Source organism: Jeotgalibacillus marinus, from assembly GCF_040801915.1.
Lineage (GTDB): Bacteria > Bacillota > Bacilli > Bacillales > Jeotgalibacillaceae > Jeotgalibacillus > Jeotgalibacillus marinus.
On the sequence record NZ_JBFMIA010000017.1, the window covers coordinates 1 to 49687 of the forward strand.

Annotated in this window: 45 protein-coding genes, 2 pseudogenes, 2 riboswitches and 1 other annotated feature; of the genes and pseudogenes, 12 read left to right on the forward strand and 35 right to left on the reverse strand. The window is 36.0% G+C overall.

What is annotated here, in order from left to right:
* Positions 1-824: 824 nt before the first annotated feature.
* The 3 genes and pseudogenes from AB1471_RS13730 to AB1471_RS13740 all read right to left on the reverse strand — a co-directional run.
* Positions 825-965, reverse strand: coding sequence for a hypothetical protein (locus tag AB1471_RS13730; RefSeq protein WP_367780340.1), 141 nt, complete (start codon positions 963-965; stop codon positions 825-827).
* Between the two features lie 178 nt (positions 966-1143).
* The gene (locus AB1471_RS13735; RefSeq protein WP_367780386.1) at positions 1144-1311 is read right to left on the reverse strand and encodes a hypothetical protein; all 168 of its coding nucleotides are present in this window, start codon (positions 1309-1311) and stop codon (positions 1144-1146) included.
* 91 nt (positions 1312-1402) lie between these two features.
* Positions 1403-1579 (reverse strand): annotated as a pseudogene (locus tag AB1471_RS13740) (replication protein); the annotation flags it as partial.
* Between the two features lie 549 nt (positions 1580-2128).
* Between AB1471_RS13740 and AB1471_RS13745 the strand changes: the two are divergent.
* Positions 2129-2257 (forward strand): hypothetical protein, encoded by a 129-nt coding sequence (locus tag AB1471_RS13745; protein WP_367780342.1) that lies wholly within the window; start codon positions 2129-2131, stop codon positions 2255-2257.
* Between the two features lie 882 nt (positions 2258-3139).
* On the opposite strand, the gene AB1471_RS13750 is transcribed toward AB1471_RS13745, so the two are convergent.
* The 3 genes from AB1471_RS13750 to AB1471_RS13760 all read right to left on the reverse strand — a co-directional run bounded on the left by AB1471_RS13750 (position 3140) and on the right by AB1471_RS13760 (position 5376).
* Positions 3140-4042: a hypothetical protein gene (locus AB1471_RS13750; RefSeq protein WP_367780343.1), complete on the reverse strand. Its 903-nt coding sequence runs from the start codon at positions 4040-4042 to the stop codon at positions 3140-3142.
* Positions 4039-4335, reverse strand: a complete 297-nt coding sequence (locus AB1471_RS13755; protein WP_367780344.1) for a hypothetical protein — start codon at positions 4333-4335, stop codon at positions 4039-4041. Before AB1471_RS13755 ends, AB1471_RS13750 begins: the two co-directional genes overlap by 4 nt.
* A gap of 129 nt (positions 4336-4464) precedes the next feature.
* Positions 4465-5376 carry a hypothetical protein gene (locus AB1471_RS13760; protein WP_367780345.1) on the reverse strand — a complete coding sequence of 304 codons (912 nt, stop codon included), beginning with the start codon at positions 5374-5376 and terminating at the stop codon, positions 4465-4467.
* Positions 5377-5505: 129 nt separating this feature from the next.
* Here AB1471_RS13760 and AB1471_RS13765 point away from each other — a divergent pair, with 129 nt between their 5' ends.
* Entirely contained in the window at positions 5506-5823 is a 318-nt protein-coding gene (locus AB1471_RS13765) for a MerR family transcriptional regulator (protein WP_367780346.1), read from the forward strand.
* A 357-nt stretch (positions 5824-6180) separates the two neighbouring features.
* Here the strand turns inward: AB1471_RS13765 and AB1471_RS13770 are convergent, their stop codons facing one another.
* A complete protein-coding gene (locus AB1471_RS13770) occupies positions 6181-6669 on the reverse strand; it encodes a hypothetical protein (RefSeq protein ID WP_367780347.1) in 489 nt (162 codons plus the stop codon).
* A 488-nt stretch (positions 6670-7157) separates the two neighbouring features.
* Here AB1471_RS13770 and AB1471_RS13775 point away from each other — a divergent pair, with 488 nt between their 5' ends.
* Both AB1471_RS13775 and AB1471_RS13780 read left to right on the forward strand, forming a co-directional pair.
* A complete protein-coding gene (locus tag AB1471_RS13775) occupies positions 7158-7283 on the forward strand; it encodes a hypothetical protein (RefSeq protein WP_367780348.1) in 126 nt (41 codons plus the stop codon).
* On the forward strand, positions 7271-7780 hold the full coding sequence (locus AB1471_RS13780) for a hypothetical protein (protein WP_367780349.1): 510 nt from the start codon (positions 7271-7273) through the stop codon (positions 7778-7780). The genes AB1471_RS13775 and AB1471_RS13780 overlap by 13 nt, the downstream gene beginning before the upstream one ends.
* A gap of 236 nt (positions 7781-8016) precedes the next feature.
* On the opposite strand, the gene AB1471_RS13785 is transcribed toward AB1471_RS13780, so the two are convergent.
* The 10 genes and pseudogenes from AB1471_RS13785 to AB1471_RS13830 form a co-directional block, all read right to left on the reverse strand.
* Positions 8017-8292 (reverse strand): GNAT family N-acetyltransferase, encoded by a 276-nt coding sequence (locus tag AB1471_RS13785; RefSeq protein WP_496350334.1) that lies wholly within the window; start codon positions 8290-8292, stop codon positions 8017-8019.
* 46 nt (positions 8293-8338) lie between these two features.
* Positions 8339-8746, reverse strand: a complete 408-nt coding sequence (locus tag AB1471_RS13790; protein WP_367780350.1) for a (4Fe-4S)-binding protein — start codon at positions 8744-8746, stop codon at positions 8339-8341.
* Between the two features lie 390 nt (positions 8747-9136).
* Positions 9137-9943, reverse strand: coding sequence for a bifunctional hydroxymethylpyrimidine kinase/phosphomethylpyrimidine kinase (gene thiD, locus AB1471_RS13795; RefSeq protein ID WP_367780351.1), 807 nt, complete (start codon positions 9941-9943; stop codon positions 9137-9139).
* A gap of 33 nt (positions 9944-9976) precedes the next feature.
* Positions 9977-10993, reverse strand: a complete 1017-nt coding sequence (locus tag AB1471_RS13800) for a thiazole biosynthesis adenylyltransferase ThiF (RefSeq protein ID WP_367780352.1) — start codon at positions 10991-10993, stop codon at positions 9977-9979.
* On the reverse strand, positions 10990-11757 hold the full coding sequence (locus AB1471_RS13805) for a thiazole synthase (protein WP_367780353.1): 768 nt from the start codon (positions 11755-11757) through the stop codon (positions 10990-10992). The genes AB1471_RS13800 and AB1471_RS13805 overlap by 4 nt, the downstream gene beginning before the upstream one ends.
* A 2-nt stretch (positions 11758-11759) precedes the next feature.
* Entirely contained in the window at positions 11760-11963 is a 204-nt protein-coding gene (thiS, locus tag AB1471_RS13810) for a sulfur carrier protein ThiS (RefSeq protein WP_367780354.1), read from the reverse strand.
* A 16-nt stretch (positions 11964-11979) separates the two neighbouring features.
* Positions 11980-13104: a glycine oxidase ThiO gene (thiO, locus tag AB1471_RS13815; protein WP_367780355.1), complete on the reverse strand. Its 1125-nt coding sequence runs from the start codon at positions 13102-13104 to the stop codon at positions 11980-11982.
* Positions 13105-13147: 43 nt separating this feature from the next.
* On the reverse strand, positions 13148-13753 hold the full coding sequence (gene tenI, locus AB1471_RS13820) for a thiazole tautomerase TenI (RefSeq protein WP_367780356.1): 606 nt from the start codon (positions 13751-13753) through the stop codon (positions 13148-13150).
* A 97-nt stretch (positions 13754-13850) separates the two neighbouring features.
* Positions 13851-13953: riboswitch (TPP riboswitch) on the reverse strand.
* Between the two features lie 448 nt (positions 13954-14401).
* A complete protein-coding gene (gene tenA / locus AB1471_RS13825; protein ID WP_367780357.1) occupies positions 14402-15088 on the reverse strand; it encodes a thiaminase II in 687 nt (228 codons plus the stop codon).
* A 125-nt stretch (positions 15089-15213) separates the two neighbouring features.
* A riboswitch (TPP riboswitch) is annotated at positions 15214-15350 on the reverse strand.
* A gap of 244 nt (positions 15351-15594) precedes the next feature.
* Positions 15595-15973, reverse strand: a pseudogene (locus AB1471_RS13830) (Crp/Fnr family transcriptional regulator); the annotation flags it as partial.
* A gap of 448 nt (positions 15974-16421) precedes the next feature.
* On the opposite strand from AB1471_RS13830, the gene AB1471_RS13835 reads away from it, so the two are divergent.
* Positions 16422-17501, forward strand: coding sequence for an LCP family glycopolymer transferase (locus AB1471_RS13835; RefSeq protein WP_367780359.1), 1080 nt, complete (start codon positions 16422-16424; stop codon positions 17499-17501).
* A 120-nt stretch (positions 17502-17621) separates the two neighbouring features.
* Here AB1471_RS13835 and argH read toward each other — a convergent pair whose 3' ends face one another.
* Positions 17622-19013: an argininosuccinate lyase gene (gene argH / locus AB1471_RS13840; RefSeq protein WP_367780360.1), complete on the reverse strand. Its 1392-nt coding sequence runs from the start codon at positions 19011-19013 to the stop codon at positions 17622-17624.
* On the reverse strand, positions 19010-20221 hold the full coding sequence (locus tag AB1471_RS13845; RefSeq protein WP_367780361.1) for an argininosuccinate synthase: 1212 nt from the start codon (positions 20219-20221) through the stop codon (positions 19010-19012). The genes argH and AB1471_RS13845 overlap by 4 nt, the downstream gene beginning before the upstream one ends.
* A 384-nt stretch (positions 20222-20605) precedes the next feature.
* Between AB1471_RS13845 and carB the strand changes: the two genes are divergently transcribed.
* A complete protein-coding gene (gene carB / locus AB1471_RS13850; protein WP_367780362.1) occupies positions 20606-22765 on the forward strand; it encodes a carbamoyl-phosphate synthase large subunit in 2160 nt (719 codons plus the stop codon).
* Positions 22762-23709 carry an ornithine carbamoyltransferase gene (gene argF, locus AB1471_RS13855; RefSeq protein WP_367780363.1) on the forward strand — a complete coding sequence of 316 codons (948 nt, stop codon included), beginning with the start codon at positions 22762-22764 and terminating at the stop codon, positions 23707-23709. The genes carB and argF overlap by 4 nt, the downstream gene beginning before the upstream one ends.
* 441 nt (positions 23710-24150) lie before the next feature.
* Here argF and AB1471_RS13860 read toward each other — a convergent pair whose 3' ends face one another.
* From AB1471_RS13860 to AB1471_RS13875, 4 genes are all read right to left on the reverse strand, one after another.
* The gene (locus AB1471_RS13860; protein ID WP_367780364.1) at positions 24151-26352 is read right to left on the reverse strand and encodes a bifunctional glycosyltransferase/CDP-glycerol:glycerophosphate glycerophosphotransferase; all 2202 of its coding nucleotides are present in this window, start codon (positions 26350-26352) and stop codon (positions 24151-24153) included.
* Between the two features lie 1484 nt (positions 26353-27836).
* A complete protein-coding gene (locus AB1471_RS13865; RefSeq protein WP_367780365.1) occupies positions 27837-28688 on the reverse strand; it encodes an alpha/beta fold hydrolase in 852 nt (283 codons plus the stop codon).
* Positions 28689-29099: 411 nt separating this feature from the next.
* Positions 29100-30419, reverse strand: a complete 1320-nt coding sequence (locus AB1471_RS13870) for an amidohydrolase family protein (protein ID WP_367780366.1) — start codon at positions 30417-30419, stop codon at positions 29100-29102.
* A gap of 421 nt (positions 30420-30840) precedes the next feature.
* Positions 30841-31548 (reverse strand): DNA alkylation repair protein, encoded by a 708-nt coding sequence (locus tag AB1471_RS13875; RefSeq protein ID WP_367780367.1) that lies wholly within the window; start codon positions 31546-31548, stop codon positions 30841-30843.
* 198 nt (positions 31549-31746) lie between these two features.
* On the opposite strand from AB1471_RS13875, the gene AB1471_RS13880 reads away from it, so the two are divergent.
* Positions 31747-32169, forward strand: coding sequence for an organic hydroperoxide resistance protein (locus tag AB1471_RS13880; RefSeq protein ID WP_367780368.1), 423 nt, complete (start codon positions 31747-31749; stop codon positions 32167-32169).
* 129 nt (positions 32170-32298) lie between these two features.
* On the opposite strand, the gene AB1471_RS13885 is transcribed toward AB1471_RS13880, so the two are convergent.
* The 7 genes from AB1471_RS13885 to AB1471_RS13915 all read right to left on the reverse strand — a co-directional run bounded on the left by AB1471_RS13885 (position 32299) and on the right by AB1471_RS13915 (position 39175).
* Positions 32299-33078, reverse strand: coding sequence for a cytochrome c oxidase assembly protein (locus AB1471_RS13885; protein WP_367780369.1), 780 nt, complete (start codon positions 33076-33078; stop codon positions 32299-32301).
* A 540-nt stretch (positions 33079-33618) separates the two neighbouring features.
* Positions 33619-34071 carry a phospholipase A2 family protein gene (locus AB1471_RS13890; protein WP_367780370.1) on the reverse strand — a complete coding sequence of 151 codons (453 nt, stop codon included), beginning with the start codon at positions 34069-34071 and terminating at the stop codon, positions 33619-33621.
* Positions 34072-34204: 133 nt separating this feature from the next.
* Positions 34205-34738 (reverse strand): GNAT family N-acetyltransferase, encoded by a 534-nt coding sequence (locus AB1471_RS13895; RefSeq protein ID WP_367780371.1) that lies wholly within the window; start codon positions 34736-34738, stop codon positions 34205-34207.
* Between the two features lie 284 nt (positions 34739-35022).
* Positions 35023-35952: an aminoglycoside phosphotransferase family protein gene (locus tag AB1471_RS13900; RefSeq protein ID WP_367780372.1), complete on the reverse strand. Its 930-nt coding sequence runs from the start codon at positions 35950-35952 to the stop codon at positions 35023-35025.
* A 117-nt stretch (positions 35953-36069) separates the two neighbouring features.
* Positions 36070-37401 (reverse strand): DUF4179 domain-containing protein, encoded by a 1332-nt coding sequence (locus AB1471_RS13905; RefSeq protein ID WP_367780373.1) that lies wholly within the window; start codon positions 37399-37401, stop codon positions 36070-36072.
* Positions 37394-37921 carry a sigma-70 family RNA polymerase sigma factor gene (locus tag AB1471_RS13910; RefSeq protein WP_367780374.1) on the reverse strand — a complete coding sequence of 176 codons (528 nt, stop codon included), beginning with the start codon at positions 37919-37921 and terminating at the stop codon, positions 37394-37396. Before AB1471_RS13910 ends, AB1471_RS13905 begins: the two co-directional genes overlap by 8 nt.
* A gap of 309 nt (positions 37922-38230) precedes the next feature.
* A complete protein-coding gene (locus AB1471_RS13915) occupies positions 38231-39175 on the reverse strand; it encodes a patatin-like phospholipase family protein (protein WP_367780375.1) in 945 nt (314 codons plus the stop codon).
* A 251-nt stretch (positions 39176-39426) separates the two neighbouring features.
* On the opposite strand from AB1471_RS13915, the gene AB1471_RS13920 reads away from it, so the two are divergent.
* Positions 39427-39993 (forward strand): bifunctional transcriptional activator/DNA repair enzyme AdaA, encoded by a 567-nt coding sequence (locus tag AB1471_RS13920; RefSeq protein WP_367780376.1) that lies wholly within the window; start codon positions 39427-39429, stop codon positions 39991-39993.
* A 144-nt stretch (positions 39994-40137) separates the two neighbouring features.
* Positions 40138-40764, forward strand: coding sequence for a flavin reductase family protein (locus tag AB1471_RS13925; protein ID WP_367780377.1), 627 nt, complete (start codon positions 40138-40140; stop codon positions 40762-40764).
* 231 nt (positions 40765-40995) lie between these two features.
* Here AB1471_RS13925 and AB1471_RS13930 read toward each other — a convergent pair whose 3' ends face one another.
* The 4 genes from AB1471_RS13930 to AB1471_RS13945 all read right to left on the reverse strand — a co-directional run bounded on the left by AB1471_RS13930 (position 40996) and on the right by AB1471_RS13945 (position 45740).
* Positions 40996-42072, reverse strand: a complete 1077-nt coding sequence (locus AB1471_RS13930) for a hypothetical protein (protein WP_367780378.1) — start codon at positions 42070-42072, stop codon at positions 40996-40998.
* A gap of 238 nt (positions 42073-42310) precedes the next feature.
* Positions 42311-43327 carry a hypothetical protein gene (locus tag AB1471_RS13935; RefSeq protein ID WP_367780379.1) on the reverse strand — a complete coding sequence of 339 codons (1017 nt, stop codon included), beginning with the start codon at positions 43325-43327 and terminating at the stop codon, positions 42311-42313.
* Positions 43328-43726: 399 nt separating this feature from the next.
* A complete protein-coding gene (gene brnQ, locus AB1471_RS13940; RefSeq protein WP_367780380.1) occupies positions 43727-45040 on the reverse strand; it encodes a branched-chain amino acid transport system II carrier protein in 1314 nt (437 codons plus the stop codon).
* 151 nt (positions 45041-45191) lie between these two features.
* Positions 45192-45444: a binding site (T-box leader), on the reverse strand.
* A gap of 62 nt (positions 45445-45506) precedes the next feature.
* Positions 45507-45740, reverse strand: coding sequence for a TnsA endonuclease N-terminal domain-containing protein (locus tag AB1471_RS13945; RefSeq protein ID WP_367780381.1), 234 nt, complete (start codon positions 45738-45740; stop codon positions 45507-45509).
* A gap of 487 nt (positions 45741-46227) precedes the next feature.
* Between AB1471_RS13945 and AB1471_RS13950 the strand changes: the two genes are divergently transcribed.
* Together AB1471_RS13950 and ltaE are read left to right on the forward strand one after the other, a co-directional pair.
* Positions 46228-47322 carry an endonuclease/exonuclease/phosphatase family protein gene (locus AB1471_RS13950; RefSeq protein ID WP_367780385.1) on the forward strand — a complete coding sequence of 365 codons (1095 nt, stop codon included), beginning with the start codon at positions 46228-46230 and terminating at the stop codon, positions 47320-47322.
* 47 nt (positions 47323-47369) lie between these two features.
* On the forward strand, positions 47370-48404 hold the full coding sequence (gene ltaE, locus AB1471_RS13955) for a low-specificity L-threonine aldolase (RefSeq protein WP_367780382.1): 1035 nt from the start codon (positions 47370-47372) through the stop codon (positions 48402-48404).
* A gap of 385 nt (positions 48405-48789) precedes the next feature.
* On the opposite strand, the gene AB1471_RS13960 is transcribed toward ltaE, so the two are convergent.
* Positions 48790-49326 carry a GNAT family N-acetyltransferase gene (locus AB1471_RS13960; protein ID WP_367780383.1) on the reverse strand — a complete coding sequence of 179 codons (537 nt, stop codon included), beginning with the start codon at positions 49324-49326 and terminating at the stop codon, positions 48790-48792.
* Positions 49327-49687 lie beyond the last annotated feature (361 nt).

Here is a 49687-nt window from a genome sequence, read left to right on the forward strand (position 1 = left end):
CAGTATCATAAAAAATTGAGGTGAAAAGTAAAACGAATGCACCAAAAATATAAAAATAACTAATTAAGGAAACGCCTAAAGGTCTCTTCAAAAATTCACCCTACTTTCCTGTGTTTCTTTATAAAAAAGATTGATCATTCTCTACCTATGTTCTTCCACAATCGCACCTTTAGTTAAACAATGAATTTGTTAAAACACTCCCCCAATAAAGAAAACTCATAGTAAAAAAAACAAACGCAAATGTTGTTAATGCTTTTGGTAACTTACCATAGAAGTATATAAGTCCTAATCCAATTAATATGTGAATGAAAGCAAAAAAAACAAGACTCATACACCTCACCTCTCACATAAATTGTATCATTTAACATAATGAAAAATAATCTATTTTCCCACTAATCTGCACCGTTAGTTCAATTTTGCTTACTCCAGAATCTGGTCCGATTACTGAACAAGAAAAAATCCTGCATATCAACACAGGATTTTTGATCAAACTTTTTTACAAATTATCAAACTTTATTATAAACGATCAGACTTTTTTATAAATTATCAAACTTTGTTTTAAAGCCACAACAGGCCCTTATTTTACGATACACAAAAAGAATCCATTTTGAAAAAAGATTGATCAAAATGGATTCTTCTTTCCTTGTGAATTAGTATAAATTTTTTAAAAAAAGTTTGATCAAAAGTTTTCATAAACCTTTCTACATCAATATTTTCTTCAAAATTACCCTTCTAAAACGGTTAAACTTTTTTCAAAACATTGCAACTTTTTTATAAACGGTGCGACTTTATTCAAAACAATTAAACTTTGTTTTAATGCCACATTAAGGGTGCATATTGTCAAAACATTCACCATGATGCGGCTCGCAATTTCCTGGTATTCCTTGAGCATTGGCATTTCCACTGATTAATAATGGTGTTAATAATACCGTTGCAAATACTAGACTCATGAACTTTTTTTTCAATCAAATTCCTCCTATTAGTTATTTTGAATCATCTATAGTATAATTGTCGGAAGATTCTAACACAACAGAAATATTACCCAATTTGTCTGCATACCCAAAGGGGAAAAACGTCGCATCTTTTTTACAAACATCGCGACTTTATTCAAAACATCGCATCTTTTTTATAAACGTCGTGACTTTATTTCAAATCCACAACAACGGGTTTAGGTGAAATCTGTTTACTCTCCATACTGTCCTTATTTTCTATTATTAAAGCGACCTTCATTTCCATTCTTTTTTTCATAGAAATAAGAACAACAAATCCGATTACGATGAAACCAACAGTTATCCAAAGTAACAAATCCATTTTTTACACCCCATTTTTATGAATTTCTTTGTCCCGTTTACTTAACAAAAATTTATACTTTCTTATCTTTTAAAAATAGCATAAGCTATCTTTATTTTGAACATCCATGTCTATTTGATTTAATATATTGACCGACTATGTAAGCCGAATTATCGGAAAGCAAAGGGAACCAATCATCAAAACGTTCTTCAATCGCATAATCTAAAAGTTGCTTCATTTCCTTAATATCATTTTCTCTAATAAATATTATCATTTCTTTGATCAATTCGTATCTATCCGAAAATCAACATCAACACCTTAAAGATCAAAAGCAAAAGCATAAGATACTTTCCCTTTTACCGTCCGAATCGTATTGATCGTAATCGACTAAAATATTTTGGGAAGGTAGGTACCTGAACCTCTCCTTCCAAAAGATAAGTCCATTAGCCCCTTCTGCAAGAGCAACGATCGATCTAGTCTTAACATGTAATGAAAAGGAAAGTGAAGCAGTTGATCCTCTTTTCTTCACTTCCCTTTTCAAACAGTTAAGCTACTCTACGAGCCAATCAATCATTGTTGCTAACGCAATCGTGAAGACCACACGACTCTTGCAAAAGCGTCTAACTTCTCAATTTATTCTACCTGTTAAAAGGGGAAAAATCCTCCCCTGTTGGGAACGCAATTTCATTCGGAAGGAAAAAGGGAAAACCAACAAATAAAAAACAAAGGAAATGGAGAGATTAAAATGAAACTAGAAGACTTGAGAACGGTAGGTAAAGAACTTAAATCACACGCTCTATCAAAATATGTATGCTCTTAATTGAGGTTCGAGTATTTCATGATCAAGATGATTCACTTTCTGTTGAAGTTAAATGCGATGCTAAGAGTGGAGGACTCACTGATCAATATTGGAGATATTATTTCACTGATGAATATGAAGCTGATGAAAGATTGGCTTTCTCCATGATTTAGGGAATTTCTGAAAAAAAAGATTTGAATCGGAAAGTTCTCTCAAATAACTTATAGCCTCATCGAAATCTTTTAAGTAACCCTTAATTCTATTACTGTCTAAATAATCAGTTATAACAGGGTGGTTAAATGAATATGTTACTCTTCCATTAAAGCTAATAGGTTGCCAATAGTACAAAAACTGTAGTTTTTGGTAACAAACACGAAAATTTATCGTTAAAGCAACTAGTTACTTTGCGGTCTATAGCAGCTACCCTGTCATCAAGCCTTATTGTTGTCAGATTCAGAAGTAGCATTTTCCATTTCATCTATTTTTTTTAAATTTAGGGTCTAATATCTCCATTTCACTGCTATATGTTCTAACAACATACTCAAAAGTGAATGAAGAGGCTTTCTGTCTGTATTGAATTGATCTTTTCCATAACCAATAGTCAATTTCAATTCGATTAGATGGATCATTTTAATGATTATTTCCAACTGGTCGGAGGTACCTTTAATATATAAAGATAGTCGTTTTAATTTAGAAATACTGTTTAGAGAAAGTTGAATGGCATCGGATGTACTATTATGTATTTTTCTCATTTTTTCTATAAAATTAAGCGCTTGTGCATCTGGGTTTTTTTATATTGTCACAATTATATTTGGAGCTTTCTTAGTTTCGTTAAAAATTGATAACATCGGAATTATAGGTAATATAATTTTGACAATTATGGGGTTTGCAATTATTTTTGTTGCTATTTATGTTTTTAAAAGAAACAATGAATAACTGTCTTGTTGCGTTTAAAATATTTTGATAGTTATTATCCCCTCGTATGTTATCGCTATAAACGAATAAAAGAGCCTAGCAATTTAGCTAAGCTCTTCTATTGAATATCTATACTTATTCTTTTGGTCGTAGATTGCTAAAGTCAAAACGATGTATTGAATACACACCTGCGTCATAGTCAGAAGCTTTAGCCCAATCTCCACTAGGTGCATAGTCTGCATACCCCATGTCATTTCCTCGTAATTCTACGTCTATAGGATCATCCACGAATAATATTTTAGCTACATTAAATGCGGTGTCTTTCTTTACCTTCTTGATAAAGTCCTCTGCAATCAGTTTTAAATCGTCTTCGGTTGCGTTCACGTCATCAGGTAGAATCCAGTAACTAAGACGAATCACGTCACCTAGATTGCTGTCATCTTCATGAACGACTTCATAATCAGGAATCACTACAGGGGTAAGGTCTAACATTTCGTTTATTTCACTTGTTAGTTGATTAACACGTTCGGTATCTATTTGATTCCCTTCCATCTCTTCACCATATACGTCATATAGTTCAGTAATAAGTGAACCCACTGTTAACATTCTTCCTTGATCATTTTCATCTTCGAAGTTATCGACTTCTATTTCTTCAACAATTTTATCTACACCGACATCAATATAAACGACTCTTAATGAACTCCAACTACTAGAATCTTTATATCCTTCATGAACGTCTTCATAGTTTTCTAGTATATTTTCATAAAGTACAGTCATTTCTATCTCATATCCTCTTACATATGCATACTTTATTTCTTCTAATACTTCCTGATCTTCTGCTTCTTCTTCCTCTGCTTCAGCAACTTCTTCATCATGAACACTATCAAACAATCCAATGACACCAGCTGATAAAATCATGATCAATCCTATGTAGCCGAGTTTACTCTGATATATTTCACCCTCGTTATTTGCCTGTCTTCTTTTTAAAAACCAAGTAACCACTAATATCCATCCTGTTATTGAAATTAACGAAATCACTTATTTTCCTCCTGCTGAGCAAGTTTATTCTTTCTTCGTTCTTCTATAAATTTTCTCTTTCTTTCCTCAAAATCTTCATCAGCAGTAGAAGAATCATCTATCTCATCACGATCAGTGAACCAAGATGGAAGCTGTTCTTTACGAATTTCCTTATTAGTCTTTCTGTTTTCTCCTTTGATTGACTTTATTTCAGCTTTAAGCGAACGAACCTCATCATCTAATTTATTTAACTTGTCCACTATCTTATTTAGTACCTCGTTGTTCTTCTCTTGGTATTGGTTTAAATTATTCATTGTAAAACCCTCCTTATGGAGCATTGAACGCTATGCGTTCACTAAGTAATACCGTTCAGACGCTTACCGTCTGATGCGTTCAAAATTAACTACTTGAATAAGCGACTTTTTAGTAATTATTGATTCTTCCTAGAAATTAAAATCCAGTCCCTGCATCTCACTAACAATATTCTTCAATTCTTCCGTATCCCAGTTATCTGAAGCTTCAGGTATACGATCAGCTAACTCCTTGTACTCATTCGCCATATCAACCAACTGTTCATGATCTTCTTGGTACTCTTCAGGCACTTCTTCACGATCACTCTCTGTGATGATCGAACCAGAGAACACTGATGTTGAAACCATCCGTTCTAGATGATCATGCCATCCCTCTTCAAACATTCCGTAAGGGGAAGTAAACATGTCTTCAAATCCTTCAATCTCACCGTTAATCATTCCAGTTATACTAATGACCCATTCATCATAGGTGCTGTATTTCCAAGGAACGGCAGGGTATTCAATGGTATCTATATCTACTTGATCGGTGATCTTAACGATCTCATCTGATACAATTTTCATTTCATCGGTAATATCTTTTAATTCGTCTGACTCTCTATTCTCTGAAGCATCGGGTATCTGTTCCACCAAATTTTTATATTTATCTACCAAAACAAGTAACTCATCAAATTCTTCCTTATGCTCTTCAGGGATGTTACTACGACTTAATAAATTTTGGATATGGCTATTTGTACTCTCTAATAGTACAGATAGTTCAGTGAACCACTTTTCTGAATCGTTGGATCTTCCGACCAATTCTTTAAAATTATCTGATATAGAATCGGTTGCAGAAACATAGATGTTCATGTATTCGCTGTATGTAAATCCGTCCATGATTGAACCGCTATTTACATTTTCTACTTCTTCCACTGGTGTAGGATCTTCGATTGCTTGTGCTGTCTCTTCTGTAGGTTCGGCTACATCTTCCACCACTACTTCTTCCGTACATGCGACAAGCACGGTTGATAAGATTGACACACCCATTAAACTGATTAATTTACTCATTATGTATTCCTCCTGATATGTTCTATCTTTACAATTATACCGAACACTTGCACCGTATGATCGTAAAAAAACCAAAATAAAGAGGAAATATCATATCCTATATCGTATATTTAAAGTAAGGTGATTTTAATGAGTGATATATTCATTGATACAAAAGAAAAGTCTGATAAACAGGATCATACAATGATCTTAGTCACAGCAAAAGAAGCATCTGATATGTTAGGTGTGCCAAATCCAACGTTACGTAAGTATGCCCAGTTGATAGAGGAAGAAGGGAAGATCTTTCACCGTAACAAACAGGGACATAGAGGATTTTTTCATGAGGATATTTCTCTTATCAAACGGATCATGGAATTATCTAATACACCAAAGGTATCAATAGATCAGGCGATAAAGTCAGTGTTACAAACGGTTGATACGTCTGTCTACAAAACGATCGTTTTATAGACCACAAAACATAGGCTTGAAAATAGATCATAAACGCCTTCGGAACGAAAAATACAAACATACATTCTATAAAAAAGATATAAAAATAAAAATACGCCTTCGAAACCCACAGTTATGGATATAACATCAAAAGTTATCGAAGTCGTTTTTGAGGGCTGCAATACAAGGATGATCGGTCCGTTAAAAGGCTCTAATACATTCGTTTTCTGCACTCATTCAATACCGCCAATTTGATGTACCGAATTGGCGGTAATGGAGAACCCTTATTTTTTGTGGTCCTATGCAATTCAACAAGGGAAAGAACTATTAGGTATTTAATCGTTAAAGATCCAGTATATGTACTGGATCTTTTCACAATCACTTTATCTCATTATGAACAAATAGATCATCGGCAATGTTAGGAGTATCATCCCATAGGAATTTTTCCCAATTTACTTTTTCGATTGTTTCTTCTGAGAAACTAGCTCGATATATTTCATTGAATGTGGAGTTACCGTAAGCATCAGAAAATGGGAAGACGGCAGAAATGGTTAGACTATTAAATCGATCATCCTCGCTAAATTCCTTCAGTATGTTATGTATAGCCATCTCAATACTTCCTTTGATCGAAACGATATTATCCTTTGCGTATACCTCAGCTTCAACTGATCCTGTTTCTTCGTCATATGTCATGTCAAGTATGCTGTCTTCATCGTTAAATGAGTTTGTTTCTTTGAATTCATCATGTAAGATGCTAATGATCGTTTCCTCTGCTGTTTGTGGTTCTGAAGATTCTTCTTCCCCTCCACAAGCTGCCAATACTAAAGACAGTGCAAACAAGGCTAAAACATTTTTAAAATTTTTCATTTACTATTCCCCTATTCCTTTTTACATACCTATTAGACGCACACAATCACGCCAGGTTCGTCCATAATTATAATCCCATACTAAACTTCAATCAATAGGGGGAAGCTCTAATATTATAGTTAGTTTACAACTAACATAACAATCCATCGAAGGCCGTTTTTAATTGCAGATTTCACCCGCTGTTCATCCTGGATCATACGAAGGGTAAACGTGTACCTGCTGAATTAATGAAAGAAATAGGCATGAAAGGGATAAAACCCGATAATGACAGACAAATAGAAGCATATGAACGATTGAAGCAGTAGGGCTTGGTGAAGACGGTGGATTTTATCTAACGGACGAAATGTATTAAATTGTAGCTGTTCCAACCAATAACACATAGTACACTTTTAGGGAAGTTCTCTATTGAGTTATTTTTTTCAAAAAAATAATTCTTCTTTGTTTTTTGGAATAATCTGAGTAAAATGAGAAATGAAGGAGGTGAAAATATGACAACATTATTTTGCGAAGGAATGAATATGGCTAATTTATCAAGGAAAATCGAAGAAGTCTCCCTTACTCCCTATGGGGTAGCAAAACAGAAATACCATGGGATAAGTGTATGCAGTTGGTAATAACAGAAGATCCAGAGGCTGTGTACCACCTAAAACTTATCATGAAGAATGGTAAAGATGTAGTAGCACCTACATTAGAGCTTAATGGTTTAATAAATTTAATTAACTACCTGCACTCTGAAGATGAAAGTCCAAGTTATGAACCACTTAACAGAACAACAATGTTTGACACACATACCAATACGTATCAATTGATGAAAAGAATCGAAAAGTTAAGCCCCGGTTCTCTTCGAAATTTATTGGAAGAAGAAAAAGAAAATATCAAAAAGTCAAGCGGTGGTTCTGTAACTGTATTGAGAGAAGAAAAAACACACAATGATATGTGTGATAGATTGGAAGTTGCAGCTGATCCACAGGGGTTGTACCATCTTACTATTATTATGAAAAGTGGTAATCATGTAGCAGCAAACAATTTAGAATTAGATAGCTTAATAAAAATATTTGTCCATTTGCACGAGGAAGGCGCAAGTAATGAATCCGGTTTTTTAAAACCATAATAAAAACCGTCTTGTATGATAGATTACTTGGCGGTCTTATCTGTATGTATGATCTATAACTATTCGCTTTTTGCTGACATTATTCTTGTTTCATTCTCTATTGTGATCAAACCTTAGAAAATGACAAAAAACATCAACTTCATTTGTTACTTTCCCACCTTTTAGCAGCCAAGGCTTTTTAAAAAAAGCGCTTGGCTGCTTGCTTATCTCTTAATTCACTTAGGTAAAAATCCAAGTTACTTAGCTAGAACATCATAATATTGATTCTTTTTGTCAAATTGACTTTTCGCAAATGGACAAAGGGGGATAATTTTCTTATTTTCTTCTCTAGCTAATGTGACGACCCTTTCTACTAACTTTTCTGCTATTCCTTCACCACGAAGTTGTTCTGAAACGAATGTATGATCAATAATAAGTCGCTCTGCCCCTGTTGACACAAACGTAATTTCAGCAACCATTTGATCTTCTTTTTCTATATAAAACTTATTTTTCCCTTTAATAATATTTTCCATGATTACCCTCTTTTCTATATCTATTATATTAGTTTATTTTTTATGTTTAGCTTTTATTTACATGACTATTATCACAGAAGGGACCATTTTGAGTAGACCCACATCCACAAAGTGCTGCTCGTGTACATTTAATGGTCTGTTCTTTCTGTTTTATCGAGAGATTTCCTCTAATAAACATAGGACCATTAAGAGTAGCTTCGATTGTTGTCTCTTTAGCTGAACTTTCTTGCTGGAAACCATCTTTTCGTTCATATTGCAAAGCACCACTTGGACATTTTTCAATTACTTCTACGATTTTATCTACAGTTTCCCCATCTGCATTCACCCACGGTTTCTCTTTAAGATTGAACACTTTGGGTAAGCCCCTTACGCACTTAGCTGCATGAATACATCTTTCACGATGAAAGATCACATCAATATTCTCTCCAGTATATCGTTTACTTTCTGTATTCATTTACAATTCACTCCTGTATAAAATAAATTCTGATTTTTTGATATTAGCTACATTGAGAGTATCATATAAAAGTAGTCTATTACTGTCAATTAAAAAATCTCGATTTAAATATATTTTATTTTGAGATTTTTTGTGAAAGTGTTACTTATCGTAATATGTCTTTCAATGTAACTCAGTAGAGAAGGTGAATATAGGAAAAAGTCACATATATTCATTAACAATGAAAAAAGCCAGATGATCTGACCGTTATACGAAAAAGGACCACACAAATGATTCTGCGTGATCCTTTTACATGATGTCTATTGAAGAAACGAACATAATATTCATGATTGGTTCTTACAAGGGACACAGTTGAGTTTACCATTTGTCCCTAATTTTTTAATGTATGCTTCACACATTCACCTTTCGATTTCTATACGCCATATGATTGGTTGGTCCATGACCGGCTCCAATGCCTAAACTATCTTCTATCGCCGCATGGATAAAGGACTTAGCCGTTTCTACAGCTTCTAAAATGGACTTACCTTTTGCTAATTCCGCAGTGACGGCAGCAGCAAATGTACAGCCCGTGCCATGCGTATGCTTTGTATCGATTCGAGGACTAGAAAATAGATGGTACGTGTTACCATCAAACAAAAGATCCGTTACTTCGTTCCCATCATCATGTCCACCTTTTATCACGACACTTTTGGCTCCTAGGTCAAAAATCGTTTTTGCAGCCCTTTTTCGATCTTCTAACGACACAATCTTAAAGCCAACTAATTTTTCAGCTTCTGGAATATTTGGCGTAATACAAAAAGCAATCGGTATTAGTTTCTTTTTTAGTGTGTCCACCGATTCCTCCAGTAATAATGGGGACCCACCTTTTGCAATCATGACTGGATCAACAACTACCTTTGCCATCTTTTCTTTTTTTATGGCATGTGCAACAGCTTCAATGATTTCACTATTAAAGAGCATGCCTGTTTTCACGGCATTCGGATGTAAGTCTGCTCCCACTGATTTTATTTGGTCTATCACTGCTTCAACGGTTAATGGGAAGATCCCTTGCACGCCTAATGTATTTTGGGCAGTTACCGCTGTAATGGCTGACATCCCATAGACCTCTAGTTCCTGAAACGTCTTTAAATCCGCTTGAATTCCAGCCCCTCCACCACTATCAGATCCTGCAATTGTTAAAGCCTTAGAAATTCTCATTTATTATCCCCCTTAAGATTCCAGTAGAAAATTTCAACCCAAGTAGCGGTGATATAACGTTCTAGCTTCCGCAACGTCTTTTGTTCCGTGAATTAATACCCGACCATCCTTAAACATAACAAGGCGGTGATCACCGATTGAAAAAGAGAGTAAGTATGGGTTTTGTGATATCTCTCCTTGTTCTGAAAGGACCTTAGCCAAATTTTCTAAATCTCTATCCATTGGTTCAGGGGGGCGGATTTGAACGGTATCTCTTCCACATAATACGGCGGTTTTTGTTTGGTTTGAAATAGATAAATACGGATACGTACGATTTGAACCGCAAGATAAACAACTTTCTTTCTTGACCTTGTCGACGTTAATCGCTACATGTTGATTTTCCCATAGATCAAAAGAAACAAGTTTTTTTCTTAAAGCGTGGGTATCTTCAACTAAAACTTTTAATGCTTCTACGGTTTGGTAGGAAACGACCATTTGAACCGCAGGGCTAATAATTCCGCCAGTATCACATGTCATTCCCCCCATTGGTACAGTCTCTAACAAACAATTCAAACACGGGGTTTCTCCTGGAAGGATCGTATAGCTAATCCCGTAGCTTCCAACACATGCACCATATATCCAAGGGATCTGATGTTTCTGAGAAATGTCATTGATCATCATCCGAATATCGAAATTATCAGTTGCATCCATGATTAAATCGACACCCTGAACAAGCTGTTCGAGTTCTTCTACAGAGACATCCATTACATGGGACTCAATCTCTACCTCCGAATTGATAAGCGTTAGACGCTCTTTCGCAGAGACCGCTTTAGGGAGCCGCTGATTGGCATCTTTTTCGGTATAAAGCTGTTGACGCTGGAGGTTACTCCACTCCACATAGTCACGATCCACAATCGTCAGCTTACCGACTCCTGCACGAACAAGCACTTCGGCACTGCCCGTTCCCAGCGCACCTGCACCGATCACTAACACATGTTTCTTGCTAATTTTCAATTGCCCCTCTGACCCGATTGGAGCAAATAATTCTTGTCTTGAATACCGTTCATTCAACTAACGCTCATTCCTTCCATAGGGCTGCTCGCTGTCGCATATCGCTTTTTCGGAATACGGCCTGCTTCAAACCCTAGTCGTCCCGCTTCAATCGCAAGCTTCATCGCCTTGGCCATTTTCACCGGGTCATTTGCTCCAGAAACCGCCGTATTAAGTAACACACCATCCGCCCCTAATTCCATTGCAATGGCAGCATCAGAAGGCGTTCCAACTCCAGCGTCCACGATAACAGGTACATTTGCCTGTTCAATAATAAAGCTAAGGTTTAATGGATTAACAATCCCTTGACCCGAACCAATTGGTGATGCACCAGGCATAATCGCATGACAGCCTAGGTCTTCTAGTCGTTTCGCTAGTAGCACATCGTCTGAAGTATAAGGTAAAACGGTAAATCCTTCTTTTAACAGTTCTTCCGATGCCTTTAATGTTTCTACTGGATCGGGCAATAACGTTTTTTGGCAGCCGATGACTTCAACTTTAACCATGTCACAAAGACCAGAAGCTTTCGCTAATTTAGCAATTCGAACCGCTTCTTCTGCTGTCTTTGCACCTGCTGTATTCGGAAGTAATATGTACTTTTTTACATCTAACTTTTCTAAAAAGTTCGGTTGACTTGGTTCAAATATATTCATTCTTCGCACAGAGAACGTTAAAATCTCTGCTTCAGATACTTCTACCGCTTCTTTTTGAACATCAAAATTAGGATATTTTCCCGTACCTAGCAATAATCTTGACTTAAATTCATATGATCCAATCTTTAACATCTTCATCCGCCTCCTACAAAATGTACTAATTCAACTTTATCCCCGTCACAAAGTCTCGTTTCTTGGTGTGATCCTTTTTCCAATATCGTTTCATTCCATTCAACGATCACTACCTTTTGTTCTAACTCAAAGTGTTGCAGTAGATTAGATACGGTTTCCACTGTATTCGGGACTTCTAACTTGTCCCCGTTAATCACTAATTCCATTTTCTCCACCCCTCACTTAGGCTAATTCCGTTACTAAACGATCTAATCGAAAAGGTGCCAAATTGACTGATGGCGTTTTTCCTTCAACCAAGTCGGCGATCACCTCACCGGTTATTGGAGCAAGTAAGATCCCATTTCTATAATGTCCTGTTGCGAAAAATAATCCTTTATATTCAGGGTGTTCTCCTAAATACGGTAACCCATCAGCTGTTTGCGGTCGAGTACCAGCCCACGCCTGCTCCCATTCTGCCTCCACAATAGACGGCATCAGTTTTTTTGCCTTTTCCATCAGCAAGGAGATCCCCTCTATCGTCACTGTTTGGTTAAATGTTCTCGGTTTAACAGTTGCACCAACGATGATTCTTCCACCTTGCTTAGGCACAAGATAACAACCATGTGAAAAGATCGTACTCGATAGCATCGGGCACTGTGTGACCACAGAAAAACATTCCCCTTTTACCGGATAGGTAGCTAGCTGTAATCCTGTTTCTGAGAGTAACTTATTACTCCAAGCACCACCTGCTACAACGACCTTTTCACTCATAAAATGACCTTCATTCGTCACAACACCCATAACTTTCCCATCTGAAATCTGAATGTTATGCACTTCCACAAACTCTTTGATAACTACCCCACGTGCCGCTGCAGATTTTAAGAAACCTAAAGCTAACTGAGGGGCTTCTACTTGCCCATCTTGTTCAATATGCATGGCACCAGTAACAGCATCAGACAATACTGGCTCTTTCCTTCTTACCTCTTCTCCTGTCAGCCAATCGGCTTGTTCCCCATGTTGTTGTTGAATCGAAATGACTCGCTTATATTCCTGCTGTTCCTGTTCATTTAAGGCAACCTTTAGCATGCCTTTATTTTTGAGCTCAATATTTATTCCACTCGTGTCTTTTATTTCATCTGCTAGTTTTGTAAACATCGCTCTACTTTTTCTTGCTAATTGAAAGATGGTTCCCTCTCCATCCAATTCCGCTTGAGCCGCTAGCATTCCCGCAGCAGCTCCAGAAGATTGACTAGCCAGTCGACCCTTTTCCAACAAAAGAACCTTTGCCCCTCTTTTTGCAAGGTTATAGGCAATGGCGCCTCCATTAACACCCCCACCTACTACGATCGCACCATACCTATCGCTCATCAAAATCACCTTTTCCTATAAAACTGTCTAACACATGCCATTGTTAGATTAACAACTTTCGATTATATTCCTTTACTGTTGCTAACGGATCCTCTGCTTCTAGTACCCCTGACAACACAGCAACACCCTTTGCCCCCGCTTCGATGACCCCCCTAACATTTGTAGGTTTTATTCCACCTATTGCAACGACTGGAATAGACACAGCATTAGCAACGATTGCTAACTGTTCTAAACCCCTTGAGACTGCTCCTGGTTTCGATTGCGTGGGAAAAACATGTCCAAAAATAACATAATCTGCACCATGTTCTTGTGCCATTTGAGCTTCTTCGATTGAATGAACCGAACAACCAACCCTTAAGCTCGCAAACTGTTTTTTTACAATGGCAACAGGTAAGGAATGGTAGGCTAGTTGCACTCCTTCTACCTTTAATGCATAAGCCACATCTATTCGATCGTTGATGATTATTTTAGATAACGGAACCCTCTTGTCCGTTAATAACTTCGCCATCTCGAATATCTCTTTAGCTGTTTTTGACTTTTCACGAATATGAATGGCATCAATATATGGATGGATCGAACCAACAATTTCTGCTAATTGTTCTGGCTTCTGCCTTCCTGTTGATATGACATGTAGCTTTTCTTTTCTCATAGACGATCTCCTCTAATGGAAAGCGTAGATCTTTTTTCAGATCAATAAAAAAACCACCCCAGCATTGGAGTGGTTTTTGGTTATATGTAAAAACTATAACTTACATTTTCCACTTCCCTACGCCAGCTCTAACTAGATCAGGTTCAAAGGGTCTGGATTATCTCCATCTCGGTCTTTAAAAGACTCCCCTAGTGTTTTTTTATTCTTTTGTATAAGACTAGAATAACATACCGCTATCATTGCTAAAAGAAAATACTAAAAGATTACTTTTCCTCACTAACAGTTGATGTAGATTGTATGTCACTATCAAATAATTCTTGCACCAGAACCGCGTCAGCGATGACAAGATAGTTTAGATTCAATGGATTGGTGATTACAATACTATACCAATTTATTTTACCGTCTTCAGTAGGCGCATCCTTCGAGAGAAATTAGTAGAAGAACATAACGGTATACGTCACGACAGCACGTTTTCTTAATCCTGACTTCTATCACCAGCTTATGGTTATCATTCTCAACTAAAATAATCAGGACACCTCAATGGCTAATCATAAACTTCAAGGTTAGTGGACAAAAAAACGGCATCTGCCACCGGATGCCGTTTCCCATTTTATTTATCTGGTATCCTAACCTCACCAAACGCTTTTTCTATTTGTGACTTAATGCATCTTCTTGGACTGGCCATTCCTCTAATTTGTAAGCCATTTCCCAAAACGAATATTCGTATTGACTACTAATCATAAAATGTTCTTTCATACGTTCAAGGTCCTCTGATGTAAGCGTTTCAGCAATCTTGTCTATTCTATTGATTTGTTCCTCGACTAGCGTTCTGAACCATTCCCCACCATATGCAGCGATCCACTCTTGGTAAATCGGTTCTTCAGGGGAACACGACTGAAGTTTCTCCCCAATTTCATAGTAAAGCCAGTAGCAAGGTAATATGGCTGCGATAATATCGCCTAAATGCCCTTGATACGCGGCACGATACATATGTGATGTGTATGCATAGGCAGTAGGCGACGGCTTGAAGTTCGCTTGTTCTTCTTCAGTAATTCCAAGACGACTTGAAAAGTTCTTATGTAAAGCTAATTCCGCTTCATACGTTCCTTGAGCATGAGCTGCCAAGCTATTTGTTGTCTCCAAATCGTTCGCCCTTGCCGCACCTAAAGCTTGAACTTTTGCAAAATGAGACAAATAGTAAGCGTCTTGCATGACATAATAACGGAAGCTCTCTAAAGGCAATGTCCCATCACCAATTCCTGTAACGAAAGGATGCCCGAAGCTCGCTTCCCAAATGTGATCTGATTCCTCTCTTAAAAGCTTTGAAAATGTCATTTTAGTAGCCTCCCCAATAATATTGTTTAACTCCCCTTACTTCCCCTGATCTATGGCAAATAAAAAACCACTTTCTTTACAAACGTTAGAAAGTGGTTGTATTGGAAAAATAATTAACATCATACTGATCCGCAACGCCACTTCCCTACGCTGGTGTAAACCAGATCAGGTTCTAAGGGTCTTAAAGCTTTACTTTAATCTCAACCTTTTAACAAGCAAACGATTTCCATTTACCTGTTGGAAGGTCCCCCTAGTGGAAGATATTACTATTCAATTGCAAAATAAAATGCTACATAGAAAAGCCATCCAGTGACCACTTATAAGTAATGTCGACAAAACCAATTGGTCCGAACGATGACTCAAACTGATTTTATCACAATTACTCGTACCTTTAAATACTTGTCAAACACGAAAGCAACAAGAACTCTATGAATACGTTAAACTGAGTCTCTCTTTCACGGCAATCTACGTCACGATAGCCTTGTTTGAAGGGTGCGAGCAATGGATTACGATTCCATTACTATTTTTCTATTAATTTGAATGTCATTTTTGTTCAGGCGTTTTTTAATGAACAGCATAACATAACGATCTGCCCCCCAATAGTAACTTGCTGAACCAACTAATAATAGAATCATTGCTACTGTCATTAAATTAGAATTTGTACTAACTGTTCCAGCTAACAAAAAATTAAGATTCATAAATGTTCCTGCAATTAAAGCCGGAGCCGTCAGACAACCTAGAATTAACCCAAGACCAACTAAAAATTCATCCCATGGAACTAACACATTAAATAATTCTACATTTGGTAGGGCGAAGTTTTGAAGAAATAATGCGTACCATCCCTTGAACGGCCAGGTTATCTCCACTCGCTTTTGCAAACGCTCCATTTTATTCATTTGTATTTGTAACATGGTCGTAACATGCCAGTTATATAATATGCGTATACTTGTAAGATCTACTTAGGTTGATAGAATTTACGAATAGTTAAACTCATATGAATAGCAGTCAAGCTATATGGAAAAAGGTCCTAGTAAAATAACACATAATGGAAGGAAGTCAATTTCAAAATGGACAAATCCCAAAAGCTCATATAAAATTTATGTTTAGGTTATAAGAGAAGAATGCTGCTCTTAGGTACCTCTTTGTTGTTAATATCTATTTTTATCATCCTAAATTCAAGATAAAGGGATAGCTATTGGAGTAATTCCCGTAACTGGCCTTGTTCTTCCATATAAACTACGGAGGAAGACAGTAGGGATTGTGTTAAACGTTCAGATTCGCACACATAATTTTTTATTCTACAAAAAAACATCGAAATGAGGAAATAAAACAAATGAAAAAGAAACTATATTGGACTCTAGGTATTTTCTTAGGAGTAGCCATTGTAATTATCGGTATAAACGCACTCTCTATTTATAACGCAGTTAAAGGGACTACGGATGAAATATATGTGCCTCTACCAGACAAAGACCAAGAGGCTATCACAACAACAAATAAAAAGTTAGAGAATAAGGAACCAATTACGATTCTGCTTATGGGTATTCATAAAACCGATGATGATGCGAGAGGACGAACTGATTCGATCATCCTTGCGACTGTCAACCCTGAAGATGAATCTGTAAACATGTTTTCTATTCCTAGAGACACCAGAACCGAGATTGTCGGGAATGATAGTGTTGATAAAATTAATGCCGCCTATTCTTTTGGTGGTACTCAAATGGCCATTGATACAGTTGAGCAGTTCTTAGATATAGACATCGATTTTTATATCAATTTACAAATGGAAGGTTTTGCAGATTTTGTCGATGCTGTTGATGGAGTTGACGTTGATAATGACTTTGAATGGTTCGATACACAAGGCCTTTATAAAAAAGATTATCTCTATAAAGAAGGAGAAATTCATTTAGATGGTGACCAAGCTCTTGGATATGTACGTATGCGTAAATTAGATCCACGTGGAGATTATGGAAGAGCAGACAGACAACGTCAGGTCCTTACTGAAATCATTAATAAAACAGCTAGCTTTTCTTCTTTTACACGATATCAGGATATTTTAGATGCAGTCGGAAGTAATGTGGAGACCAATCTTTCTTTTAGTGACATGCAGTATATTGCAAAAAATTACTATTCAGCAGGTAAAAATATAGAAAGTCACCAAATTGAAGGTGAAGACTTGGATATTGGTGATGGTGTTTCTTATCAGCAGGTTAGTGAAGAAGAAATTCAAAAATACCATAATATGATTACAAATCAGATAGATGATGAAACGAATTATGGATCAAATCAGATAGATGATGAAACGGATCATGAAACGGACCAACTAGATGATGAATGGAATTATGAAACAGATCTAGATAATGAAACGAATTACGAATCAAATCAGCTAGATGATGAAACAAATATATACCAATAGAAAAACTAAGCCTCCTATTTTAATAGGAGGCTTTTGTTGTCTTACTTATTATTTATAAATGGTTAGTTACAAACTATGAGTAACATTTGAACCAAAATAAAACTCTCACAAAGGAGAGTTTTATTTGACCGATGCCTTTGTTGCTAACCATTCCTTCGCTTTATCCAATTGCTTCGCAACTTGTATAAATCCTGTTCCACCGGCAGATTCACGACGTTTCACTGCTTGCACTGGATTAAGTATATAGTAAATATCTTCTTCTATCAGGATTGAGGCTTCTTGAAACGTACGAAGCGGCAAATCTTTTAAATAATTGCCTTGTCCAATACAAACTAATACTAGCTTCCCAACAATTTCATGCGCTTCTCTAAACGGCACACCTTTTGTGGCTAAATAATCTGCTAGCTCGGTTGCGTTTGAAAAATCTTCATTTACCACTTGTTTTAAACGCTCTTCATTCACCTTCATTGAATCGATCATACCAGTGAATATTTTCAGTGATCCCATTAGTGTGTGAACGGTGTCGAACATCCCTTCTTTGTCTTCTTGCATGTCTTTGTTGTACGCAAGTGGAAGTCCTTTTAAAACGGTCAACAAGGACACCAGATGCCCAAATACTCTTCCTGTTTTCCCGCGAACCAGCTCGGCCATATCAGGATTTTTCTTTTGCGGCATGATGCTGCTACCAGTTGAAAAGGCGTCTGACAACTCAATAAATTGGAATTCTTGGCTTGACCAAATGATCAATTCTTCAGCGAGTCTTGATAAATGTACAATCGTCATCGAGGCATTTGATAAAAATTCCACAATGAAATCGCGGTCACTCACAGCATCCATACTATTTTCATAAATTCCTGAAAAACCTAGTAATTCTGCTGAACGCTCACGATCAATCGGAAAAGTTGTGCCCGCTAATGCACCCGCTCCAAGTGGTGATAAATCAATTCGTTTCATCGAATCTTCAAAACGTTGATAATCACGTTCAAGCATCCAAAAATAAGCGAGTAAATGGTGTGCAAACGAAATTGGCTGTGCACGTTGCAAGTGTGTATAACCAGGTAATACCGTCTCAACATGAGCTTCCGCTTGTTTCGTCAAGGCTCCCTGTACAGCACGGATGAGCACTTGAATGTCTTTCACTCTAGCTTTTAAGTACAAATGCATATCCGTTGCGACTTGGTCATTCCGGCTTCTACCTGTATGAAGCTTACCACCTACTTGACCAATTTCTTTAATCAAGAAATGTTCCAAATTTAAATGTATATCCTCGTTAACAACTGAATATTCCAATTCACCATTCAAAGCTTTTTCCTTTAACACCGCGAGACCGCCTAAGATTTCATGTACTTCTTCGGCGGACAAAATTCCACATTCTCCAAGCATCGTTACATGTGCAACTGAGCCTTGCAAATCTTCCATCACAAGCTGTTGATCGAAGCCAATCGACGCGTTAAATTCTTCCACCCATTCTTCAGGTGATTGAGCAAATCTTCCTCCCCAAAGTTTACTCATGATACTGGCATCCCTTTTTTATGCACCATTGAGTGGACCTTTGTAGGTAGTCCCCAAAGCTTGATGAAGCCAACTGCTGCAGTGTGATCAAATTCATCGTCCACTGTATATGTCGCAAGTTGTTCATTGTAAAGCGAATTCGGTGATGTTCTGCCTTCAACAATTGCATGGCCTTTAAATAATTTTACACGTGCAACACCGTTAACATATTGCTGTGTTTCTTTTAAGAATGCTTGTAGTGCATGTGTTAAAGGTGAAAACCAAAGTCCTTCATAAATCATTTCAGTCATTTTCTTTTCAATGACTGGTTTGAAGTGTGCCATTTCTTTTACAAGGGTTAGATCTTCTATCTCTTTATGCGCATTCATTAACGTGACAGCACCTGGACATTCGTAAACTTCTCTTGATTTAATACCAACGAGTCTATTTTCAACGTGATCAATTCTTCCAACACCGTGTTTTCCTGCGATATCATTGAGCTTTAAAATCATCGTTGAAAGCGATATTTGATCACCGTTTAACGCAACTGGGACACCTTTTTCAAACTCAATTTCAATCAATTCTGGAGCGTTTGGCGTCGTTTCTAATGATGCGGTTAAATCGTATGCTCCTTCAGGTGGAGCTGCCCAAGGCTCTTCAAGTACACCACATTCGTTACTTCTCCCCCAAAGGTTTTGGTCAATGGAATACGGGCTGTTTAAGTTAACTGGAATCGGAATATTGTTTCGTTTTGCATATTCGATTTCCTCTTCTCTTGACCAACCCCACTCTCGTACAGGTGCAATCACTTCAAGTTCTGAATTAAGTGCTTGGATCGCTATTTCAAAACGAACCTGGTCATTTCCTTTTCCAGTACATCCATGTGCTACTGCTGTCGCTCCTGCTTGTTCTGCTACTTCAACTAACTTTTTTGCAATTAGCGGACGAGAAAGCGCTGATACGAGTGGGTATTTACCTTCATACATTGTGTGTGCTTGCAATGCCACTAAAGCGAAGCCGTGTGCAAATTCTTCTTTTGCATCAATGACATAGCTTTCAATCGCACCTACTGTAAGTGCTTTTTGTTTTACAAAATCCAGATCTTTACCTTCTCCAACATCCAAACAGCAAGCAACAACCCCGTAACCTTGATCCTTCAACCACTGAATGGCTACGGAAGTATCTAATCCACCAGAATACGCTAATACCACTTTTTTATTTTTAATCATATAAAGCAATCCCCTTTGTATTTTTATTTATTTTATTGTATATTTATTCTCAATGAGATAGATTCATACTAACAGGACTTTTTTAAATTCTCAATAGTTTTTCTTCTGAAATATAAAATTAATCTTTTCGTACAAAACAAAAAACATCCACCTTCACTAAAAGGAAAAGTGGATGTTTTTAGTCAAAAAATAACGAGAAAACGTTCACTTCATCTTGTTTCATCTCATTTACACTGCATCAAAATTGGCGTGTGACAGACTGTCCTTACAAAAATATTTACATGAAAAGTTGCTTAGCGCATTTAAAAATGGATCATTCGAAATTCCGTATCTCTGTGATTACTATGTTTTAAAAACTCATATTATTAAATCGATGAAATATTGTTGCATTTATTTTTATACATTATTATAATCTGTCTTATCTTATTTTTTCGAGGTGATGAGGAATTAAAAAATCCAGTCACAGGTACGACTTACGCAAGTTTCGAGCCAGCACTTGACTATGTAACGGTGAAAATTCCACGTTGGCCATTTGATCAATTCTCACAAGCCAACCGAAGACTAGGCACACAAATGAAAGCGACTGGAGAAGTAATGGCAATCGAACGCAGTATGGAAGCAGCTTTTCAAAAAGCGATTCGTTCACTTGATTTGAAGCTAGATGGATTTAGATTGCCTGCGCTGTCTACATGTAGTGATGAAGACTTACATGGCTTACTAGCCGATGCTGATGATCGTCGATTTTTTGTATTAATGGAGCTATTTATGCGAGGAACATCACTTGGTGCGATTCAGAAGGCAACAGGTATCTCCCCTTACTTCCTATCTGTATTGCAAAAAATTGTTCACACGAAAAAAGAACTGAAGGAATTCACTTGGACAGAAATAACGAAAAAATGTCTACACATGGCAAAAAAAATGGGCTTTAGTGATGCTGATTTATCTAGACTGTGGCGTGTGCCAGCTCACTTGATTAGGCAACAACGTAAAGAATGGGACATCACACCCTCCTTCCGCATGGTAGACACGTGTGCAGCTGAATTTGAAGCAAAAACAAATTATTTTTATTCAACATGGAGCGGCAAATCAGATACCCGTCATTCTCCTGCTAAAAAAGTGGCTGTAATTGGATCAGGTCCCATTCGTATTGGACAAGGAATTGAATTTGATTATTGCTGTGTTCACAGTGTAATTGCACTTCAAAAACTAGGTTATGAAGCAATCTTGATCAACAACAACCCAGAGACAGTGAGTACAGACTATGAGGTTGCAGACGCACTTTATTTTGAGCCTTTGACAACTGAAGATATTTTAAATGTGCTTGATTTTGAAGAGATTGACCAAGTGATTGTTCAATTTGGTGGACAAACGTCGATCAACGTTGCGAAGTCTCTTGAAGACGCAGGGTTTACGATTCTAGGATCAACTTCTGATATTCTTGACCAAATGGAAGACCGTGACCGCTTTTATTCTTTCTTGGAATCAATAGACCTACCCGTCATTCCAGGCTTTATAGCGAACCAACAAGCAGAGATTTGGCAGGCTGTATCAAGTATTGGTTACCCTATTTTGCTGCGTCCTTCTTATGTAATTGGTGGCAGTGGAATGGTCCTGCTTAAAACCGAGCAAGAATTAGATGATTATTTAGCAACTACTCAAATTGAATTCCCTGTTTTAGTTGACCGTTTTATTGATGGAAAAGAAGTTGAGGTTGATGTATTAACTGATGGGAAGAGTGCTTGGATAGCAGCTGTGTTTGAACATATTGAAGGTACGGGCGTCCATTCCGGAGACAGCATTTCTATCACGCCACCACTTACAATGCAGGCTAACATGCTTGATCACGTATGCGATGTTTCCATGCATGTTGCTAAGAACATGAATTTTGTTGGACTTTTTAACATTCAATTTGTTTGTCAAAACAACAGACTATACGTAATTGAAATCAATCCACGTGCGTCACGAACGGCACCGATCAGTAGCAAAGTGACAGACGTAGCCCTCGTTCAACACGCAACAGCCTTAATGCTCGGGAAAACGTTTGATGAGCTTAACATCATGGCTCACTTTAATGGTCAACGACAATTTACTGTTAAAGCACCTGTTTTCTCACACGTAAAACTACCAGACCTTTCACCTGTACTTTCGCCTGTAATGACCTCCACGGGCGAAGTAATTGCATGCCACGCAGATCCAAACGTTGCAATTTATCGAGCTTTGGTAGGCTCAAGTCAGCAACTTGAAGATCTTTGGTCAGGAGGAGGAAGCCTATTCATTGACGCTGCTTCATACAGTTTAATTGACACAAAAACATGGGAATCGTTTGGCTATAAAACCTATTCATCCAACAACATCACATTTGAAAATTGGATGGAACACTCAGATAAGAAAGTGTACATCAATTTAAATGAGGATGTAGCGGCAACTGATGCCAAACAAGCAGCGATTCATCGATTACACGTATGGACACGCTTAGAAACCGTTAAAGCGTTTCAAAGAACACTTGGACAACAAATCTCATCACACAAAGGAGTGTTAGCATGAATTCAACCCATCCCATAATCCCAACCATTAACCACAAAGACTTGTTATCACTAAAAGATTACTCGACCAATGAGATTCTCGACTTGATTTATTTAGCTATTGAATTAAAAAAACCTGAAAACAAGCACCTCCCTCTGTTAAAAGGCAAAGTGCTTGGTATGATTTTTGAGAAATCATCTACCAGAACGCGTGTATCGTTTGAAGCTGGCATGCTTCATCTTGGAGGTCATGCGATGTATTTAAGCACACGAGATATCCAAATGGGCCGCGGCGAAACGATTGCCGATACCGCCCGCGTGTTATCTGGCTATTTAGATAGTATTATGATTCGTACTTTTGATCAGTCAACGGTTGAAGAGCTTGCCATAAATAGTTCCGTTCCAGTGATCAACGGACTGACTGATGACTACCATCCATGTCAGATACTCGCTGATTTGATGACCATCTACGAGCACTTTGGTACGTTTAGTGGGAAAAAGTTAACTTATATTGGAGATGGCAATAATGTGGCGCATTCACTGATGATTGGTGCTGCTAAAGTAGGTATGGATTGTACGATCGCCGCTCCTGCTGCTTATTTTCCAAAACCAGAAATGGTCGAACTTGCACAAATGATTGCTAGTCAAACAGGTGCTAAAATTGACATTATCGAAGATCCAGTTGAAGCGATTGAAGGTAGTGATGTTGTATATACCGACGTCTGGGCGAGCATGGGACAGGAACAAGAAACGCTTGAACGCATGAAACATTTTACAGATTATCAAGTAAATGATGAGTTGATAAGTCATGCAAACCCAAACTTTATTTTCATGCACTGTCTTCCTGCACACCGTGAAGAAGAAGTGACAACAGCCGTTTTAGAGGGTCCCCACTCTGTTGTGTTTCAAGAAGCTGAAAACCGTCTTCATGCGCAAAAAGCGTTGTTGGTTTCGTTAATGAGGTGATTTAATGGACCCCCTTTAATAAGTGGGGTCTTATTCGTCAGCTGTGGGTCTATTTCTCTATCAAAAAAATGTCAGAAGCTTCCGATATACCTGAAAAAGAAGGCGTGGATCATGAACAGTTCTTACTATTGAATCCCTAAGAGAATAATTCTCTTAGGGTTTTTATTATGATACGTTTGTTTGTTTATTTATTCATTCTTTTATTCCAACGGTGAATGGTTAACAATGGTTCATAATTTGCAGATTTTCTTCTCTATTTGATTCAACAGTTTTCGTTTAGACAAAAAAATCACCTCTTCAGATAACGTTATCTAAAGAGGTGATTACAATGATCAAACTGATCTCAAATCTACAACTACTGTTGATTTACCAAGTATTCAAGAGCTTTTTGAGAAAAAAGATTGATCAAAATGCAAGGCATTCTATCTATAATCTTAAACATTACTTATTTGTAATTGCATTTATTTTATTTTGTAATTCATTATAAGAATCCATGTCATTTACATTACTAAGTAATTTTTTAGCTATTTTATATTGTTCATTATTATAACTTTCATTATTTGTTTTAATTTTTTCTATCAATTCATTTTTATCTTCTACATAAAAAGGCTTTAATACTTCATGAATATCTTCATAAACACCTCTTGCTTCTTGATATTTATCAAAATCGTTTATATAAAGATAAAACGGGATATCGATAGCCATACCGTCAAAAATAATAGAAGAATAATCACTAATTATAACATCGGAAATTAGTATTAGTTGTTGCACTTCAATATGTTTATCTGGCGTTATAACAAATTGATCATTTGTTGTAAATTTCCCCATACTGTGTTGCTTATTCAGAATAACATATTCATCTTGAAGACCATTTCCTAAACTTTCTATGTCTAACAAGTAATCAAGATCAAGATTCTTTTGTTTGTAATTGTAATCCCTCCATGTCGGAACATACAAAATTACTTTTTTATTTGGTTGGATACCTAATTTTTCTTTAATGTCTTTTTTCAAATCTTTATTATCCTGATTATCCTGTAACCATTGAACTCTGGGATAACCGTAATTAAGAATTTTATCTTTTTCGTAGGCAAAAGCAGAGGATAATTTTTCTTTTCCAACTCTTGAATCTGCCAGTACATAATCCCATTTTGCAATATCTTGTTGTTTATTTCGTTTGTGATTTATATTAAATTTGGAAATGTAACGTTCGTGACTGTCAAAAAATAACTTTTTAAATGGTGTCCCGTGCCAAAGCTGTATCCATTCTTGTCCTTCTTTCTTTTTGAAATCGAGTGGTACCCAGCTTTCAGATATTACAATTTTCGCCTGCGATAAAACTTTGAAGAAATTCAAACTTCTCGGCGCAATTCGGTATGGATAAGGTACTTTTTTATTTCGTGTTACAAAATAACATTTATAACCTTTTTTATTATTTTCACTTAAAAAATCAAAAAAGTATTTTGAATTTCCTACATATTTGTAATCAAACCCCAAAAACAGGATGACTTTGTTGTCGATCTGTAAATTTGCATTTTGTTGAATCACCTTTTGTTTTTTACGAACGAGTCTCTTTTGGTTTAAATTCGACATCACTTTAACTTTTAATAGAGTATGTTTAAATTTCGATGTTATGGAAACCAATGGTTCTAAATACCCTTTACGATGCATCATGTCGATCAAAAAGATTCTATTAATTTTATTATTTTGTACGTATTTTCTTTTAAAATAAAAATAATATAAGGGTACGACTTTTCTTGGAACAGGATAGTCTCGACTCTTTTTGTTAAGAATAGAAACTATCCTTTTTACTGTTTTCCTTTTTTGTCCAAATGGGGCTCTATGTTTAACATAAGCCATTGTTTTCTTTATGATGTATTTATAAAGTTGATAAAAAGAAGCATTTGATCTTGGTTCAAATTTTCGAACAGTATTTTCTACTGATTTTATTAAAGATTCAATATGAATCATTGTTTTTCTATCTGTTTTGGTAGTAGAAAATTCATTGACTCTGACTCTATAATACGGATTTTGTACAATCCCTACTTTATTTGCTTTTTGAGCCACTTCAACATAAAATTCAAAATCTTCGTAAATATAACCCTCTCCATACTTAATTTCGTTTTGCAGAAGAAATTCTCTATTGTACAATTTATTTACCGAAAAATAAGTAGTAGCAGCTAGTAAACTTTCACATTTTTCTTCTTGTAACAGATCAGTAAATAAAAATTTATCATTATTTACATACACCAAACCTCTATCTTCATAGTAGTAAGCCCAATCACAGACTACAAAATCACACGACATTCCTTCTGCTTTATGAAACATTGTTTCTAAAGTGTTTAAATCTAAAAAATCATCACCATCTACAAAAAACACATATTTACCCTTTGCTATTCTTAGCCCACGATTACGAGCCGTTCCTTGTCGCATATTTTTCTCTTGTTCAAATATTTGAATAGGAAAATCACGATGATTTTTTTTAAAGTCTTCGATTATTTCAAGTGTATTATCAGTGGAACAATCATCAATAATAATAATTTCTACTTTACCTTTAAAGGTTTGATCAACTATTGAAAACAATGCTTCTTCAATGAATCTCTCAACGTTATAAGTTGGGATTATCACAGATATATCCATTTTCATAAAAGCCTCCGATGTATTATTTTTACTTTATCTAAGTTATATAAGTCTTTAACTTAAGGAAATACTATGATTTCTCACCTTGAAAATCCCTCTCCCGATTGGTCTATCCAACAATAAAGGCTACTTGACAAGTAACTGTTCAAATAACCATTCTTGCATGGCGGTAAGGATACATGTATTCTTTAGGACAAAGCTTGCAAATTGCTTTTCTTGAGTAATCGGGTGTGAACTTATATCTTTCAGGATTGTCTGTCGGTATAGCCTTAATTGTGCAGGAGCACTATCAATGCTATTTTCAAATTTGCCTTCCTCTGGAAGCAAACGCTTCTAAATTGTTTTGGAGCCTCTCCCAACATTCTTGCCATAGCTCTTATACTATATACGTTTGTTCCGCCTCTAATCCTTTATTTAGTTTGCCGCACGCTGCGCTGCTAAAGGCTTTGATTCTACCGATACGATATAAATCCTCAGTGACTTATCAGGACCTTTTCTCGCATAATAAAGCCACATGAACAATAAAAGGTACCGGTAGGAGAGTTGGATTAAAACTCTCGTACCAATAACTTCTTCAGTCACATGCTTCTTGTAATGGCTAGCAGATTTATTTAAACAAGGCCATGCCCCAATTCCGAATCTTGATCTTCCGTTACTACCTCGAGAAAATGTTCAATATCTTGGATCTTGTTCTAAAAAATAAAATTTATTATAATATAAATCACTCACATTTTGCAGGAAAATTCTAATATGCTTTTTTATAATATTTTGATCAATAATTTTTACAAACGATCAAACTTTATTTTTATCTTCCACTGATAAGAACATAAAATACCACGGTATAGGAAGTAATATAAATGAAGGTAGTAGTAGCCAGGAAAACGCTGTAATCCTTAGTATACTTATTTTTAACGCTCACCTATAAACTAGGAGATATTAAAAGGGACCTCGCCCTCAAAAGACAATTTTATTTTAAGTTTCGTTTTAGATTCTCCATAAAAATAAAGCGAGTATAAAACTACAATAAAAACAGTAATATCATTACTAGCTTATATTTATATTGTTCAGGTACGTATAACCTAAAAAAAGAGCATACACCCATAGGCACTCGCCCAGTATAGCAAAAATATTACGTTTTGTTAATTACTTCTGTAGTAATGAAAAAAGGAAATATAGGATGATTAACCGCAGTTTATAATCTCACCTATGCGTACCGCGTCCTTCTTTGATTTCGTCTCAACTTGATTCAGACGTTTGTTTAGACAAAAAACTGCGTCTGAGGATAACGATATCTAGGGTAGAGAAGACACTTACTCGTACCTATTTTTCTTTGCGATTAATCTGTGAATTCATCTCCAAACCATATTGTCATAGGAGTAACACCTTGGTTAACTTCAGAAAAATCATACGTGCGAAAAGCCTTAAGCGGATTTTTCAAATTTAGATATTTGGAACTATTACAACTCACTCAAAATTCAAAAATATAAATGTTAATTTTGCTTTATTATGAAATTAGTTAATACCTCATTAAAGTGAGTTTCTTCTTCAAGCATTGGATTGTGACCACTTTTTTCAAAGACAACTTTTTTTATTTGAGGGAAATTAGAAATAATTGGTTCCCACAGAGTAGTTGGAGCAACTAAGTAATCAAACCTTCCTAGACCTACAAGGATCGGTTTATTTAATTCATTTAAACCCTCTGTAATATCTATTTTGGCAAAAGCATCTCCCCATAAATAATCTATGATTTCCATATTGGTAAAAACGCCTTTCCACAAATAAGAAGCATCAAAGTTGTAATCATAAAAGCTCATTGCTCCCATTCGTAAGCACATATGCACAAATCTTCTTTCAGGATCTTCTTCAATATCACTTTGTAATAATGCCATACCTTTAGTTAGTACATCTTTTCTTTCTTTAATGGCATCTTGATTAAAGAATAAATTACTGCCCTCTTGTCTTTTCTTACTATTTGTTGGAGCAGCATTTAATAACATAATTTTATCAATGTTGTCAGGATATTTTTTTGCATACTCCAATGCCATAAAGGCATGACCGGAATGACCTAGAATAACGATTTCTGTTAAATTTAACGTCAATCGTACTTTTTCAATATCTGAGAGAATTTTATCTAGTGTATAGTCTTCTGGTACAAGTTTTCTAGGTGGTCTCACAAAACCCCTATGATCCATGAAAACAAATTGGAAATCTCGAAATAATTCTTCTGAGTATAAGCGAGGGTAATATACACTGCTACCTACTACTAATACTGGCTTGCCAGTCCCTTTTATACAAATATTCAATTCAAAACCATCACTAACAATACTTTTATATTCATTCATTTTAATATTCTCCTTTTGCTTTAATTAGAAGAGCTACCAACAATGAATGCTCTCCTTTAAATCACGCCCTTTCCTTCTTCTAATCGTCTTGTCTTTTCCATAGAACGTTCTAACATTCTATATCACCTCTATCATTCGTTTTACTTTATTTACTTTTTTATATTTCCATTCAGTAACTTATATGTTTGATCAAAAGTATAGCCATTTGAAAAAAATAATCAAACAAACTCTTAATAATATGCCTTAAATATTATTGCCACATTCGACAGTGATTAATTCTTTTTATAAAAAGAGATACACAAATGAGAGTATCTCATGATCCTCCGTGTAAAGGTTGTGTAGATGACCTCCTTGATAATCAAGTTAATGAAAAAAATACCCCCCCAGAAATTCTAGGCGGGTAGCTATACCTTACTGGACGGACTCACTCAACTGTTTGAATAGACGCTTTGCTTCGAATAGGACTTTTTCTTCATCGATTGTTTGGCATGTGCCGTTCAGCACGAGTGCCTTTCCTTGTACGTATACATCGGAAACGTCTTGACCGGAAGCAGAATAAACGATATGAGAGACTGCATAGTCTTCTGGTTGTAGATGCGATTTATCTTTCGGATTTATAGTGATAAAATCAGCTTCTTTCCCTGGTTCTAATGATCCGAGTTGCGGCTGGCGAATTACGTGTGCTCCTTCAATCGTAGCTAGTCTTAAGACTGTTTCTGCTGACATAAGCCTTGCATCTTCATGTACACCTTTTTGTAATAAAGCAGCAAATCGTAACTCTTGGAACATGTCTAAGTTATTATTAGAGGCTACACTGTCTGTCCCAATTCCGACCTGAATGCTACGCTTAAGTATTTCAGGAACGTTGGCAATACCTGAACCTAGTTTCAAATTACTTACTGGGTTATGAGCAATCGCAACATTATTTTCCGCTAATATACCTAGATCTTCTTGATTTAAATGAACACCGTGAGCAATTACAGTTGGTTGATTAAACATGCCGATCTGCTGTAAATAAGCTACTGGCCGTTTTCCATAATCATCTATACTCTTTTGTACTTCTTGAGTACTTTCCGATGCATGAATATGGACTGGTAGAGAATGGTCATCTGCAATTCGAATTGCTTCTTCTAGCATCCTCGTTGTACAAGTATAAGGTGCATGAGGAGCGACCATTGTTGATAACCTTCCATTCGCCGCACTCTTCCATTTCTCAGCAAACCGTTCAGACTGTTTAACCGATTCGCGTTGTTCTTCTTCTGAGCCAAAACTAAATAATGTTCGAGAAAAAACAGACCGAATCCCCGTTTCACCAATAAAAGAGGCAATCTCGTCCGCGTCAATGTTCATCGGATTAAACATATCAGAAAACATGGTTGTCCCTGACTTTAACATCTCTACAATTCCTAGAGCCGTACTCCACTTAGAAGTCTCTGTCGTATATCGCCCTTCAGCCGGCCAAACTCTCGTCTCAAGCCATTCCTTCAACTGCATATCGTCACCTATACCACGTAAAATAGTCATATGCGTATGGGCATGTGCATTAATTAGACCAGGAAGAACCCATTTTCCACATAAATCAACAGTATGATCAACATTTTGAATCACCACATTACTTTTTTCTCCAATAGAATGAATTTTACCGTCTTCGACAACCATTACACCATCTTCAATAACTTGATTTTGTCCATTTACAGTAATAAATTTTCCATTTGTATATGCTGTTCTCATATGTTATCTCCTTATAATGTAAGTTTGAGTGCTCTATCCTTAATTCTTCAACTAATTAATACCGTACATTCTAACGTCAGAGGGGTATTGCTCTCTTATATCTATATTAAAATCTAAATATTCTAACAAATAAAAGTAGTTTTTTTCCATATCTGATAGAAATTCATGTTGTCTTTCATTTTTTATTTTTGTTGATCTTCAACTAGAAGATCTTGAACCTTTGGCTATAGTCTGCACCAATACCTAAAATCCATTTATCAACGTTAAATATTCTTTTCCTTTTCACCATAAAAAACACCCCTTTAGATAATGATATCCAAAGGGGTAAAACGGCGCAACTTTTTTTCAGAATGATTAAAATTCTCTCAAAAAAATTTAAAAAATCTGCCGATGTTGGCAGATTTTCTTTGGTTATTTGTTGTTAACAGATGCATGTTTTACGCTTTACTCCGACTTTTCCTTTAGCCTCAATTTTTTCAAGGTATTGCGGGGCAAATGGTACTTTACATGCTGTTTGACCAACATCGACATGTACCTTACCGATCTTTTCTGCGACCTGTATTGATTCATCATATAAACTCTTAATTGAACTACCTATACAAATAACAAATGCATTCATCGTATATCGTACACGGTTCTTCTCCTCATGAATGGTACTCGCTACTCGTGTCATAAGTTGACGGATTTCTGCCAAATTGAGTTCTTCGTCAGGCGTAATGGAAAGATAATTCGCATAGGTACTCCACCCACAGGAAGCTACCATTTCTTTATCAGATTCTATCCATTCCCGTGCAAGTTCTAATGCAAAATCACTCTCTGCAGCAACACCTGCAACCGTATACTCGGCTAGACTGTACCAATAAGCGTTATTTACCCACTGTTGCAAACGCTCTTTAGGCATCAACTTCGGGTTAACACTAAGCCCAGCTAAATACATCGCATCATGATTTCCTGTTTCATATAGAGCAAGTGCTAATTCCTGATCTTTTTTCACATGCTTGACAAGCTTCTTCAGATCTCCAACCTTGACACCAAAAACAGGCTCTTTTGCTCCGTGGCGAAAATATGTTTTTCTTGTTTGTTCGGAACCTAAACTCTCTAATGTTTTCATCATTTCTTCAACAGTCATTACGGCACCTACTTTCAGCTCTTTTATCACATTTTATCATACAAAATTAGCGACTGCGCTGGTGATAGCGACCGGCGAGAATAAAGCACACTAAGTACCTGATAAAGGTATTAAAAAATGTTAACTGGATAATTTAATTAAGAGCTTTTTCTGTACCAAATGAAACGTAACGACAACTTAAATGTAGGAGGAAAAAACATGGATGCATTATATACGGCAAGTGCCACAACTTCAGGAGGCGGACGTCAAGGAAAAGTAACTTCTTCAGATGGTATCATTGATTTTTCTCTTTCAATGCCAAAAGGGTTAGGCGGAGCTGGTGGAAACGGAACAAACCCGGAACAATTATTTGCTGCGGGTTACTCTGCATGCTTTGATTCAGCACTAAACTTAGTTGCTCGCCAAGAACGTAAGAAAATTGAAAGTGAAGTAACAGCAGAAGTTTCTATTGGAAAAGACACAGATGGTGGTTTCGGTTTATCCGTCAACATGAAGGTCGATATTAAAGGCGTCACACAAGAAGAAGCTGAACAGCTCGTAAACACAGCTCACACCGTTTGTCCATACTCCAAAGCAACAAAAGGAAATATAAACGTTGACCTCCAAGCAAAAGCAATTTAATCAAAAGGAAGTACTTAGCGTGAAGAAAATAAAGTAAAAGTAAAGGATAGATTAAAGCAGGTTTTATTTGCTTTATCTATCCTTTTTATACATCTTTCTCGTATCTATAGATTAACCAAAATAATGATCTTACTTAATTTGATTTCCAATCATAAATGTGATCATAATTCCGAACTTGTGAATTACCATCATGATCACTCCTGCCACAATTTGATCAATCTGAGTATTATACCACGAGGGGAATAAGGTAAAAGAACCAGCCTCAGTAGGCATACAAAGAGCAGCAAAATCAACAAGGAATGGATAACTCAACTTCCCCATAAAACCATTAAGGACAAATAAAATACAGGCAGGCATCAGAATAAGTCCGCTTAGAAATGCATAACGTTTCTTTTTATCCGACCTATCTGAGGTCACCAATGGACTCCATACATTAAATGATAATAAAAACATCAGAAGAACATACCCACTATGGAGAGAAGGCTGTTGCAAAAAGATCTGAAACATAAAAGGCAGATGATATAACAAGAACATACAAGCAAATATGATGAGAGAGGTTATAGGGGAAATTATAAATCGAAGCTTTCCTTTTAACAGGAACATTGCCTTGACCTGTTCTTGAAAGATTTTAGGAATTCCACCTAATATCAAAGGCGGCACAATAAAGAAAAGAATACTCATATAAATCATATGAACCGTGAATGATAAATGGCTGAAAGTAGATAAGGGACTTCCTGTAGGAATGTATATCAAAACTAATCCTAAATAAAAGAGAAACGCTTGCATAAGAGGAAGCTTTCCCCCGGTAAAGTTTATAAAGAATATAAGATAAACAATGCCTACAAGTACTAAACTCACTAATAAAGGAACATTCCACGTCATACTTCCAGTCCAGTAAAGAGAAAACATGAAAATCCTCCTGTCTTCGCTCATACAGTATTGGATATGTATTTATGTTATGACTAATTTATGGAAGTGTTCTCGAATAGAATAAAATCACAATTCAAAAGACACATCTGTATATGCTTTAGAACAATGCTTTTAGCTTCTGCTAAATCTCCTACCGTTGTGAAATTACTTTGTTTAAATTTTTTCATTCTATGTGGATTTATCCATATGGATTTTTCAGACTATGTGTGAGGATGACCAAAAAAGGCCTTCAAAAATGGAGGTTATTCATAATCTTGAGTTAATGAAATATCCAAGTCCCATAAATATAAAAAGCTAAAAAACATGATTGTATTGCCAATGATAAGTCAATAACTCTTTACCATCACTGCAAATGCAATTCCTATTGGACCTAATACAAACGTAAGCATAAATAAAGGACTAGGTAATTGAAAAAATAAATTTGGAAGCCAAACCAAAATACAGATTATAAAACAGGCTAAAGATAGATTTTTAAATTTTTTTAAACCTGTGTCTTTCATTTCTACCACCTTTTATACTTTATTGACACCCATAAACCAACCTTTGAGATTTAAAATAAAAGACTACATTAATAGCCATCATCTTTTCTAGAACACCCATGTCATCATACCAAGTTATAATTCTTGTTATTAAACGAAGGTCACTATCACAATCGAAATAACCGTATTTAGCATAATCTAAGTCATGGCACATACAAGCCTTGTCTAAAAGGTCTTTAGGCGTTCCGCCACCATGTCCTGGTCCGCACCAATTTCCCCAAATAGGTATAGGAATTCCTGAAGAATCATATTCTTGATCTAATTGATTCATAAGTTTCCCTGTTTCCATCACAAACTCAGACTGTCCATCTTCTATTGCTTTTTCCGTATTAAAATGAACTCCATCTTCAGAAATAGTTACGTATTGTTTTAAAACCTCTTGTACTACTTCGAAACTACTATTTTCATCAATAGTTTGATTTGACCTTTTCATTGTCTTCACTCCTTTCAACTATTATCACTAAAAATCTCTATTCCAATAAAGCGCCCTTTAAAGAAGACCATTCTTGAGTATTCATGATGTACTGGTACTCGAGTATAGCCACCATAATTTAAGTAGACGTAAATCAATTTTTGTACTCAATCAACCAACAATCCTGATATTCTCCTTCGTGAAGCTCACGTTTAGGAAGAATTTTAACTTTTTCAAAACCACACTTCTCATAACATCTTATTGCCCTCGTATTTCTTATTTGAGGGTCCATAACTACCCTGTCTGCTTTTTTATGTTCAACTAAGTAGTTAACAATAAGAGTAACAAGCAACGTTCCAATCCCTTTATTCCAATGTTCTACTTCCCCTATGAATTGGTCTATTCCAAATATGTTTTCGTTCTCTGAATAGTCATAAGCTTTATATTCAGCTTCTGTTATTTTGTAACATTGTATATAGCCTATTGGTTCATTTTTATATTCTAAGATGAAAGGTTTGACGTAATGCTTCCCTTCCACTCTTGGACTATATTTTGAGATCACTTCATCTAAGCTCAAAGGAGAATCTCCATAGAACTCCAAAATCCTTGAATCATTCAACCACTTCACCATTAGAGTATAATCATCGGGTTTCATACTTCTTAATAAAAGCTCATCACTTTTTATCATTATTTTCGACCCCTCCGAAAAATGCCAACTTAAATAACTATATTCCGTATCCAACTACCCTACCCGTTACCTGATTATTTCAAATCCCCATAATTTGCATACGGAGTTATTCATTCATCCATCCAGATAACCATATCCAAAGGGGAAAAAGAGCCCGTTTTGAAAAAGGTTGATCAAAACAAGTTCTCAAACAGTTATATCTCGTTAAGCAATAACCTCCTCTTTATAAAATAAGTTTGCTCATTTTAACGAATTTCCCATAAGGTAAAAATTGAAGATCGAAATCATTCTTGTATTTTCTCTGATTTGTAATCATATACGATTATATTAATAACATTATATGATTCTTCTGCTATTGCTTTGTTAGAATTTTTATACCCATTGTATGTTATTAAAGCCTTCCATAGAGCCCATCCTCTTGCTCTGTTCCAAGTTTCTTCTTTCATATTTAATACATTCTTGAATATCTTTCTACTATTTTTATCAAAAAATGTCCATGCCATTGTAGCATCACAAGCAGGATCTCCTACACCCAATATTCCGAAATCAATGACTGCACAAAGCCTTCCATCTTTAACTAGTATATTTCCTGGTGCTATATCACCATGAACCCAAACAGGTTCTGAATCCCATTTAGAATCTAATGCCAGTTCCCAAATTTCTTTCAATAAGTGTTCATTAAAAGTATCTTTATTATTCTCAATTGCATCTCTAGACTCTTCATCGTATACAGCTATAGATCCACCTCTATAAAAATTATGCTTCCCAGCTAAAGGACCCCCACTAGCATCAATAGATTGTAATTCAATTAAAAATGTTCCCAAGTCTCTTGCAAATTGATGAAGATCATTAAGATTCTTTTGAGACAATGTCTCACCCTCTAACCACTTATTGATAGACCAAGGCCATGGATATTCTTCACTAGGATTACCTTTAGCCAATGGTGTAGAAATTGGTAAAGAAAGTTCTTTGTTTAATATTGGTAGCCATATTTGTTCTTTCTCCACTTGGGGAACATAGGATGCTGCACTTGGTAACCTTACACTCATATGTTCACCTAAATGAAAAGTTCTATTATCATTCCCACTAAATTTTACAGGTCTGATCTCTAAATCAGACCATTCGGGAAATTGTCCATTTATTAACCTTACAACTAAATCGACGTTAATATTATTGAGGCTTTCAACGTTAGATGTTCTTCTTCTTTTCACCATAAAAACACCCCTTTAGAAAATCATATCCAAAGGGGTGTAACGATTCAACTTTTTTAAAACGGTGCGTCTTTATTTCAAAACTAATAAATAGAGGAATTGAAATAAAACTTCCCACTTCTATTTTAGTGGTATCTTTATCTCCAGGTCTTTTAATACTTCAAGATTTAGCATTTTTACAGTCACTACTTTTAATGGTTCATCTTTGTTTATAGGCTGGAACTCTTGAACATAGGTGTTTTGTTTGATTCGTTCCGGATATCCTTTTAAGTCCAATGAATCACTTGTTAAATTATTCCCCGCCTTATCTTCAAGCCATACATTGTTATAGCTGAAATGATCATCGTAAGGAAAATCACTTTCCACTTCGAAGTATAACAGCGTCTTATCCTCTTCGTACTCCACATCTGTTACAATAATTTTCTCCATTTCATCTTTAGCCAGGGTAATTGGCAATTGATCTATTTGTAAAGGTTGTTCAACCCTTGAATGTTCGTCACCAATTATAGTTACAAGGAAGGGACTGACCGTTAAAAACTCCGTACTTTCTTCCAAAGGAGAAAATCGATATTCCATATGCATAACAAGTTTATCTCCTTCATCACCACCCGAACCAGATCCGGACACTTGGGTAAGTGATTCCCCTTGAGCATTTAGCAAATTAAATGCAAGACCATCATTCATTATTGGATCTTCGTCAATAGGCGAAATTAGATCGACTGATAGTTTAATTCCTGCCGGTCCAAGCTTAACTGTTTTCACCGTCATCTTTGTATCGTTATAAACGACTGTTTGGTTGGATTCTATCGTTTCTACTTCTTCCTCAGACTTGGTAACCGGAATATCAAAATTCCACTCTCCTTGTACATTGCCTATTTGTTTTAATTCTATGCTTAAATCAAATGAATCTGGTAACTCTTCTGTAGTCTTTATATCAAGTACACCTGCAAATTGATTATCAGATACAAATTGTCCTGTCCGACCATCACCAAAATTAATTTCCTTACCATCAACTTTTAGCGTTAGTTCTCCTAGCTCACCATACGTGCTAGGAAATTCTTGTATATAACTGATCGACAAACGGGTCCCATCGAAAAAGATATCCTCTATCGTTAAGCTTATATTCTGATCAGTATCCGTTTGAGCTATCTTTTCTGATAATCCCTTTTCACTAGCGATTTCAAGCCCTCTATCCCCTACAAATTCAAAAACAGAATTCAAAATTGGAATAGGTGATAATACTTTTGCCATGGCTGGAGAAACAAAGGCAGAACCAATTAACACACAAGTTGCTAAAAATGCTGCCCCTATTAAAGGGTACAATTTTCTTCTTGGTTTCTTATGCTTCGTTTTCGCTCTCTTTATAGCAACATCTATTGTTTTATTAAGTTTTTCATGAGGTACATCAATGTTTTCAATCGCTTCTTTTATATCGGGATTTTGATTATTCATTTATACACTCCTCCTTTAACTTGACTTTCAATTGGTTAATGGATCGATGTAAATTGGTTTTAACCGTTCCTTCAGGGCATTCCAAAAGTTCAGCTATTTGTTTTACCGATAGATCTTTATAATATCTAAGAACAACGACTGTCTTATATTTCTCATCTAACTGATCAATTGCTTGAAGTAAGTCTAATTTATCTGCTGAATCTATTCGTTGCGAAGATTCAATTTTCTCCAATGAATCTTGTTCAATGGAAATCACTTTATTTTTTTTCTTAATATCATCCAATGCAGTATTGATTAAAATTCTGGTTAGCCATGTTGAAAAGTAAGATGCTTCTTTTACATTCTTAATTGAAATGTAAGCTTTATAAATGGTTTCTTGAACAATGTCCAAAGCATCGCTTTCATTTCTCATATACATGAATGCCATTCGATAAAGTTTTTCTTTTTCCTTATGAATAAGCTTCAAGAATGCTTTCTCATCCCCTTTTTGAGCTTTTTTCACCAAATTTAAATGGAACATATTCGCACCCCTTTCTCTAAGTCATTGGTTAGACAGACATCAACGCTATTTCGTTTCAATAATATTTTAATTAAAAAAATGCACTTAACGTGCGATCACAAATGTATGATTGCGATTTAATTCCAACCATTGATTTCATTTCATTTTATCTTAGTGAAAGAAGGCAAAACGCAAAAAATCCGCGCCATGTATATCGCGGATTGATTTCATGAGGTCTATGACTATGCTAAAAGCCAAATTCCCTATTTATTTCCATGCCAATCGTAAAATAGAGCTCAGTTTAATTCAATCTTCATCATCGGCACAACATTACCAATACTTCTGTAAAAACTTGACTGCTGAATCCAAGTTAGCCTGATCCGCAACTGCAAAAAAATCATTGAGATTATTTGAATAGGTAAATCCTATTGAAGCAGGTGCAGAAGGATTTAAGCGAAAAGATTTACCTCCAAGCAATTGGAAACTCTCGGTGGCTGCTCCCCCTTGTGTTCCTTCAAGGAAAGAATCGAATAATGGCATCGTAGGTTCTTTGGGCTGAATTGGATTAAGAATGGATCCCCAATTGGCAGGCAAATGCTCCCTATGTTTTGGGTAAAAATTTTTTGAACTTACCATTCCCCATCCCTTTGTACTTCTTTCAATACTATACTCAATGTTCCCTGTACCAATAGAGAATAAAAAAATGTTTTTTAACTTCTTTTTGGCTGTGCCCACTGCAAATGATACTGCCAATGTACTAGGATTGCTGGCAACAACCGCCCCATCTAAAAAGCCTTGATACGACTGAAAAAGGACAGGAGACGCATTACTCCTTAACACAACATCGCTGACAAGTTCATTCAAATGAGGTGATCCAGGAAAATTATGATAATAAACGGGTGTAAATGTAGATAAATCGAATGAGGGAATCATCACCTTCTTTTTCAGGTCTTTCAATTTAAGGTCTTGAAAAAAAGCTTGCGTCAGACTTTCAAGTCCTTCAAAGTCAACCGCTTGATTAAAAAAAAATGCTCCTCGCCTGATGTTGCCAAATGCCAATTCGACATTTCGCTTATTATTAAAGAAATTAAATACCTCTTCTACTGTCCTTCCGCTCGCTAATGCAGCAGCAATAAATGAACCAACTGAGGTACCGGCAAACAGATTGGTTTTTCTAACAAATCCTTTACAACTATTATCAAGCCGCTCTAGAAGCCTTGCACTTATAGCTCCTCGTAACGCACCTGCATCAAACGTCATAATCCTGTAAGCCATATTACTTACCACCCTCTTAAAAGTTATATGTCTTACGTAATCAATATGCTAAAGGAGGCACAAATTTTCTAATTATTTCATATGGATTCGGACAAGTAATAAATAGCTATTTTTTTATTCTATTTCGTATACCTCAACGCTGCCAATACTCACGTTAAATACTAATGCTTAATCGAGAGTCCCAGCCAACAAAGAGTCTATGGGATGGTGTTGATAGAAAGGTGTATAATTTATTAGGAGAGGTGAGCTACATGGTAGAAAAATTAAATAACCTTATTCCAGAGGATTATTGGAGAGCTATAGTTGAAAATGATTCTTCCTATGACGGTGTATTTTTTTATGCTGTCAAAAGTACAGGGATATTTTGTCGTCCTTCTTGTAAATCAAGAGTTCCTAACATCGAAAATGTCCTCATTTTTAAAAATTTAGATAAAATCCACACCACAAATTTTCGTCCTTGTAAGAGGTGTAAACCTCATAATTTGCTTTTACCAGAGGAAGAATGGATTCAACAAATAGTAGAGTGGATTATGCAAAATTATCATAAGCAACTCACTTTAGAAAAGTTAGCTCAGATTGGCCATGGGAGCCCTTATCATTTGCAACGGACATTTAAACGTCTGACAGGGATGAGTCCACTTGAATATATTCAACATGTACGAATGAATAAGGCTATTTATTACCTTTTGTATACAAATAAGTCCATTACAGACATAGGAATAGAAATAGGTATTTTTAATACGTCATATTTTAGTACACTATTTAAAAAAAAGACAAAACTTTCACCTGTAAATTATAGAGTAAAATACCAAAAATAGATCTTTAAAAGGAAAGATCTAATAATGTAGCAGGAAGAAAAATAAATATTATCGAATGAGAGAGCAAGAATTTGAAAGTATATACTTCGGCAACATTTTATAATGAGTTTGGTCATTATAAAAAATGTTTGAGGAAGTGATTATATGCATAAAACTATTGACCCGAAAATTCTTTATTTTGGGACTCCCGTGGTCCTTATTAGTACAATAAACGAAGATGGGACATACAATTTAGCACCAGTATCATCTGTATGGTGGATAAATCAATCCTGCATGCTTGGGATGAGTAGCAAATCTCAAACAGTCACTAATTTATTGAGGGAGGGTCAATGTGTTTTAAACCTCCCATCAGCAGAGCTTGTTGAAGCTGTAGATCGATTAGCGCTGTTAACTGGGAAAAGTCCAGTACCAGAATACAAAATAGACATGGGTTATCAATATGAGGGTAATAAATTTGGAAAAGCAGGACTAACTGCTATACCTTCGGACAATGTTCGTGCACCACTTGTAAAAGAATGTCCTATTCAATTAGAGTCTTTAGTCCAGAAGGATCATTCTTTTGAGTCACCAAGTGCTATCAAAGCATTTGAAATGAAAATTGTAACAACTCATATCGATGAATCAATATTAATGGATGGAGGGAAAAGTTATATAGACCCTGAGAAATGGAAACCGTTGATAATGAATTTTTGCGAGTTTTTTAGTCTAGGTCCCAAATTGTATCCATCGAAATTAGCAGAACCATTTACGTCTAAATTTTATAACAATTAGTTTTTAAGTGTAGTTTTCAACTATTCTTTTTATGAATTTGTACAATAAATGAAGCTATTTCAGATAGAGAGGATTTGGGTATGACAACTCTTAAATTCAGTATAATATCCAAAGGGGTAAAACGGGTAAACTTTCAAATCTACAGCTGCGGACGATTCTAACGCAGTTACGTATGATTCAGAATAAAAACGGTACAACCGTCCCTACAAAGGATAGCTGTACCGTTATCTATTAATTATGACCTAAATTCTCTGGCCACCAAACGACTCGGTTTGATTCAGGTTTCCAACGCCCTAATACATACCAAAGCGTATCGTCATCAGGGCTTTGATGTACGTTTAGCATTAAACCGTTCTGCAACTGAACCACATCATTGTCTCTCCCGTTAAATTCGGTAAACGTATTGGTTGTCCATTCAATTTTGTCACCGTTCACTTGTCCCATTCTATTCCAAGTTGGATGATGCCCTCTCGTACCTTCAAACATGGTTAAAATCAGACCATTATCAAGTTGTAAGGAAACAGGGTCACGTCCGTGGTCTTCGTAATTAGACGAATCAGTGAAATCAAATGAGTTACCGTTTTGTGTACCCGTACTGTACCAAAGACCATTATTCCATTGACTTTTATGAACTTCTAATACACTACCATTGTCAAGTGCAGTTATAGAAGGAGTTCTCCCTGCATCATATTTATTACCTAAACTATTCCATTCAATTTTACCATCTTTATATCGTCCTAAATTGTAGTAAAGGTTATTACTCATATCACTTCCATTTTCATGAACCTCTAGTACATCTCCATTGGCAAGGACGGTCATAGAAGGATCTTTTGCATGTTCATTGTAAAAATTACCTACACTATACCAATCAATCTCACCTGTTTTTTCATCGTATCTACCTAAATTGTAAAAGAGTTTTTGTTTCCAATAATGTCCTAGATGAATATCTATTATATGACCATTTGGAAGGGTAGATGCAGTAGGACTGAATCCTGTATCATATTCTTTTGGATACGACCAATACATCTTTCCATCGTTATACTCACCAAATTGATAATAAAGCTTAAGGTCATACTCTTTAATCGCTACAACAAGACCGTTATCCAATACAGTGATAGCAGGGCTATTTCCTCTTGAATACTCGGGATCAGGATTCACCAAAACATCCGATAATATTTCAAGTCCAAACTCTTTACCCAGTTTAAATGCTGATTTTTCTTCTGAAGCCGATACTTCATGTGGAACTAACATACTTACGAATAATAGTATTGCTAAAAATAGTTTAGTGAATAAAGAAAAAATTTTCATTTGTTACCTCCTTAATTTTTGTAGGACAAATAATAATTTTTGAATATTTCGAATGATTATAAACATCCTCTTAAGATTTACCAGCTAAGGACCTTGGAGCGTAAAGGGGTGAAGAATTAGGGGTTTCACTCCATTTACCACATTCAGAAGAATCAATCATTACTAACAGTTATGAATGAACTTAAAAGCGGTACAACCGTCACAATAATGTGATAGTCCTACCGTTTGTTTCATATTTTTAAAACCAAACCATTTTATCTCCTTCTTGACGACCAAGATTATACCACAGTGTTCCATTGCCATCTTCATGAACGTCAACGACTACACCATTGTACAGTACGGCTAAATCATTATTTTGCCCTTTACTATAATTACCACCTAGCGTATACCAATTAATTTCATCACCTTCTCTTTTACCTAATCGATACCAAGCGTCAGTGCTGTTTCCTGTATGGACTTCTAGTATATGACCACTAAGTAATACAGCTATAGAAGGTAAGTATCCATTATCATATTGAGTTTTAGGCGACCAACTTATAGAATAACTACCTATCGAACCTATCCTATAAAAAAGAGGAATATGCGAAGGTCTTCCGAATTCTTCAGCGACATTTATTATATCCCCATCGTGAAGTTGAGCTATAACTGTTTCTTGGATATTACCTCCATAACGATTACCTACATTAAACCAATTCATTGTGGAGTATGTTTCATCGTAACGACCGAAAGTGTAATAACCACCCCCGAACAATTGACCTTCATGGACTTCCATTACAACCCCGTTACTAAGTGTGATAAGGTCAGGTCTTCTTCCTGTATCATATTGTTTCCCTACCCTATACCAAATAATTTTACCGTCTTCATAACGTCCTAAGTTGTAAAAAAGTCTACCACTACCAGTGTCATGAACCTCTAGGATATGACCGTTGTCCAGTACCGTTACAGAAGGATTCTGTCCTGTGTCATATTCTTCAGGATAAGTCCAATATAATTGTTCATTTTTATATTCTCCTAATTGATAAGAAAGTTTCCCTTGATAATCTTTAATTGCTATCACAAGACCGTTATCAAGTACCGATATCGAAGGATTATTTCCTCTAGCGTAGTTACGATCAGGATTAACGTCAATATCTTCGATATTCAATATATCTAGTTCTACGTTTTCGGTTGAAGCTGATACCTGATTAGGTATAAATGCACTTAAGAATAAAAGAGTGGTTAAAACTAATTTAGTTAACAAAGAAAACGTTTTCATTTTTTGCCTCCTGATTTTTTAATTCTGATTCTTACTTGCAATAATCAATCTCTCCTATCGATCGCACTCCCCTCTATTTATCTCAAACACCTAATTCTTCAGACTACTATAAATATCCTTCTTTATAGGAGAAAAACATCCCCACAATAAAGACCGCTGAGGATATTTGGCTGCTAGTTTGGAAATTGGAATAAAGTTTGATGTAAAACGTCTGAAAACCCTTATTTTACAGCAAATGAAAAGCACCCGTTTTGAACAAAGATTGATCAAAATGGGTGCTTCTCTTTAAATTGTTACCTTAATTTTCATAAAAAAGTTTGATCAAAAGTATATCCAGAGGGGTAAAACGGTACAACTTTTTTGTAACTGACACAATTTCACCTTAGATCGACCGATATATCAGAATTTACTCCGATATACAACTTCCCCCCGTTTACTATCCAATATATAACCAATCACCGCCGCTAAAAGTGTAGGCAAAGTCCAGCCTAAACCATTTTCATATAGAGGAAGTAAATTTAAGGTGGAACTTATTCCATCAATACGGATATTAAATGTATCTAGCACTTCGTAAAAGGCAAATAATGTCGCGACTGAAACGGCGAAGACATACATTTTTTTGCTTTCTCCAAAGAAGTGCTGGAATAACGATAGGGTAACGAGCGCAATCGATATTGGGTAGATGAAAACAAGTAATGGTGTAGCAATTTGTAAAATCAGATCCAAACCAAGGTTTGTAAACAACATACCGACAACAATGAAAATGATTACGTATTTTTTATAAGAAAACTTCGGAAAAATCTCATTAAAAAAATGGGCACAAGCATTAATAAGTCCAACGCAAGTGGTTAAGCATGCAAGGATAACAATAGCCCCGAATAACAAATTCCCGCCATATCCAAATAACTGCTGAGAGGCTAGAACTAATATTTCGGCCCCATTTTCAAGTGGTTCGTCATGTGGTAGTACACGTCCGATCCAGCTGAGTGATAGATAGACAATGGTTAAGCCAACTGCTGCAATGAGTCCAGCAATGACTGTTCCTCGTATTAAATCTTTTTCCTTGGTCACCCCTTTATCTTTTATTCCATTGATAATGACGATCCCAAAGGCAAGGGCAGCGACAGCATCCATTGTGGAATACCCTTCCAAAAACCCTTTAAGAAAAGGATTGGCTTGGAACTTTTCTACGGCTATTGCATCTGTATAATTAAATGTCGAAAATGCACGAACAAATAATATCGCTAGCACGATGAGTAATGCAGGTGTAAGGAGCTGACCCACATGGTCAATAACCTTTTTAGGATTTATACTGAATAAGTAGGTCAAGCCGAAAAAAACGACTGAGAACAAGAATAAAGGTAGTCGACCTTCGACGCTAAACACTTGCATAAAACCTAACTCATATGCAACATTCGATGCACGCGGGATGCCATAAAAGGCACCAATAGACATATAAATAACAATGGCAAAAGCAAGACCAAAGACAGGGTGAACACGTTGCCCAATAGATAATAGTCCATTATTGGACAGCGAGACAGAAATAATTGTCAAAAAAGGCAAGAAGACTGCAGTTAAAATAAAACCAGATATCGCAGCAACAAAGTAGTTGCCGGATTCCATACCAAGATAAGGCGGGAAAATTAAATTACCTGCACCGAAAAATAAAGAAAAGAGCATAAATCCTGAAAATAACACATTTTTTTTACTCATCTATTACCCTCCTAATTTTTAGCGAAAACACCATCGACTTCAACAGTAGATAGTGAACCTAAAAGCTTAAAGCATCACTCCATCAAATAAGGCCTTTTTTATTTATGAACCGCCTCTCCTCTATTTTTTCGCATAAAAAAACTCGCCCCTAAATAGGGACGAGTTTGTGCTCGCGTTACCACCCATATTCCGCAAGTTTCATAAAAAAGAAACAATCCGGCTCTCAGTCAACGTACAATCATACGTGTTCCATTTTAACGGTGGAAATCCGTCAAAGCTTACCGATTTTCAGCTTTGCATCTCGGAGATGATTTTCGGATAAGATCTGTCCATCGGCTTCCACCAATTGCCGACTCTCTGGAGAACAGGGCTCTTTTCTTACTCTTTCTCGTCACTGATTTTTATTATCAATATATTAATAATAATCTAGCATGAATGGATAGGCACGTCAATACATTATTAGTGGTCAAGGTGTTTGTCCTTTTCTGGCAATATCTATTCGTTCATTTCCATTTTCAACTGTTAATATAAAATCAGTTGTCATCACAATATATTCACCTGTTTTCGGATGTTTTGGATGGTCTATTCCTAACTCATCTGCAATAATAATAGTTTCTTCTATAGGTAATAGTGGAAATTGTTCTCTTATATCTTTTATACAGTTGAAAAATTCAGAAATATAAAAGTAGTGCTTTTCCATATCCGACAAAAACTCATGCTGCCTCTTGGTTTTTATTTTTTTTAATCTCGTAGATCGCCCTAGTGACGAGACATCTTGAATTTTTAACCACGGTTTATATTCGGGGCCATTACCTATCCCATGCCCTTCCTTCATCCCCTTCTCAATTTCAGATGTTCTTTTCTTTTAGATATAACAACACCCCTTTAGACAACCATATCTAACGGAGGAAAACTTCGCATTTTTTTATAAACATCGCGACTTTATCTCAAACCACACCTTATGTTGGTTTGAAATAAAGTTTGATTTAAAACGTTAACGAATGAAAAACACCCGTTTTGAAAAAAGATTGATCAAAATGGGTGCTTCTCTTTAAATTGATCGCTTAATTTTTTAAAAATTTTGATAAAAAATAAATAAAACTATAGGTATCCTATATTCACATTGTTTATAATAAGTATATGTAAACGCTTTCTTAATGAAGGAGGATGTTATGAGAAAAATTTATTTGAAAAAAATAATTAAATTGGTTGTTTTTTTAGTAGGATTTGTAGGTCTTTCTCTTGCATTGTTTTTAGCGTACATGACCATTACGGCGGAAATCCCTGAAGATGTTATTAAGTTGGAAGTTGAAAATAACAGCCAAACGGTTTTGAAGCAGGGAGATGAAAATAACAACCAAACGGTTTTGAAGCAGGGAGATGAGTTTAGTACGACTATTTTTAATATTGGATATGGCGGATTGGATAAGGACCAAGACTTTTTTATGGATGGGGGAAAAGGTTCACGTTCAAGTAGTGAAGAGCAAACGTTGGACAATCTTGAAAATATGCAACATTTTTTACAAGAAACAGATTCTGATTTTATTCTTATACAAGAAATAGATGTTAAATCGAGTAGATCCTATCATACGAATCAGGTAGCTATGTTTAAAGAAGGTTTAAAAGATTATGGTTCAACCTTTGCGAATAACTATAATACTCAATGGGTACCCGTTCCGATTTTAAATCCAATGGGCTCTGTCAATAGTGGGTTGCTTTCTTTTTCTAAGTATCCGATAGAAGAGTCTACAAGATACCAGCTTCCTGGAAGAGAAAAATGGCCTGTTCAATTATTTGAATTAGATCGAGCCATTCTCGAAACCAAAATACCAGTTGATAATGGAAAATATTTAAGGATGGTGAACGTTCATTTATCCGCATACGATAAAGGTGGGAAAATAAGAGCTCAACAAGTCATTTTCTTAAAAGAATATATGAATGAACACTACAAAAATGGCGATTATGTCGTTTTGGGTGGTGATTGGAATCAGCTTCTATCTGATATTCAGTTGGAAGACCCGAATTTTATGGAGGAATGGCCTGATTGGCTCGTAGAATTGCCAGAGGATTTTACCGAGGGTGGATTTCAGTGGGCGGTCGATTCTACTGTTTGGACCGTTCGGGATAACATACAACCGTATGTGGCAGAAGAAAATTTTGTAACAATCATTGATGGATTTTTAGTGTCACCGAATATTGAAATAGTAGATGTAAAGGGATATGATTTAGGATTTGAACATAGTGATCATAACCCTGTTACTACGATATTAAAGTTAAAATAATCAGGTGTTGGTTTGGAATAAAGCTTGATTTAAAAGGAGGACAAATCGTGATAGACTTGCGCAGTGATACGGTGACAAAACCAAGTGAAAAGATGAGGAAAGCGATGTACGAGGCTGAAGTAGGGGATGATGTTTACGGTGAAGACCCAACAGTAAACAAGCTAGAAGAAATCGCTGCACAAACCCTTGGAAAGGAAGATGCCTTATTTGTAACAAGTGGCACTCAAGGAAATCAAATTGCCGGATTAGTACACTGTAAGCCTGGCCAAGAAGTAATAATGGAAGCCCAAGCGCACTTATTCGTTTCCGAAGCTGCAGCATTGTCTGCTTTTGCTGGTGTACAAATAAAGACCTTAGCTGGTGACCATGGTGCTATGAAACCAAGTGATGTAGAAGCGGCCATCCGAGGCGACGATATACACGAGCCTGAAACGGGTCTTATTTGCATAGAAAACACGCATAATAAAGCAGGCGGAGCTGTTATTCCCCCCGAAAATATGGAGTTAATCTATCAAATATCGAAAAGACATGATATTCCTGTTCACTTAGATGGTGCACGATTATTCAATGCTTCTGTAGCTTCTCAAATACCAGTTAAAGAATTTGCAAAGTATACAGATTCTGTTCAATTTTGCTTATCAAAAGGGTTGGGGGCACCTGTTGGTTCAATTATTGCAGGTTCCTCTGATTTCATTTTTAAAGCTCGAAAGTGGCGTAAACGCTTAGGTGGGGGGCTTAGGCAGGCAGGCGTCCTTGCTGCACCTGGTATTATTGCCCTCGAAGAAAATGTAAAGCATCTTGAGAAAGACCATGAATATGCAAAGCAACTTGCTGAAGGACTTCAGAATATAGAAGGAATAGTAATTAAAAATAAAGTGGAAACAAATATTATTTTAATCGACATCACCAAATCTAATAAAACCACGGAGGACTTCTTAAATCAATTAAAAGAACATGGTATATTAGCAGGCACGTTTGGTCCTAACATTATTAGATTTGTTACTAACAATGGCATTACGAAGAAAGACATCGACAAAGTAATATTAGCCTTCCAAAAGGTACTAAGCCCTTCTCTTATCTAATGTATTTTACATCTACTATTAAGTTCCTTTATGAAGAAACTAAAAGCCTAATTTCTCACATAGCACTCCGAGAAATTAGGCTTTTTTAAATGTGTATTTCCTTAACGTTGTATATCCGCATTTTCCTGACGCTACATTAAAACTTTCTGAAAACCCTTACAGCGAATGAAAAACACCCGTTTTGAACAAAGATTGATCAAAATGGGTGATTTTCTTTAAATTGATCGCTTAATTTTTATAAAAAGGTTTGATCAAAAGTATAATATCCAAAGGGATTACTGGGTCACTCTACTAGGAATAAGACAGTCTTTTTTTCTTGGGAAACTAATACAGCATCAACGTATGTATATAACGTCTCCCCTGTGCTCTAAAGCTTCTGATGAATTCAGTTAAGGTTGTCTCCTAAACACTTCTCCATGCGGATATCAGTCCACAATTTATCTTGCCAATAGGTGAAATCAGTAATACGGCCGATTTCCTTGTAGCCCAGTTTCTGATACAGCTTCTCCGCCTGTTTGTTAAATTCAAATACTCCTAATTCAATACGTTTAAGACCTTCCTTCTTAATTTGTTCCTCTAAATATTTTATCGCCACATAACCAATCCCTTTACCACGGCCTTCGGGCTCACCAATCGTAATCCCTATCCAGGCAGTTCCTGGCTCTTTTTTGTACAGGTGGCTCGGATCGACCATGAAGTTCATTTCACCGATTAACTGGTCATCCAGATATATCAGGTAGATGTGAACGTGTTCTAGCCGTTGAAATAAGTTTTCTATAGTAATGATTCTCTGACATTCCAATTCTGACTTGTTTTGATTAGGGCGAGTCAACGGGATCAAAGTAGGATCGTTTTCCCACCGATTAAACACGTCCACTAAGTTTTTATTAGGTTCAGTTAATTTGATGAAATAAGTATTCACGTACCGCACCTCTCCAATGATTAAGTAGAAATCTGATTTTCTATTAACTTTTTATAGTTTTAAGATATTGTTTGTCTCAAAATAGATTTTGAAGATATCATGGCTTATAATCCGCACCAATTCCTAAGCCTCGACCTTATTTAATCCACTTCTCAATTTCAGATGTTCTTTTTCTTTTAGACATAAAAAACCCCTTTAGACAATCATATCTAAAGGGGTATAGCTTCACAACTTTTTTCAAAACATCGCATCTTTTTTATAAACATCGCGACTTTCTCTCAAATCCACACCTTGCCACACGCCTTCAAAAAATAGACCACCAATTGTTATATAAGAAGATAAATATTTATCTACCACGATA

Excerpts from the sequence above, each read along its gene's own strand:
- AB1471_RS13835 (WP_367780359.1), top strand. The coding sequence starts at position 16,422 with ATGAAAAAGAAACTATATTGGACTCTAGGTATTTTCTTAGGAGTAGCC.
- AB1471_RS13845 (WP_367780361.1), bottom strand. The coding sequence starts at position 20,221 with ATGATTAAAAATAAAAAAGTGGTATTAGCGTATTCTGGTGGATTAGAT.
- AB1471_RS13760 (WP_367780345.1), bottom strand. The coding sequence starts at position 5,376 with ATGAGTAAATTAATCAGTTTAATGGGTGTGTCAATCTTATCAACCGTG.
- AB1471_RS13895 (WP_367780371.1), bottom strand. The coding sequence starts at position 34,738 with ATGATAAAAAGTGATGAGCTTTTATTAAGAAGTATGAAACCCGATGAT.
- AB1471_RS13945 (WP_367780381.1), bottom strand. The coding sequence starts at position 45,740 with ATGGAAAAGCACTACTTTTATATTTCTGAATTTTTCAACTGTATAAAA.
- AB1471_RS13935 (WP_367780379.1), bottom strand. The coding sequence starts at position 43,327 with ATGAAAACGTTTTCTTTGTTAACTAAATTAGTTTTAACCACTCTTTTA.
- AB1471_RS13785 (WP_496350334.1), bottom strand. The coding sequence starts at position 8,292 with ATGGAAAATATTATTAAAGGGAAAAATAAGTTTTATATAGAAAAAGAA.
- AB1471_RS13920 (WP_367780376.1), top strand. The coding sequence starts at position 39,427 with ATGGTAGAAAAATTAAATAACCTTATTCCAGAGGATTATTGGAGAGCT.
- tenI (WP_367780356.1), bottom strand. The coding sequence starts at position 13,753 with ATGAGAAAAGAAAAGCTACATGTCATATCAACAGGAAGGCAGAAGCCA.
- AB1471_RS13805 (WP_367780353.1), bottom strand. The coding sequence starts at position 11,757 with ATGTTAAAGATTGGATCATATGAATTTAAGTCAAGATTATTGCTAGGT.
- AB1471_RS13775 (WP_367780348.1), top strand. The coding sequence starts at position 7,158 with ATGACAACATTATTTTGCGAAGGAATGAATATGGCTAATTTATCAAGG.
- argF (WP_367780363.1), top strand. The coding sequence starts at position 22,762 with ATGAATTCAACCCATCCCATAATCCCAACCATTAACCACAAAGACTTG.
- AB1471_RS13930 (WP_367780378.1), bottom strand. The coding sequence starts at position 42,072 with ATGAAAATTTTTTCTTTATTCACTAAACTATTTTTAGCAATACTATTA.
- thiS (WP_367780354.1), bottom strand. The coding sequence starts at position 11,963 with ATGGAATTAGTGATTAACGGGGACAAGTTAGAAGTCCCGAATACAGTG.
- AB1471_RS13790 (WP_367780350.1), bottom strand. The coding sequence starts at position 8,746 with ATGAATACAGAAAGTAAACGATATACTGGAGAGAATATTGATGTGATC.
- AB1471_RS13875 (WP_367780367.1), bottom strand. The coding sequence starts at position 31,548 with ATGACTGTTGAAGAAATGATGAAAACATTAGAGAGTTTAGGTTCCGAA.
- AB1471_RS13755 (WP_367780344.1), bottom strand. The coding sequence starts at position 4,335 with ATGAATAATTTAAACCAATACCAAGAGAAGAACAACGAGGTACTAAAT.
- AB1471_RS13925 (WP_367780377.1), top strand. The coding sequence starts at position 40,138 with ATGCATAAAACTATTGACCCGAAAATTCTTTATTTTGGGACTCCCGTG.
- AB1471_RS13870 (WP_367780366.1), bottom strand. The coding sequence starts at position 30,419 with ATGAGAACAGCATATACAAATGGAAAATTTATTACTGTAAATGGACAA.
- brnQ (WP_367780380.1), bottom strand. The coding sequence starts at position 45,040 with ATGAGTAAAAAAAATGTGTTATTTTCAGGATTTATGCTCTTTTCTTTA.
- AB1471_RS13905 (WP_367780373.1), bottom strand. The coding sequence starts at position 37,401 with ATGAATAATCAAAATCCCGATATAAAAGAAGCGATTGAAAACATTGAT.
- AB1471_RS13735 (WP_367780386.1), bottom strand. The coding sequence starts at position 1,311 with ATGGATTTGTTACTTTGGATAACTGTTGGTTTCATCGTAATCGGATTT.
- AB1471_RS13915 (WP_367780375.1), bottom strand. The coding sequence starts at position 39,175 with ATGGCTTACAGGATTATGACGTTTGATGCAGGTGCGTTACGAGGAGCT.
- AB1471_RS13765 (WP_367780346.1), top strand. The coding sequence starts at position 5,506 with ATGAGTGATATATTCATTGATACAAAAGAAAAGTCTGATAAACAGGAT.
- thiO (WP_367780355.1), bottom strand. The coding sequence starts at position 13,104 with ATGAGCGATAGGTATGGTGCGATCGTAGTAGGTGGGGGTGTTAATGGA.
- AB1471_RS13770 (WP_367780347.1), bottom strand. The coding sequence starts at position 6,669 with ATGAAAAATTTTAAAAATGTTTTAGCCTTGTTTGCACTGTCTTTAGTA.
- argH (WP_367780360.1), bottom strand. The coding sequence starts at position 19,013 with ATGAGTAAACTTTGGGGAGGAAGATTTGCTCAATCACCTGAAGAATGG.
- AB1471_RS13880 (WP_367780368.1), top strand. The coding sequence starts at position 31,747 with ATGGATGCATTATATACGGCAAGTGCCACAACTTCAGGAGGCGGACGT.
- AB1471_RS13860 (WP_367780364.1), bottom strand. The coding sequence starts at position 26,352 with ATGAAAATGGATATATCTGTGATAATCCCAACTTATAACGTTGAGAGA.
- AB1471_RS13745 (WP_367780342.1), top strand. The coding sequence starts at position 2,129 with ATGATCAAGATGATTCACTTTCTGTTGAAGTTAAATGCGATGCTAAGA.
- AB1471_RS13885 (WP_367780369.1), bottom strand. The coding sequence starts at position 33,078 with ATGTTTTCTCTTTACTGGACTGGAAGTATGACGTGGAATGTTCCTTTA.
- AB1471_RS13780 (WP_367780349.1), top strand. The coding sequence starts at position 7,271 with ATGCAGTTGGTAATAACAGAAGATCCAGAGGCTGTGTACCACCTAAAA.
- AB1471_RS13910 (WP_367780374.1), bottom strand. The coding sequence starts at position 37,921 with ATGTTCCATTTAAATTTGGTGAAAAAAGCTCAAAAAGGGGATGAGAAA.
- tenA (WP_367780357.1), bottom strand. The coding sequence starts at position 15,088 with ATGACATTTTCAAAGCTTTTAAGAGAGGAATCAGATCACATTTGGGAA.
- AB1471_RS13865 (WP_367780365.1), bottom strand. The coding sequence starts at position 28,688 with ATGAATGAATATAAAAGTATTGTTAGTGATGGTTTTGAATTGAATATT.
- AB1471_RS13890 (WP_367780370.1), bottom strand. The coding sequence starts at position 34,071 with ATGAAAAGGTCAAATCAAACTATTGATGAAAATAGTAGTTTCGAAGTA.
- thiD (WP_367780351.1), bottom strand. The coding sequence starts at position 9,943 with ATGAGAATTTCTAAGGCTTTAACAATTGCAGGATCTGATAGTGGTGGA.
- AB1471_RS13900 (WP_367780372.1), bottom strand. The coding sequence starts at position 35,952 with ATGGTGAAAAGAAGAAGAACATCTAACGTTGAAAGCCTCAATAATATT.